This window comes from Sulfitobacter pacificus, from assembly GCF_030159975.1.
Classification (GTDB): Bacteria; Pseudomonadota; Alphaproteobacteria; order Rhodobacterales; family Rhodobacteraceae; genus Sulfitobacter; species Sulfitobacter pacificus.
In genome coordinates this window covers 2,543,547-2,599,584 of record NZ_BSNL01000001.1, presented here as the reverse complement: position 1 = coordinate 2,599,584, position 56,038 = coordinate 2,543,547, and the positions used below count along the sequence as shown (strand labels likewise).

55 protein-coding genes, 2 tRNA genes and 1 riboswitch (2 of these 58 only partly in view) are annotated in these 56,038 nt (G+C 57.4%); of the genes, 22 read left to right on the top strand and 35 right to left on the bottom strand.

The features are described 5' to 3' along the window. The 11 genes from QQL78_RS13085 to QQL78_RS13035 form a co-directional block, all read left to right on the top strand. Window positions 1-928: the 3' portion of a DNA-directed RNA polymerase subunit alpha gene (locus QQL78_RS13085; RefSeq protein ID WP_025045915.1), read on the top strand. 89 nt of this gene lie to the left of the window's left edge; 928 of the gene's 1,017 nt are visible here — the last part of the coding sequence; the start codon falls outside the window, past its left edge; the stop codon is at window positions 926-928. A 132-nt stretch (window positions 929-1,060) separates the two neighbouring features. Continuing rightward, window positions 1,061-1,477, top strand: a complete 417-nt coding sequence (gene rplQ / locus QQL78_RS13080; protein ID WP_284374102.1) for a 50S ribosomal protein L17 — start codon at window positions 1,061-1,063, stop codon at window positions 1,475-1,477. A 133-nt stretch (window positions 1,478-1,610) separates the two neighbouring features. Next, the gene (locus QQL78_RS13075) at window positions 1,611-2,924 is read left to right on the top strand and encodes a replication-associated recombination protein A (RefSeq protein ID WP_284374100.1); all 1,314 of its coding nucleotides are present in this window, start codon (window positions 1,611-1,613) and stop codon (window positions 2,922-2,924) included. Window positions 2,925-2,972: 48 nt separating this feature from the next. Continuing rightward, window positions 2,973-3,353 (top strand): fluoride efflux transporter CrcB, encoded by a 381-nt coding sequence (crcB, locus tag QQL78_RS13070; protein WP_284374098.1) that lies wholly within the window; start codon window positions 2,973-2,975, stop codon window positions 3,351-3,353. Further along, window positions 3,350-4,396, top strand: a complete 1,047-nt coding sequence (locus QQL78_RS13065; protein ID WP_284374096.1) for an RluA family pseudouridine synthase — start codon at window positions 3,350-3,352, stop codon at window positions 4,394-4,396. Before crcB ends, QQL78_RS13065 begins: the two co-directional genes overlap by 4 nt. Further along, window positions 4,393-5,076, top strand: coding sequence for an HAD-IA family hydrolase (locus QQL78_RS13060; protein ID WP_284374094.1), 684 nt, complete (start codon window positions 4,393-4,395; stop codon window positions 5,074-5,076). The genes QQL78_RS13065 and QQL78_RS13060 overlap by 4 nt, the downstream gene beginning before the upstream one ends. Next, complete coding sequence (locus QQL78_RS13055; protein ID WP_284374092.1) at window positions 5,073-5,786, top strand: ATP12 family chaperone protein; 714 nt, start codon at window positions 5,073-5,075, stop codon at window positions 5,784-5,786. The genes QQL78_RS13060 and QQL78_RS13055 overlap by 4 nt, the downstream gene beginning before the upstream one ends. Before the next feature lie 206 nt (window positions 5,787-5,992). Continuing rightward, a complete protein-coding gene (locus QQL78_RS13050; protein WP_284374091.1) occupies window positions 5,993-7,009 on the top strand; it encodes an amino acid ABC transporter substrate-binding protein in 1,017 nt (338 codons plus the stop codon). A 135-nt stretch (window positions 7,010-7,144) separates the two neighbouring features. Next, complete coding sequence (locus tag QQL78_RS13045; RefSeq protein WP_284374089.1) at window positions 7,145-8,389, top strand: amino acid ABC transporter permease; 1,245 nt, start codon at window positions 7,145-7,147, stop codon at window positions 8,387-8,389. 1 nt (window position 8,390) lies between these two features. Further along, a complete protein-coding gene (locus tag QQL78_RS13040) occupies window positions 8,391-9,689 on the top strand; it encodes an amino acid ABC transporter permease (protein WP_284374087.1) in 1,299 nt (432 codons plus the stop codon). 48 nt (window positions 9,690-9,737) lie between these two features. After that, window positions 9,738-10,505 carry an amino acid ABC transporter ATP-binding protein gene (locus QQL78_RS13035; RefSeq protein ID WP_284374085.1) on the top strand — a complete coding sequence of 256 codons (768 nt, stop codon included), beginning with the start codon at window positions 9,738-9,740 and terminating at the stop codon, window positions 10,503-10,505. 33 nt (window positions 10,506-10,538) lie between these two features. On the opposite strand, the gene QQL78_RS13030 is transcribed toward QQL78_RS13035, so the two are convergent. The 11 genes from QQL78_RS13030 to rpmH form a co-directional block, all read right to left on the bottom strand. Continuing rightward, window positions 10,539-11,030, bottom strand: a complete 492-nt coding sequence (locus tag QQL78_RS13030; RefSeq protein WP_284374083.1) for a SixA phosphatase family protein — start codon at window positions 11,028-11,030, stop codon at window positions 10,539-10,541. A 2-nt stretch (window positions 11,031-11,032) separates the two neighbouring features. After that, on the bottom strand, window positions 11,033-11,686 hold the full coding sequence (locus QQL78_RS13025; protein WP_284374081.1) for a ferredoxin: 654 nt from the start codon (window positions 11,684-11,686) through the stop codon (window positions 11,033-11,035). Then, the gene (gene argB / locus QQL78_RS13020) at window positions 11,683-12,546 is read right to left on the bottom strand and encodes an acetylglutamate kinase (protein ID WP_284374079.1); all 864 of its coding nucleotides are present in this window, start codon (window positions 12,544-12,546) and stop codon (window positions 11,683-11,685) included. Before argB ends, QQL78_RS13025 begins: the two co-directional genes overlap by 4 nt. An 8-nt stretch (window positions 12,547-12,554) precedes the next feature. Further along, window positions 12,555-13,205, bottom strand: a complete 651-nt coding sequence (gene yihA / locus QQL78_RS13015; RefSeq protein ID WP_284374077.1) for a ribosome biogenesis GTP-binding protein YihA/YsxC — start codon at window positions 13,203-13,205, stop codon at window positions 12,555-12,557. Further along, window positions 13,205-13,942: an MOSC domain-containing protein gene (locus QQL78_RS13010; protein ID WP_284375588.1), complete on the bottom strand. Its 738-nt coding sequence runs from the start codon at window positions 13,940-13,942 to the stop codon at window positions 13,205-13,207. The genes yihA and QQL78_RS13010 overlap by 1 nt, the downstream gene beginning before the upstream one ends. After that, complete coding sequence (yidC, locus tag QQL78_RS13005; protein ID WP_284374075.1) at window positions 13,942-15,798, bottom strand: membrane protein insertase YidC; 1,857 nt, start codon at window positions 15,796-15,798, stop codon at window positions 13,942-13,944. Before yidC ends, QQL78_RS13010 begins: the two co-directional genes overlap by 1 nt. Before the next feature lie 255 nt (window positions 15,799-16,053). Further along, complete coding sequence (locus QQL78_RS13000; RefSeq protein ID WP_284374073.1) at window positions 16,054-17,595, bottom strand: putative bifunctional diguanylate cyclase/phosphodiesterase; 1,542 nt, start codon at window positions 17,593-17,595, stop codon at window positions 16,054-16,056. A gap of 116 nt (window positions 17,596-17,711) precedes the next feature. After that, window positions 17,712-18,539, bottom strand: a complete 828-nt coding sequence (gene ttcA, locus QQL78_RS12995) for a tRNA 2-thiocytidine(32) synthetase TtcA (protein ID WP_284374070.1) — start codon at window positions 18,537-18,539, stop codon at window positions 17,712-17,714. A 31-nt stretch (window positions 18,540-18,570) separates the two neighbouring features. After that, window positions 18,571-18,816: a membrane protein insertion efficiency factor YidD gene (yidD, locus tag QQL78_RS12990; RefSeq protein ID WP_284374068.1), complete on the bottom strand. Its 246-nt coding sequence runs from the start codon at window positions 18,814-18,816 to the stop codon at window positions 18,571-18,573. Next, a complete protein-coding gene (gene rnpA, locus QQL78_RS12985) occupies window positions 18,813-19,238 on the bottom strand; it encodes a ribonuclease P protein component (protein ID WP_284374066.1) in 426 nt (141 codons plus the stop codon). The genes yidD and rnpA overlap by 4 nt, the downstream gene beginning before the upstream one ends. 21 nt (window positions 19,239-19,259) lie before the next feature. Beyond that, on the bottom strand, window positions 19,260-19,394 hold the full coding sequence (rpmH, locus tag QQL78_RS12980) for a 50S ribosomal protein L34 (RefSeq protein WP_025045894.1): 135 nt from the start codon (window positions 19,392-19,394) through the stop codon (window positions 19,260-19,262). 306 nt (window positions 19,395-19,700) lie between these two features. On the opposite strand from rpmH, the gene QQL78_RS12975 reads away from it, so the two are divergent. The 4 genes from QQL78_RS12975 (at window position 19,701) to QQL78_RS12960 (ending at window position 23,465) form a co-directional block, all read left to right on the top strand. Further along, window positions 19,701-20,435, top strand: coding sequence for a TVP38/TMEM64 family protein (locus tag QQL78_RS12975; protein WP_386258928.1), 735 nt, complete (start codon window positions 19,701-19,703; stop codon window positions 20,433-20,435). After that, window positions 20,432-21,850, top strand: a complete 1,419-nt coding sequence (locus QQL78_RS12970) for a dihydrolipoyl dehydrogenase family protein (protein ID WP_284374061.1) — start codon at window positions 20,432-20,434, stop codon at window positions 21,848-21,850. Before QQL78_RS12975 ends, QQL78_RS12970 begins: the two co-directional genes overlap by 4 nt. Window positions 21,851-21,924: 74 nt before the next feature. Then, entirely contained in the window at window positions 21,925-23,319 is a 1,395-nt protein-coding gene (locus QQL78_RS12965; RefSeq protein WP_284374059.1) for a sensor histidine kinase, read from the top strand. Window positions 23,320-23,388: 69 nt separating this feature from the next. Next, a tRNA-Arg gene (locus QQL78_RS12960) sits at window positions 23,389-23,465 on the top strand. A gap of 285 nt (window positions 23,466-23,750) precedes the next feature. Here QQL78_RS12960 and QQL78_RS12955 read toward each other — a convergent pair. From QQL78_RS12955 to QQL78_RS12905, 11 genes are all read right to left on the bottom strand, one after another. Further along, entirely contained in the window at window positions 23,751-24,509 is a 759-nt protein-coding gene (locus QQL78_RS12955) for an ABC transporter permease (RefSeq protein ID WP_284374058.1), read from the bottom strand. Beyond that, entirely contained in the window at window positions 24,506-25,231 is a 726-nt protein-coding gene (locus QQL78_RS12950) for an ABC transporter ATP-binding protein (protein WP_284374057.1), read from the bottom strand. The genes QQL78_RS12955 and QQL78_RS12950 overlap by 4 nt, the downstream gene beginning before the upstream one ends. After that, a complete protein-coding gene (locus QQL78_RS12945) occupies window positions 25,228-25,911 on the bottom strand; it encodes a TenA family protein (RefSeq protein WP_386258269.1) in 684 nt (227 codons plus the stop codon). The genes QQL78_RS12950 and QQL78_RS12945 overlap by 4 nt, the downstream gene beginning before the upstream one ends. Beyond that, window positions 25,908-26,846 carry an ABC transporter substrate-binding protein gene (locus tag QQL78_RS12940; protein ID WP_284374055.1) on the bottom strand — a complete coding sequence of 313 codons (939 nt, stop codon included), beginning with the start codon at window positions 26,844-26,846 and terminating at the stop codon, window positions 25,908-25,910. The genes QQL78_RS12945 and QQL78_RS12940 overlap by 4 nt, the downstream gene beginning before the upstream one ends. Continuing rightward, window positions 26,843-27,838, bottom strand: coding sequence for a HesA/MoeB/ThiF family protein (locus QQL78_RS12935; RefSeq protein WP_284374053.1), 996 nt, complete (start codon window positions 27,836-27,838; stop codon window positions 26,843-26,845). The genes QQL78_RS12940 and QQL78_RS12935 overlap by 4 nt, the downstream gene beginning before the upstream one ends. Then, window positions 27,835-28,431 (bottom strand): thiamine phosphate synthase, encoded by a 597-nt coding sequence (locus tag QQL78_RS12930; protein WP_284374051.1) that lies wholly within the window; start codon window positions 28,429-28,431, stop codon window positions 27,835-27,837. Before QQL78_RS12930 ends, QQL78_RS12935 begins: the two co-directional genes overlap by 4 nt. Then, window positions 28,428-29,201 carry a thiazole synthase gene (locus QQL78_RS12925; RefSeq protein WP_284374049.1) on the bottom strand — a complete coding sequence of 258 codons (774 nt, stop codon included), beginning with the start codon at window positions 29,199-29,201 and terminating at the stop codon, window positions 28,428-28,430. Before QQL78_RS12925 ends, QQL78_RS12930 begins: the two co-directional genes overlap by 4 nt. Before the next feature lie 3 nt (window positions 29,202-29,204). Then, complete coding sequence (gene thiS / locus QQL78_RS12920; RefSeq protein ID WP_284374047.1) at window positions 29,205-29,402, bottom strand: sulfur carrier protein ThiS; 198 nt, start codon at window positions 29,400-29,402, stop codon at window positions 29,205-29,207. After that, on the bottom strand, window positions 29,386-30,381 hold the full coding sequence (locus QQL78_RS12915; protein WP_284374045.1) for an FAD-dependent oxidoreductase: 996 nt from the start codon (window positions 30,379-30,381) through the stop codon (window positions 29,386-29,388). The genes thiS and QQL78_RS12915 overlap by 17 nt, the downstream gene beginning before the upstream one ends. Next, window positions 30,378-31,187, bottom strand: coding sequence for a bifunctional hydroxymethylpyrimidine kinase/phosphomethylpyrimidine kinase (gene thiD, locus QQL78_RS12910; protein WP_284374043.1), 810 nt, complete (start codon window positions 31,185-31,187; stop codon window positions 30,378-30,380). Before thiD ends, QQL78_RS12915 begins: the two co-directional genes overlap by 4 nt. A gap of 59 nt (window positions 31,188-31,246) precedes the next feature. Then, a riboswitch (TPP riboswitch) is annotated at window positions 31,247-31,347 on the bottom strand. Window positions 31,348-31,663: 316 nt separating this feature from the next. Further along, window positions 31,664-32,020, bottom strand: coding sequence for a cupin domain-containing protein (locus QQL78_RS12905; protein WP_284374042.1), 357 nt, complete (start codon window positions 32,018-32,020; stop codon window positions 31,664-31,666). 53 nt (window positions 32,021-32,073) lie between these two features. Here QQL78_RS12905 and QQL78_RS12900 point away from each other — a divergent pair, with 53 nt between their 5' ends. Then, window positions 32,074-32,973 carry an AraC family transcriptional regulator gene (locus QQL78_RS12900; RefSeq protein ID WP_284374040.1) on the top strand — a complete coding sequence of 300 codons (900 nt, stop codon included), beginning with the start codon at window positions 32,074-32,076 and terminating at the stop codon, window positions 32,971-32,973. Between the two features lie 16 nt (window positions 32,974-32,989). Here QQL78_RS12900 and QQL78_RS12895 read toward each other — a convergent pair whose 3' ends face one another. Then, entirely contained in the window at window positions 32,990-33,268 is a 279-nt protein-coding gene (locus QQL78_RS12895) for a hypothetical protein (RefSeq protein ID WP_284374038.1), read from the bottom strand. Between the two features lie 316 nt (window positions 33,269-33,584). Here QQL78_RS12895 and QQL78_RS12890 point away from each other — a divergent pair, with 316 nt between their 5' ends. Further along, a complete protein-coding gene (locus QQL78_RS12890) occupies window positions 33,585-34,196 on the top strand; it encodes a LysE family translocator (RefSeq protein WP_284374036.1) in 612 nt (203 codons plus the stop codon). A gap of 69 nt (window positions 34,197-34,265) precedes the next feature. Here QQL78_RS12890 and QQL78_RS12885 read toward each other — a convergent pair whose 3' ends face one another. From QQL78_RS12885 to QQL78_RS12850, 8 genes are all read right to left on the bottom strand, one after another. Continuing rightward, window positions 34,266-35,036, bottom strand: a complete 771-nt coding sequence (locus tag QQL78_RS12885; RefSeq protein ID WP_284374034.1) for an imm11 family protein — start codon at window positions 35,034-35,036, stop codon at window positions 34,266-34,268. 566 nt (window positions 35,037-35,602) lie between these two features. Next, window positions 35,603-35,679 (bottom strand) — tRNA-Arg (locus tag QQL78_RS12880). 188 nt (window positions 35,680-35,867) lie between these two features. Then, window positions 35,868-36,764, bottom strand: coding sequence for a glycine reductase (locus QQL78_RS12875; RefSeq protein ID WP_284374032.1), 897 nt, complete (start codon window positions 36,762-36,764; stop codon window positions 35,868-35,870). A 66-nt stretch (window positions 36,765-36,830) separates the two neighbouring features. Further along, window positions 36,831-39,263 carry a GcvT family protein gene (locus tag QQL78_RS12870; RefSeq protein WP_284374031.1) on the bottom strand — a complete coding sequence of 811 codons (2,433 nt, stop codon included), beginning with the start codon at window positions 39,261-39,263 and terminating at the stop codon, window positions 36,831-36,833. Window positions 39,264-39,271: 8 nt separating this feature from the next. Further along, window positions 39,272-40,147 carry a choline/ethanolamine kinase family protein gene (locus QQL78_RS12865; RefSeq protein ID WP_284374028.1) on the bottom strand — a complete coding sequence of 292 codons (876 nt, stop codon included), beginning with the start codon at window positions 40,145-40,147 and terminating at the stop codon, window positions 39,272-39,274. After that, a complete protein-coding gene (locus QQL78_RS12860) occupies window positions 40,144-42,126 on the bottom strand; it encodes an ABC transporter permease (RefSeq protein ID WP_284374026.1) in 1,983 nt (660 codons plus the stop codon). The genes QQL78_RS12865 and QQL78_RS12860 overlap by 4 nt, the downstream gene beginning before the upstream one ends. Further along, a complete protein-coding gene (locus tag QQL78_RS12855) occupies window positions 42,127-43,140 on the bottom strand; it encodes a quaternary amine ABC transporter ATP-binding protein (protein WP_284374025.1) in 1,014 nt (337 codons plus the stop codon). Window positions 43,141-43,253: 113 nt separating this feature from the next. Beyond that, a complete protein-coding gene (locus tag QQL78_RS12850; protein WP_284374023.1) occupies window positions 43,254-44,186 on the bottom strand; it encodes an ABC transporter substrate-binding protein in 933 nt (310 codons plus the stop codon). Window positions 44,187-44,386: 200 nt separating this feature from the next. On the opposite strand from QQL78_RS12850, the gene QQL78_RS12845 reads away from it, so the two are divergent. Continuing rightward, window positions 44,387-45,157, top strand: a complete 771-nt coding sequence (locus tag QQL78_RS12845; RefSeq protein WP_284374021.1) for an inositol monophosphatase family protein — start codon at window positions 44,387-44,389, stop codon at window positions 45,155-45,157. Here the strand turns inward: QQL78_RS12845 and QQL78_RS12840 are convergent. Both QQL78_RS12840 and QQL78_RS12835 read right to left on the bottom strand, forming a co-directional pair. Beyond that, a complete protein-coding gene (locus QQL78_RS12840; RefSeq protein WP_284374018.1) occupies window positions 45,154-46,080 on the bottom strand; it encodes a choline/ethanolamine kinase family protein in 927 nt (308 codons plus the stop codon). The two genes, QQL78_RS12845 and QQL78_RS12840, sit on opposite strands and share 4 nt — an antisense overlap. Before the next feature lie 5 nt (window positions 46,081-46,085). Further along, a complete protein-coding gene (locus QQL78_RS12835; RefSeq protein ID WP_284374017.1) occupies window positions 46,086-48,503 on the bottom strand; it encodes a GcvT family protein in 2,418 nt (805 codons plus the stop codon). 147 nt (window positions 48,504-48,650) lie between these two features. On the opposite strand from QQL78_RS12835, the gene QQL78_RS12830 reads away from it, so the two are divergent. Both QQL78_RS12830 and QQL78_RS12825 read left to right on the top strand, forming a co-directional pair. Continuing rightward, window positions 48,651-49,415 (top strand): DeoR/GlpR family DNA-binding transcription regulator, encoded by a 765-nt coding sequence (locus QQL78_RS12830; RefSeq protein ID WP_284374016.1) that lies wholly within the window; start codon window positions 48,651-48,653, stop codon window positions 49,413-49,415. Between the two features lie 158 nt (window positions 49,416-49,573). Then, the gene (locus QQL78_RS12825; protein WP_284374014.1) at window positions 49,574-50,437 is read left to right on the top strand and encodes an NAD(P)-dependent oxidoreductase; all 864 of its coding nucleotides are present in this window, start codon (window positions 49,574-49,576) and stop codon (window positions 50,435-50,437) included. A 529-nt stretch (window positions 50,438-50,966) separates the two neighbouring features. Here QQL78_RS12825 and QQL78_RS12820 read toward each other — a convergent pair. Next, window positions 50,967-52,328, bottom strand: coding sequence for a sensor histidine kinase (locus QQL78_RS12820; protein ID WP_284374012.1), 1,362 nt, complete (start codon window positions 52,326-52,328; stop codon window positions 50,967-50,969). Then, window positions 52,325-52,996, bottom strand: a complete 672-nt coding sequence (locus tag QQL78_RS12815; RefSeq protein WP_284374009.1) for a response regulator transcription factor — start codon at window positions 52,994-52,996, stop codon at window positions 52,325-52,327. Before QQL78_RS12815 ends, QQL78_RS12820 begins: the two co-directional genes overlap by 4 nt. Before the next feature lie 140 nt (window positions 52,997-53,136). Here QQL78_RS12815 and QQL78_RS12810 point away from each other — a divergent pair, with 140 nt between their 5' ends. Together QQL78_RS12810 and QQL78_RS12805 are read left to right on the top strand one after the other, a co-directional pair. Beyond that, on the top strand, window positions 53,137-54,237 hold the full coding sequence (locus tag QQL78_RS12810) for a type 2 periplasmic-binding domain-containing protein (protein ID WP_284374007.1): 1,101 nt from the start codon (window positions 53,137-53,139) through the stop codon (window positions 54,235-54,237). A gap of 63 nt (window positions 54,238-54,300) precedes the next feature. After that, window positions 54,301-56,038 carry the 5' portion of a tripartite tricarboxylate transporter permease gene (locus tag QQL78_RS12805; protein ID WP_284374004.1) on the top strand. It continues 290 nt past the right edge of the window, so 1,738 of the gene's 2,028 nt are visible here — the first part of the coding sequence; the start codon lies at window positions 54,301-54,303; its stop codon lies beyond the right edge, outside the window.

Below are 56,038 nucleotides of genomic sequence, written 5' to 3'. Positions count from 1 at the left end.
GGCAGAACCGCTTGAGCGCGGCTTTGGTTTGACCATGGGCAACGCGCTGCGTCGCGTTCTGATGTCGTCACTGCAGGGTGCTGCGATCACATCCGTACAAATTGACAATGTTTTGCACGAGTTTTCTTCGGTTGCCGGTGTGCGTGAAGACGTTACCGACATCATTTTGAACCTCAAAGGCGTTTCGATCCGCATGGAAGTCGAAGGGCCAAAGCGTCTGTCGATCTCGGCAAAAGGTCCTGGCGTTGTGACGGCTGGCGATATTTCCGAGTCTGCGGGCATTGAGATTTTGAACCGTGACCACGTGATCTGCCACCTTGATGATGGTGCGGATGTGTACATGGAGCTGACCGTAAACACCGGCAAGGGCTATGTCTCTGCCGAGAAGAACAAGCCGGAAGATGCGCCGATTGGTTTGATCCCGATCGATGCAATCTACTCACCGGTCAAGAAGGTTTCTTATGACGTGCAGCCGACCCGCGAAGGTCAGGTGCTGGATTATGACAAGCTGACCATGAAGGTTGAAACAGACGGTTCGATCACGCCGGATGATGCTGTGGCTTTTGCTGCTCGTATCCTGCAGGATCAGCTGGGCATCTTTGTGAACTTTGACGAGCCAGAATCTGCATCGCGCGCCGATGAGGATGACGGTCTGGAGTTTAACCCGCTGCTGCTGAAGAAAGTGGACGAGTTGGAACTGTCTGTGCGTTCGGCAAACTGTCTGAAGAACGACAATATCGTGTATATTGGCGATCTGATCCAGAAGACCGAAGCCGAAATGCTGCGCACGCCGAACTTTGGCCGCAAGTCCTTGAACGAGATCAAGGAAGTGTTGTCAGGCATGGGGCTGCACCTTGGTATGGACGTCGAGGACTGGCCACCGGACAACATCGAAGATCTGGCCAAGAAGTTCGAAGACAACTTTTAAGTTTACGTAAGGCGGGGTGAACCCCGCCCTACACCACGACCGGGCCGAAGGGCCCCAAGGAGAGTTGGCGCTACGCACGCCAGCCAGACAAAGTAAAACCGCCCGTAGAGGGCACATTTAGGAGACTACAACATGCGTCACGCACGTGGATACCGCCGCCTTAACCGCACACATGAGCACCGCAAGGCGCTCTGGGCGAACATGGCAGGCTCGCTCATCGAACATGAGCAGATCAAAACAACTTTGCCCAAGGCAAAAGAACTGCGCCCGATCATCGAGAAAATGATCACATTGGCGAAACGCGGCGATCTGCACGCCCGTCGTCAGGCTGCATCCAAGCTGAAAGAAGACAAATACGTTGCAAAACTGTTTGAAGTGCTTGGCCCACGCTACAAGGACCGCCAAGGTGGTTATGTCCGCGTATTGAAGGCCGGTTTCCGTTATGGCGACATGGCACCGATGGCGATCATCGAATTTGTGGACCGTGACCGTGATGCAAAAGGTGCGGGCGACAAGGCACGTATCGCTGCGGAAGAAGCGGCAGAATAAGAATTTTCGCATTTTGCGGATGGAAAGCCCTGCCTTCTGGCGGGGCTTTTTGTTTGGGATGTCGGATTTGAGTTTATTGGCAAGATGAAGCTGGGGTGTTGCGCTGTGCAAACGGGCCGCGCATATGTTTGGTATGGCTGATTTATTTGATAGCGGTGCTGCGGTGCCGGATAGCGCGCCGCGTCCTTTGGCGGACCGGATGCGCCCCAAGTCGATTGCAGAGGTGATCGGGCAGCAAAAGGTGCTGGGGCCGGATGCACCGCTGACGGTGATGTTGGCGTCGGGCAGTTTGTCATCGTTGATTTTCTGGGGCCCGCCGGGTGTGGGCAAAACCACAATCGCCCGGTTGCTGGCGGATGAAACCGATCTGCATTTTGTCCAGATCAGCGCAATTTTCTCTGGCGTGCCGGAGCTGCGCAAAGTGTTCGAAGCGGCAAAGATGCGGCGGCAGAACGGGCAGGGGACATTGCTGTTTGTTGATGAGATTCACCGTTTCAACAAGGCGCAGCAGGACGGATTTCTGCCCCATATGGAGGATGGCACAATCCTATTGGTGGGGGCCACGACAGAGAACCCCAGCTTCGAATTGAACGCGGCTGTGATGAGTCGCGCACAGGTGCTGGTGTTGGAACGCCTGTCATTGGCCGAGCTGGAACTGATGGCGCAGCGGGCAGAGCAGGAATTGGGCAAGGCCTTGCCGCTGGATGGCCCTGCACGCGAGGCGCTGCTGGAAATGGCCGATGGTGACGGGCGGGCCTTGTTGAACCTGATCGAACAGGTGGCTGCGTGGAAAACCGATCAGAAGCTGGATAGCGCCGCGCTTGGCCAACGGTTGATGCGGCGTGCGGCGCAATATGACAAAGGCGGGGATTCGCATTACAATCTGATCTCGGCCCTGCATAAATCGGTGCGCGGCTCGGACCCGGATGCGGCGCTTTACTGGTTTGCAAGGATGCTGGAGGGGGGCGAAGACCCGCGGTTTCTGGCGCGGCGGATCACCCGTATGGCGGTGGAAGATATTGGATTGGCTGATCCGCAGGCGCAGGCGGTTTGTTTGCAGTCTTGGGAAACCTATGAGCGGCTGGGGTCTCCCGAGGGGGAGTTGGCGCTGGCGCAGGCGGTGACCTATCTGGCGCTCGCGCCGAAATCGAATGCGACCTATGTGGCCTATAAGGGCGCGCGTAAGGCGGCCAAGCAGACCGGTTCGGAATTGCCGCCCAAGCATATTTTGAATGCTCCGACCAAGATGATGAAAGAACATGGGTATGGTGCGGGCTATGCTTATGATCATGATGCCGAAGACGGGTTTTCGGGGCAGGACTATTTTCCCGAAACCATGAAACGTCCGGTGCTTTATGCGCCTGTCGAGCGCGGGTTTGAACGCGAGTTGAAAAAGCGGCTGGAGTATTTCACCAAACTGCGGGCCAAGCGGGAAGATCAGGCCTGAAACGCCAGCCAGCTTGACAAATGCGCCGCAAAGGCGGACAGACCGGCCATGTTTTCAACGATGCTTCTTGTTGCGTTTGGCGGTGCCCTTGGTGCCGCGCTTCGGTTTTTGTCGGGGGTGGCTGTGCTACGCCTGACCGGACCTGCGGAATTTCCTGTGGCGATCATCACGGTCAATGTGATCGGATCGTTTCTGATGGGGGTCTTCGTGGTTGTTGCCGCGCAGCGTGGGCTGACGCATCTCAGCCCTTTTGTCATGACAGGGATCCTGGGTGGTTTTACAACCTTTTCGGCGTTTTCGCTTGAGACGGTGACGTTGATGGAGCGGGGCGCATTTGGCGCGGCCGCGATTTATGTGGCGCTGTCGGTGGTACTGTCCATCGTGGCGTTGATGGCGGGGCTGTGGCTTGCGCGAGGGGTATTGATATGAGCCGAGTTCAAATGCTTGTGGTTCAAGAAGGTGATGGCGATCAGCGGTTGGACCGTTGGTTCAAACGGGAATTTCCGCTGATTTCGCAGGGGCGTATCGAAAAGATGTGCCGCAAGGGGGATATTCGTGTGGATGGTGGTCGCGTCAAGGGCTCGACCCGGCTGGAGGTCGGCCAACAGGTGCGCATTCCGCCGTTGCCTGATGAAAAGGCCCCACCGCCGCCAAAACGTACGCGGGTGACGGATGCGGATGCCAAGATGATCCGGTCTTGTGTGATTTACCGCGATGATCATGTGATTGCGCTGAACAAGCCGCCGGGCTTGGCCGTGCAGGGTGGATCAGGGCAGGCGGACCGGCATGTGGATGCGCTGTCCGAGGCCCTGATGTTCGACATGGAAGAAAAGCCGCGGCTGGTGCATCGGTTGGATCGTGACACATCCGGTGTCTTGCTGCTGGCGCGCACACGCGCGGCGGCCAAGGCGTTGACGGCGGCGATGCGGCATCGCGAAACCCGCAAGATTTACTGGGCCATCGTGGCCGGTGTGCCAACGCCTTATCTGGGCGAGATCAAATATGGTCTGGTCAAGGCGGGCGGGCATGGCAAAAGCGGTGAGGGCGAAAAGATGGTCGCGGTGCATCCGCGTGACATCGACGACACGCCGGGCGCGAAACGGGCACATACGCTTTATGCGACGCTGTACCGTGTCGGGTCGCGGGCGTCTTGGGTGGCGCTTGAGCCGGTGACGGGGCGCACGCACCAGCTGCGCGCGCATATGGCCGAGATCGGGCATCCGATTGTGGGGGATGGCAAATACGGTGGTTCCGGTCAGGAAAACATGGGTGATGGCTGGGGTGCGCAACTGGGTGGGATGATCAGCAAGAAGCTGCATTTGCATGCGCGGTCGATGACCTTTATGCATCCGCACACACGCAAGGTACTGACGGTCACAGCGGAACTGCCGGATCACATCGCGCATTCCTTTGACACCTTTGGCTGGACCGAAGATCTGGCGGCGGATGATCCTTTCGAGAGCCTGCAATGAGCACACCGCTGCGTTTGGTGATCTTTGATGTCGATGGCACGCTGGTGGACAGTCAAAGCGATATCGTTGCGGCGATGACGGTTGCCTATGATGCCGTAGGCGCAGATGTGCCACCACGCGCGGAGATACTGGGCGTTGTCGGCCTGTCGCTGGATGTGATTTTTCCGCTGTTGATGCCGGATATGTCCCCGCAGGGACATGAGAAGATGTGTGAGGCCTATAAGAACGCCTATATGGAAATGCGTGCGCGGGCGGGTGTGCAACACTCCTCGCCGCTTTACCCCGGTGCGCTGGAGGTTCTGAACCGCTTGCAGATGATGCCGGATGTCCTGTTGGGCGTGGCCACTGGCAAATCCAAACGCGGACTTGATAAATTGATCGAAGGGCACGGGCTGGAAGGGGTGTTTGTCACCCAGCAGGTCGCGGATTTCCATCCGTCCAAGCCGCATCCCTCAATGATCCTGCAAGCCATGGCAGATGTCGGTGCCGAGGCGCGCGATACCGTGATGATCGGGGATACAAGTTTTGATATGGAAATGGCCGCAGCGGCAGGGGTGCGCGGTGTTGGCGTGAACTGGGGCTATCACGGACGGGACCGTCTGTCAGCGGCGTCTGTGCTGATTGATGACTTTGCCGGATTACCTGCGGTGTTGGATGAAATGTGGAAGGTGTCTGCATGAGTGACTGGAAAGCCAAACGTTTCTGGAAAGAAGCCACAGTTGAAGAGGGCAACGGTGGTTTCGAGGTCAAATTGGACGGGCGTCCGGTCAAAACACCCGCGAAACGCAGCCTGCTTTTGCCCACGCGGGCCATGGCCGAGGTGATTGCCGCGGAATGGGACGCACAGGAAGGCGAGATCAAGCCGCATCTGATGCCAGCGACTAAGACGGCCAATGCGGCGATTGACAAAGTCGCGGTGCAGCACGCCGAAGTGGCGGATATGCTTGCAGATTACGGTGATTGCGATTTGCTGTGTTATCGGGCCGAAGGACCGGCGGAATTGGTCGCCCGGCAGGCAGAACTGTGGAATCCGATGCTGGACTGGGCACAGCAGGCATTGGGTGTGCGGCTTGCCCTACGGGAAGGGGTGATGCACGCCCCGCAAGACAGCGCGGCGCTTGCGGTGCTGCGGGACAAGACACATGCGCTGTCCGCCTTTGAATTGGCGGCTTTTCACGATCTGGTCAGCCTTTCAGGGTCGCTTGTGCTGGGGTTTGCAGCGGCGCATCAGGCACGCGATCCAGAGGCCCTCTGGGATCTGTCGCGGCTGGACGAGATCTGGCAGGCCGAACAATGGGGCGTTGACGAACAGGCGGAAGAGATGGCCGCGGTCAAAAAGGATAGCTTTTTGCATGCAAATGCCATGTTCACGCTTTGTCGCCAGGTTTAAGGCAATGACCGCCTCTGGAAGGTGCATCCGTTAGGTCAGACTGCGGTTGACGCCCAAATATTTGGCGGAATCCCTTGACCTTCAAACGGGAATCCGACCACACTACCGCGCACTGATCGGATGAATCCGTGATGTATCGCCTCCGGTGCTCAAAGGCATCGGTTCAACCGCCCATCAACGTGGCGGATTATCAGGAAGAGGTAAAAATGAATAAATCTGTACTTTTCGGCGCAATGACAGTCGCCGCTCTGGCAGCTGGCGCTGCCGCTGCCGGGACGCTTGACGACGTAAAAGCACGCGGCAAGCTGAACTGCGGTGTCACAACCGGTCTGGCCGGTTTCGCGGCACCAGATGCCAATGGCGAATGGAAAGGCTTTGACGTTGCGGTATGCCGCGCGGTTGCCGCCGCCGTTCTTGGTGACGCAACAGCTGTTGAATTTGTCCCGACAACCGGCAAGACGCGCTTTACCGCGCTGGCTTCTGGTGAAATCGACATGTTGGCCCGTAACACCACATGGACCCTGTCCCGTGATGTTGACCTGAAGTTCGATTTTGTTGGCGTGAACTACTATGACGGCCAAGGCTTCATGGTTCCAAAGGCACTGGGTGTTTCATCGGCCAAGGATCTGGACGGCGCGACGGTTTGTATCCAGACCGGTACAACAACAGAGCTGAACCTGGCGGATTTCTTCCGTGCCAACAACATCAGCTATGAGCCAGTGCCAATCGAAACCAACGCGGAAGGCACACAGCAGTACCTTGCCGGTGCATGTGACACCTACACAACCGACGCATCTGGTCTGGCGTCCACACGTGCGACCTTCGAAAACCCAGGCGACCACACATTGCTGCCTGAAATCATTTCGAAAGAGCCACTTGGCCCGCTGGTCCGTCACGGTGACAACGAATGGGGTGACATTGTCCGCTGGACATTGAACGCACTGATCACAGCTGAAGAGCTGGGCGTGTCCTCTGCCAATGTGTCTGAAATGACCACATCCACAACAAACCCTGAAATCGCGCGCCTGCTGGGCAGCGAAGGTACACTGGGCGAGATGCTGGGTCTGGACGCCGATTGGGCCAAGCGCGCAATCGAGACACAGGGCAACTATGGTGAAATCTTTGCCAAGAACATCGGCGAAGACACACCAATCGGTCTGGCCCGTGGTCTGAACGCACAATGGACAAACGGCGGCCTGCTCTACAGCCCACCGTTCCGCTAAATACCACTGCCAAAGGGCGCGGATCATTCCGCGCCCTTTGAGCATCTTGCTTGGACGACCAACAAACACACCTGGCACGGGCGCGGATAGCGCGCTGATAAAAATCAACGGCCAGGGCTTACGGGGAAATTTTTGATGTCGACAACCACTGACCCTCAAGGGGGGACATTCCGGCTATCTATGCTGTTGAATGACTCTCGGTATCGGTCGCTGACGCTTCAGGCCATTGCGGCCATCATTCTAGCGTTGGCCATCTTCCAACTATATTCAAATCTGGCCGAGAACCTGCGCATCGCGGGTCTTAATATTTCCTATGCGTTTCTGGGAACACCTGCCGGATATGACCTGAACCAGACTTTAATCGACTATAACAGCCAGTCCAGCAACTTGCGGGCGGCCTTTGTCGGCATTCTGAACACACTCCTGGTTGCTGTTCTGGGGTGTATCACCGCCACCATCTTTGGTGTCATCGCTGGTGTTCTGCGCCTGTCAAACAACTGGCTGGTCAGAAAGCTGATGGCCTTTTACGTCGAGATTTTCCGCAACATCCCCGTGTTGATCTGGATCATCATCATTTTCACAATCATGACTGCCGTGATGCCTGGCCCGAAACTGTATCTGGGCGAAGACCCTGAGCGGGAACTGTTTGCCGGTCTGTTTGCCTTTACCAATCGGGGCATCTATGTGCCTGCACCTTTCTTTACCAACGGGTTTGGTGGCGAAGACGGCAGTGGCCTGAACTGGTTGCTGGTGATCGGGGTGCTTGTCGCCTCGTTTTTCGCAACGCGGTTTGTGTCCGCAAATGCCAATACCAAACAGGCCGAAACGGGTGTGCGTCCGAATACAACGTACATCAACCTTGCGATCTGGATTCTACCTGTTGTCATTGTTCTGTTCATCCTCGGTCTTTCTTGGGACCTGCCTGATCCGCTAGCCAACCGTTTTAACCTGCGTGGTGGGTTGCAGATTGGTGCGCCGCTGATTGCGCTTTGGTTTGCCCTGTCGATCTATACCGGTGCCTTCATCGCTGAAAACGTGCGGGCCGGTATTCAGGCGGTGTCTAAAGGCCAGACCGAAGCGGCTTCTGCATTGGGCTTGCGCCCCGGTCGCACGATGAGCCTTGTTGTCTTGCCACAGGCCTTGCGGGTGATCATCCCGCCGCTGATTTCGCAATACCTCAACATCACCAAAAACTCTTCTTTGGCGATTGTCGTGGGCTATGCCGATATCACTGCAACGCTGGGCGGTATCACCCTAAACCAGACAGGGCGCGCAATTGAATGTGTGCTGCTGCTGATGGCGTTCTACCTCATTATCTCGCTTCTGATTTCGATGGGAATGAACGTCTATAACAACGCCATGAAATTGAAGGAGCGCTGAGATGTCAGACACACATTCACACTCCGTCGCCTTTGTCCGTACCGAAACCATTCCCCAATCGGCACCACCGATCACAGCGGCGGGCCCGCTGAAATGGGGGCGTGACAACCTGTTTGCCACACCGGCAAATGGTATCCTGACACTGGTTGCATTGTTTGCCATCTATTTTGTCCTCTCGGCCACCGTGCCTTGGATGTTGAACGGGGTCTGGGATGCCGGCAGCCTGTCGGAATGCCGCGAGATCCTTGCCGGGACCAAAGGTGCCTGTTTCGCGGTGCTTGTGGATCGTTGGGACCAGCTGATTTTCGGCTATAGCTACCCGGCTGATGAATACTGGCGGCCAACGCTGGCATTTGTGCTGATGCTGGTGGCCATTGCGCCGGTGCTGTTCTTTGATCTGCCGCGCAAGCTGTTGATCGTGACGGGCCTGTTTCCCTTTGTCGCCTTCTGGCTGATCTGGGGTGGTACCATCTGGACACCGATCTTTGCCTTGGTTGGTTTTGTGGTCGGCTATTTTGTTTACGCCCGTTTCGTCACACAGAGCTTTGCAATCGGCTTTTTCGGCGGCATTGCAGCGGCGATGGTGACATGGTGGATTTCAGGTTTCATCGTTCCGACGCTGACACCGGAAGAACCCTTCCTGTCCTCTATCCCCTCCCGTGATCTGGGCGGTTATATGCTGAACATGATGCTGGGCGTGACCTGTGTGTCGCTGTCCCTACCATTGGGCATTGCACTGGCGCTGGGGCGGCAATCTTCGATGCCGCTGATCAAATACCTTTGCGTGATCTTCATCGAGTTCATTCGCGGTGTGCCGCTGATCACCCTGTTGTTTGTGGCTAGCGTGATGTTGTCCTACTTCTTCCCGCCTGAGCGCACGGTTGATCTGTTCATCCGCGTTGTGATCATGATCACGATGTTCTCTTCGGCCTATATCGCCGAGGTGATCCGTGGTGGCCTTGCTGCTCTGCCAAAGGGGCAATACGAGGCGGCGGATTCGCTGGGGCTGGATTATGCGCAGGCAATGCGGCTGATCATTCTGCCGCAGGCGCTCAAGATTTCCATTCCGGGGATCGTGAACATTGCTGTGGGCCTGTTCAAAGACACCACGCTGGTCTCGGTTATTTCGATGTTTGATATCATCGGCATGATCCGTGGACCGATCCTTGCCTCAACGGACTGGGCTGGCTTGTACTGGGAATTGTTCCTGTTTGCCTGTGCTGTCTTCTTTGTCGTCTGCTACGGCATTTCACAATATTCGCAGTGGCTGGAACGCCGTCTTGCGACAGATCACCGTTAAGCTGCGCTTAGGGCGCAAAGCGACAACGCATTAAAAGGAGGCTGAAAAATGGCCGAAACTGCAAAAATGAAAGTGTCGGACGAAGTTGCGATTTCGATCCAGAGCATGAACAAATGGTACGGCTCGTTCCACGTGCTGCGCGACATTGACCTGACGGTGTATCAAGGCGAGCGGATCGTGATCTGTGGACCATCGGGGTCGGGTAAATCGACGTTGATCCGGTGTATCAACGCGCTGGAGGAGCATCAGAAAGGGTCGATCGAAGTGGACGGCACACTGTTGTCCTCTGACCTCAAGAACATCGACAAGATCCGGTCAGAAGTCGGCATGTGCTTTCAGCACTTCAACCTGTTCCCGCATCTGACGATCCTTGAGAACCTGACATTGGCACCGATCTGGGTGCGTAAAACGCCCAAGAAAGAAGCCGAAGAAGTGGCGATGCATTACCTTGAGAAGGTGAAAATCCCGGATCAGGCGGGCAAGTTCCCGGGCCAGCTTTCTGGTGGTCAGCAACAGCGTGTGGCGATTGCCCGCTCCCTGTGCATGAAACCGCGGATCATGTTGTTTGATGAGCCGACATCGGCGCTTGACCCCGAGATGATCAAAGAGGTTCTCGACACGATGATCGAGCTTGCCGAGGAAGGCATGACCATGCTCTGCGTGACCCATGAGATGGGTTTTGCCCGTCAGGTGGCGAACCGCGTGATCTTTATGGATGAAGGTCAGATTGTGGAGCAGAACGAACCGGAAGAGTTCTTTAACAACCCGCAGTCCCCACGGACGCAGTTGTTCCTGAGCCAGATTCTGGGTCACTAAATCAGCGGCGGGGTGATCCCCGCCCCACAGGTATCAAAGATCGCGCGGCACTGTGAAGTGTCGCGCGTTTGCCTTTCCCCAATCCGCGTCTGTCCAATCTGTGATGTCAAAATCCGCCACCAGTGTTGCACCGGTGGGATAGGCCATGAATTTGAAGTGTTCCGGCAGGTCTGTCAGGATCGCCTCTGCCATCATGCCAATGCCGGGGTTGTGGCCGATCATCAAAACACACGCGCCCTTCGCCCCCCGTAGCGTTTTCAGGATTGCGTCCGCAGGGGCGAGGTAGAGTGTACGCAGAAATTGCGTGTTGATTTTCGGTGACAGGTTCAGTCCCGCCAGTGTTTCGCGGGTCCGTGCAGATGTGCTGATCAGGATTTCATCCGGTTCCAGCGCGTGACCGGCAAGCCATCCACCCAAAGCTGTTGCAGCCAGACGGCCACGCGGGTTCAACGGGCGGTCATGATCACTGGAGGGGCCACCGGACCAGTCGGATTTAGCGTGTCGCATCAGGATCAGGCGTTTCATTCTCAGGCTCCTTTGAACTGGCGCATATGATAGGCGGATTGTGCAGGCAAACGGCCAAACTTCTGCGATACGGGGCAGACGCGCCGGACGCTACATCCGGTTGAGAGGTTTGCGGCCCCTTCTGGGGTGTCGAGGAAGCTTTTGCATTTGGGCACATCATAGCCTGTCGGGGTCAGTGCGTCAGATAGGCAGGCGGTTTTACAGGGCTGCGCTGCACAGCTCTGGCAAGGGGATGGTGGTGGCGGGGGCAGGTCAATGTGATCGTGCAGTGCCAATGCCCCGCGAAATGACACAAACAGTCCTGCCTGATCATGCACCAGAAATTGTACGGGCGAGGCGTGAATGCGCCCGCTGCGCAGCGCCCATGAATAGAATGGCTGAAACGGTGCCCCGCCAAAAGGGTATAGCGGATGCGCGTCCAATGCGGCGGCCCATGCGTCAATGACGCGGGTGGACCAGCGGTCCATCGGGTTGGGCGCACGGTCCTGCCATTCCGGGGATTGGGTAAAGGCGGGCCAGAAGGCTGGTTCGTCCGGCCCCAGCAGGAGCAGCGTTTTACACCCTTTGGGAGCCTTGTCATTTGCTGTGGGGTGGAACCCGCCAAGCACTGTCAGGTGGCGGGCCTTGGCGGCCTGTTCAAGGGCCGCAAGTGTCATCCGCGCCGGATGATGCTGCCAGCACCATGTTCGGTAAACAGCTCCAGCAGGCAGGCATTAGGGGCCCGCCCGTCGAGAATAACCGCCGCCCGCACGCCGCCTGCCAAAGCGTCAAGCGCAGTTTGGGTTTTTGGGATCATGCCGCCAGCAATGCTGCCATCGGCAATCATCGCATCAATTTGAGAGGCCGTCAGTTCGGTCAGCACGTCACCCTCAGCATTTTTCACGCCAGCCACATCGGTCAGCAGCAACAACCTGTCTGCCTGTAGCGCGGCGGCAATGGCTCCTGCGGCGGTATCGCCGTTGATGTTAAAGGTTTCACCGTCCAGCCCCATGCCCAAGGGCGCAATGACGGGGATGATATCCTTTTCCGCAAGATCGCGCAGGATGCGCGGGTCAATCTTGACCGGCTTGCCTACCAGCCCTAATTCGGGGTCTTCGGGTTCGCAGATGATCAGGCCAGAATCTTTACCCGACAGGCCAACGGCGCGACCACCCTGTTCGGAAATCGCCTGTACGATGCGGGAATTCACCAGACCGGACAGAACCATCTCTACCACTTCCATGGTCGGGGCATCGGTCACCCGTTTGCCGTTCTTGAATTCGGATTGGATGTTCAACCGATCCAGCATGTTGTTGATCATTGGCCCGCCGCCATGCACGATAACCGGGTTCACCCCGACTTGTCGCATCAGGGCTACGTCACGGGCGAATTCATCCATCGCCTCGTCGCTGCCCATGGCGTGACCGCCCAGTTTGATAACAACAGTGGCATCCGCGTAACGTTGCAAATAGGGCAAAGCCTGTGACAGCGTTTGTGCGGTGGCAATCCAGTCGCGGTTCATGTCTTGTTTTCTCATGGCTTGGGTTATTCGAGCGTGGCAATGATGGCACGAAGCGTCGGGATGCCCCAACCTTTTTCCGAAGAGGTTACGACGATTTCGGGAAAGGCCGCAGGGTGTTTTGACAGCGCCCCGCGCACCTGATTCAGCACTTTTTCGCGGTCAACTTCCTTGACCTTGTCGGCCTTGGTCAGCACCACCTGAAAGGTCAGAGCGGAACTGTCCAGCAGGCTCATGATCTCCTCATCAACTTTCTTCACACCGTGGCGGGCGTCTATCAGAAGAAAGGCACGGCGCAGGGTCTGGCGCCCGCTAAGATATTGTTTCAACAGCCTTTGCCATTTTTCGACCACTGGAATCGGCGCATTGGCATAGCCATAGCCGGGCAGGTCGACGAGGTAATGCGCATCCGCTGCGGTGAAAAAGTTGATTTCCTGCGTGCGACCGGGGGTGTTTGAGGCCCGCGCCAGCGCTTTCATCCCGGTCAGCGCATTGATCAGGGTGGATTTCCCAACATTGGAACGGCCGGCAAAACAGACCTCCATCCGGTCCGGTTCGGGCAGGCCGTCCATGGCAACCACACCTTTGACAAAGGTGGTTTCACCGGCAAATAGCAGGCGCCCTTTTTCCAAGGTTTGCGGATCGGGCTCTTCGGCCACGGGGAAGGGGAGTTGCATCACAAAAGCTCCAGCTGGTCGCCAAGGGCAACATCGCCGCTTTGCGTCACTTCGACATAGATCCCGAAATCCTGATGGCCAAGGATGTTCAGCGCCCGCAAGGTGTCTACGTCAGACTCTCCGGTTTCGGGGTTTGCGGTTGTGGCTTTGCAGCGTGTGATCCGTTCCTTGACGCGCAACATCGCACTACCCAGACGCAGATCGCGGTCGATCCATTCAAACTCTTCCCAGGCGGCGGCACCGTCAAACCAAATATTACCACGCCAGCGCAGGGGCGACAGGGCGGATTGTGCCAATGCCTCTACCGCGTGATGTGAGGCCATATTGTTCAGCGAAACGGAAGCAAAGGGTGTATCGGTAAAACCCCGTGCAACCAGCTCGACAACACGCGCGGGCAGGGCGCGATCCTGTGGCACCAGCGGCATGACCCATGAGATCAGGCTGCCCGCATTCCGCACGGGATGCAGGGTGATTGGATCACGGTCGGGGTGGGTCAGCGTGACCATATCCGTTGCGTCGTCCAGCACAGCGTTGATCGCCATAAGCTGGGGCGCTTTTGCGCCCCGGCTGAAATTGGCGCAGGGGGCCCATTTGGTGCCGTCCGCCTTGGCACTGTCATGCGCCACAGCCCAGCGGCGGTCATTGGGCATGGCCTGGCCCGCTTCCAGACGTATCCGTTCCAAGGCCTCGCGGCCATGGCTTTTGATCGGATGCCGGTAGAGGGCGGTGACGCGCATCACTTTTTGCTCTTTCCTTTTGGCGCTTTGGCATCATTTGCCGCGACCGGGGTCTTGCGCTTAAAGCTGCTTTTGATGTTGCCCATCAGATCGGGTTTATAGCCCTGACTGCGCATGATCAGATATTGCTGCGTAAAGGTGATCGTGTTGTTCGCGATCCAGTAAACCACCAGCCCGCTGGCAAAGCTGCCCAGCATGAACATGAATACCCAAGGCATCCAGGCGAAAATCATCTGCTGGGTGGGGTCGGTGGGTGCCGGATTAAGTTTCTGCTGCAACCACATGGAGATACCCAGCAAGAGTGGCAGGATACCGATGAAGATCAGCGCCATGATGCTGCCGGGTTCCGGTGTGCCCCAGGGCGCGAAACCGTAGAAGTTGAAGATCGACGTAGGGTCGGGTGCGGACAGATCCTGAAACACGCCGAACCATGGGGCGTGGCGCAGTTCGATGGTGACGAAGATCACCTTGTAAAGCGAGAAGAAGATTGGAATTTGCAAGAGGATCGGCAAACAACCGGCAGCCGGGTTCACCTTGTTCTTCTTGTAGAGTTCCATCATCCCCTGTTGCATTTTTTGACGGTCATCGCCGGCGGCTTCCTTGAGCTTTTCCATTTCTGGCTGAAGCTCTTTCATTTTGGCCATGGAGACGTAGGATTTATAGGCCAGCGGGAACAAAACGGCTTTGATGATCAGGGTTAGACCAATGATTGCCCAGCCCATATTGCCGATCAGTTTGTTGATTTCATGCAGCAGCCAGAAGATGGGTTTGGTCAGGAAGAAAAACCAGCCCCAGTCGATGCTGTCGATGAATTTCGGCACGCCTGCGTCCTCGTAGTCGCGCAGGATCGCCCATTCTTTGGCCCCGGCAAACAGTTGGGTTGTGACCTCGGTGGAGGCACCGGCGGCGAGGGTCTGTGTCGGCAGGCGGGTGACGGCGCGATAAATGTCGCTGCGCGCGTCATAGGTCAGGGCCTGGTCAAATGTTTGTCCGGCATCGGGGATCAGAATCGCCTGCCAGAAATGGTCGGTGAAGCCGATCCAGCCTTGGGTCACATCCTCTTGCACAACGGCCTGACGGCCCCATTTCGCGTCAACCTCTGCTTCGGCGATGTCATCCCAATCGGTTTCCGAGAGTTCGCCGTCCGCGATGGCAACTGCGCCCTCGTGCAGGATGAAGAAGTTTTCCAGATCGTCAGGCTGTGTGTGTTGCACAATCATGCCGTAGGGGGCCAGCGTGATCGATGCCTCGCCATTGTTGGTCACCGTCTGCGTCATTGAGAACATAAAGTTCTCATCAACCGAGATTGTGCGGCCAAAGACCTGTCCGGCACCATTGTCCCAGCTGAGGGAGACAGGGGAGCCAACGCCCAGAACCTCACCGGCGCTGAGTGTCCATTCGGTGTCGGGGCCCGGAACCGCGTCTGCGTCGATGCCGGCACCAGCGGCCCAGCCCTGCAAGGCATAATAGGCGTCAAGGGAGCCCTGTGGGGACAGCATGGTTACAATGGGAGCGTCATCATCGGTTGAGGTGCGATAGCCCTTCAGTTGCAGATCGTCTATGCGACCGCCCAAAAGCGAAATTGAACCGATCAGGCTTGGAGTTTCGATCTTGATGCGTGGTGCCGCCTGAAGGGCCTCGACGCGAGTCTGCGGGCCGGTGCCAATAGCGGCGGGTGCAGTCCCCTCGGCGGTGGCGACGGGGACAGCGGCATCCGCAGGGGCATTTTCAGTGGTCTGAACCGTGCCATCAATTGGGGTGTCCGGTTCCGGCGGTGGAAAAAGGACAAACCAGACCAGGATCACAACAAAGCTGAGTGCAGTTGCGAGAATTAGATTTTTGTTCTGTTCGTCCATGGGGAGAGCCACCTGAATGTCTGCCGGAAACTAGGGTGGTTCAACAGAGTGCAGCCCTAAAGGTCAAGCGGATTCGGGTCAATTTCGGGCTTATAGGGCTTGGCACCGCAGGATATGCGCTGGCGGTTCTCCCATGAACTGGCCATTGCCGGGTTTCCTGCCCATTGCTTGGGGCTGCGTCTGAAGTTGAATACGGGGTACATTCTCCTACCTGCGCTAAAGCCGCTGTGTGCCAGTGCCACGTTGCAGTGGCTGTCAGTGGCTTTTGTCTTTTATGATATGTGGCATGTCCTCAAGTTTGGCGTTGTGGCGATCAATCCAGTCAAGTGTTTTTTCAAATGGCATTGGGCGGGCGATGCCGAACCCTTGAACATGATCACAGCCCAGTTGCGCGAGCAGAACATGTTCGCCCACGGTTTCCACCCCTTCGGCGAGAGTTTCGACGCCCAACCGTTCTGCCATTGTCAGGATCGCGCTGATCATGCGTTGTTGTTCGGGATCGCGGTCGGCTTTCATGACAAAAGAGCGGTCAATTTTGATTCGACTTACAGAGAACCGGCGAATGGAAGCGATGGAGGCATGACCGGTGCCAAAATCATCCAGATCAATACGGCAGCCAAGTGCGCCCAGTGCGTTGATGTTGCGGGTGATCATGTCATCGGGGGCGGTTGCAACAACGGTTTCAAGAACTTCGACAGCAAGCCGTTGGGGTGTCAGTTCAAACCTGTCCAATTCCCACCGAATTTTTTCCAGCAGTTTGGGATTGTTCAGCTCTGATCCGGCAAAATTAACACCAACCTGCGGCACCTCAACACCCGCCCCATCCCAGGCTTTCAACGCTGCAAAGGAGTGGTACATCATGACCTCCGCAAGGCGTTCCAATTGCCCGGCTTGTTCTATAACCGGCAGAAACTCTGACGGGGAAATCATGCCGCGGTCAGGATGTGACCAGCGGGCAAGCGCCTCAAAACCGGTAATGCGGCCAGTATCGGTGGAAATCTGGGGCTGGAACCATGGCTGGATTTGCCCGCCTTCCAGTGCGCGCACTACATCTTCGCGCAGTTCGGCACTTGCCTTACTGGCTTGTCGCATTTGTTCAGAGAAGGCCCGAATGGCAGAAGGACCGCGGCGTTGGGCCTCATAAAGGGCAATGGCGGCGGCTTCCAGCCAATCGGCGCCGGTGCTTCCAGGGGCACGGCTGTGCTGGCAGAAACCAACCGAGGCAGAGATATAAATGCCTGTGCCATCAACGGAAACCGGTTCTTCCACAGCAGATTGAATGCGCCCGGCCAGCTGAATGCAGAGCTCAAGGTCAAGGTGACGCACTGGGGCGGTGCAAATTGCAAAACGGGAATCGCCCATTTGCCCAACCCTGTCTTCGGTGCGCAGGGCCGTGAGAATCCGGTCGCCGACCCGTTGTGATACAGTATCGGCGGCCGCCTGACCAAAGCGTTCGACCACCTGATCGAATTCTTCGATCACCAGAAACAATGTTGCTGCATGGGTGCCTGTTTCCAGCGCCTTTTGATAGCTCTGTTCGGTGAGTTCTTCGAAAGCGGGGCGCGGCAGGATACCGGTGTTAAGCGCGCCCGAAAAGGTCGCCCGGTTGTGCAGGTTGCCCCCGACCAGATAAAGCACGGGCAGCAGGCCCGCCAAGACAACTAGCGCCCCTTCACCCCCGAACCAGAATGCCGCCAGACACATGGCCGGCACAAAGGCGAATGCCGGCGGCCCGGTCAGCACAAGGGCAAAGCGATGTCGCAGGCGTTTCAGTGAACGGGGCCAAGATTGCAGCATGGGCCGACTCCTGTAGGCGACGAAGGGGTGTCGCAACAGGTGTGAACTTATCGCCAAAGCAGTGAGCCGTGTGTTAACGGGCTTTCAATGCCTTCTCGAAATATATCTAAAATTGCTCAGATTTCGCGGGTTAGCCCGGCAAAATCAAAGAGCTTGGGGTCAAGCAAATGCGAGGGGCGGGCGTTCATCAGGGCACGGAACATGATCTGGCGGCGTCCGGGCGTGTTTGCCTCCCAACCATCAAGGATTTGTTTGACCTGCTGGCGTTGCAGCCCGTCCTGCGAACCGCACAGATCACAGGGAATGATCGGATAATTCATTGCACGGCTGAACTTTTCACAATCTGCCTCGGATACATGTGCGAGGGGGCGATAGAGGAACAAGTCTCCCTCTTCATTCACAAGTTTAGGCGGCATGGTTGCCAGCCGTCCGCCATGGAAGAGGTTCATAAAGAAGGTTTCAAGGATGTCGTCCCGATGATGGCCCAACACCACAGCAGTGCAATTTTCTTCGCGGGCGATACGGTAGAGATTGCCACGCCGCAAACGCGAACAAAGCGCACAAAAGGTGCGCCCCTCGGGAATCTTATCCATGACGATTGAATATGTGTCGCTATATTCGATCCGGTGGGGAACGCCCATTTTCTCAAGAAACTCGGGCAGAACCGTTGCGGGAAAACCGGGCTGCCCCTGATCAAGATTGCAGGCCAGCAGCTCCACAGGCAGCAGGCCCCGCCACTGGAGCTCATGCAGCACGGCCAGCAGGGTATAGCTGTCCTTACCGCCTGACAGACAGACCAGCCATTTGCCGCCCGGTTCGATCATCCCGTATTGTTCAATCGCTTCGCGGGTATTGCGCACAAGACGTTTGCGGAGCTTTTTGAACTCCGTTGTTTGGGGGGCACCGTGAAACAGGGCGTGAATATCTTCGGGTTTGTCCAGCATGGGAGTGGCTTAGATCAAGCGGCAGGTCCGATCAAGCGTCCCTGGTGTCGCTGTCATTATCAGGTACGTTGTCGATGCCAGAACCGCCCCATGGATGACAGCGTGCGATGCGGCGCGCGGCCAGCCAGCCACCTTTCATTCCGCCATGTTTTTCCAAGGCTTCCAACGCATAGGCGCTGCAGGTAGGCTGATAGCGGCAGTTGAAACCGACCCAGGGACTAAAGATCAGCCGGTAGCCCCGCACAGGCAGGGATAGCAGGCGGGCGAGAAGGGTCATTTCCTGACACCGTGCAAAATATCAAGGGCGGCGTCAAAGTCGGCCTGCAACTGGGTAAAGGGCAGATCTGCGGTCGTGCCTTTGCGCCCGATCAGCACATAGTCATGGCCGGGCTGGCCGCGTTTGGTCAGGGCAAGACGGGCAATTTCCCGCAGGCGGCGCTTGGCACGGTTGCGCGCAACTGCGTTGCCGACTTTCTTGGAGCAGGTAAACCCGACACGCACGAGGTCTGCCGGGCAGGGCTCCGCCGCACGGCGTTTACGCATTTGCAACACAAAGCCGGGTTTGGCCACATGGGCCGCGCGGGAGGCGCGTTGAAAATCGGCACGTTGGGTCAAGACGACCGGACGTGACGAAACCGCCGGAGGTGAAATCCCTCTGGCGGCGTTACTGCCATCCATTGGGGCCTCCGGCGGTGTCATGTCTTCAACGCAGTGAGTCGCTTACGCGCTCAGCTTGCTCCGGCCTTGGGCGCGGCGGGCGTTAATGATCTTGCGGCCTGCTTTGGTGGCCATACGCGCCCGAAAGCCGTGACGGCGTTTGCGAACGAGGTTGCTGGGTTGAAAGGTGCGTTTCATGCGCTCTCTCCATAATGTGTCGGGCTGTCCCGGATTCGCAGGGACAACAGTATTTCAAGCCCGCTCATTACGGGGGTGTCCGGCGCAAGTCAAACCCCATGGTCGGGAAAAAGCACCGATGTGCAACATTTTCCGCCAAACGGGGCGTTTGAATGTTTCAATAGCGGTTCCAGGACGCCGATACATCACGAAACGGCACACCTGCGTTCAAGCGCCCGTGATCAGGCTATCTTCGCGGCGTCAGGCGGGCCAGTTAAGGTGTAACAACGGATGTATAGAGCAAAAAAGGTGCTACGGATGGGCGATATGAGTGAAACGGATACGCCAAAGTCCGGTCTACAGCGGTTCCTGCCATTGATCGCGATTGGCGTGGTTGCGGTGATCGGTGCCTTTACCCTGCGGGACTACATCAGCTTTGATGTGTTGCGGGACAATCGGGAGGCTTTGATCGCCTTTCGGGACAGCAATTATCTGCTGACTGCGGTGCTGTTCATTGCGGTTTACGTCGGGATTGTTGCGTTTTCCCTGCCGGGTGCGGTCATTGCGACCCTCACAGGAGGCTTTTTGTTTGGCACGGCTTTGGGGACTGTGTTCAATGTCACCGGTGCTACCCTTGGTGCCATCCTGATTTTCCTCGCGGCGCGAATGGGTCTGGGGGATAGGTTGAAAGAAAAGATGGATGCCTCGGAAGGCATGGTGGCCAAGATCAAGAAGGGGATTGATGAAAATCAGTGGTCGATGTTGTTTTTCATTCGGCTGGTGCCGGCAGTGCCGTTCTTTGTGGCCAATCTGATTCCCGCCTTTGTCGGAGTCTCGCTGTTTCGTTTTGCGGTATCGACCTTTCTGGGGATCATTCCGGGCAGCCTGGTCTATACCTCCGTCGGTGCTGGGCTGGGCGAGGTTTTTGCACGGGGTGAAACGCCGAACCTTGGCATTATCTTTGAGCCGCACATTCTGTTGCCCATTCTGGGGCTGACCGCCCTGTCCGTGCTGCCCGTTGTGATCAAAGCCGTTACCGGCAAGAAGGAGCTTGTGAAATGAACCGGATCAAAACCGATGTTCTGATTATTGGTGCAGGCTCTGGCGGGCTTTCTGTCGCGGCGGGTGCGGCGCAGATGGGGGCGGATGTTGTCCTGCTGGAAGGGCATAAGATGGGCGGGGATTGCCTGAACTACGGCTGTGTGCCCTCCAAAGCACTGATCGCCAGCGGCAAGGCGGCTTATGGCCAGCAGCATTCGGCGCAATATGGTGTGGCGGATGCGGCGGGCACGGTCGATTACGCCGCGGCCAAGGATCATGTGGCGGATGTGATCGCACAAATCGCACCGGTGGACAGCCAAGAGCGGTTCGAGGGGTTTGGGATCAACGTGATCCGTGAATTCGGGCGATTCATCTCGGCGGATGAGGTGCAGGCGGGTGATACGGTGATCAAGGCGCGCCGGATTGTCATTGCGACAGGTTCATCGCCTTTGGTGCCGCCAATCCCCGGATTGGATAAAGTGCCCTATGAGACCAACGAGACCCTGTTCGAGTTGCGCGAAAAGCCCGCGCATCTGTTGATCATCGGCGGCGGGCCAATCGGCATGGAAATGGCGCAGGCACATATTCGCATGGGCTGTGCCGTGACGGTGATTGAAGGGGCCAAGGCGCTGGGCAAGGATGACCCGGAACTGGCGACGGTGGTGCTGGACAGTCTGCGTGATGAAGGCGTGGTGATTGAAGAGGATGCGCTGGCGGCAGAGATTCGCGGCAAAGCCGGCGCAATTGAGGTGGAGGCAAAGGACGGGCGCATTTTCAAAGGGTCGCATCTGCTGATGGCGGTGGGGCGCAAGGCAAATACCGACAAGCTGGATCTGGAGAAAGCCGGGATTGAACCCACCAAATCGGGCATCAAGGTGGATGACGGTCTGCGGAGCACCAACAGGAAAGTCTATGCCATTGGTGATGTGGCCGGGGGGCTGCAGTTCACCCATGTGGCGGGGTATCATGCCGGGGTGATCATTCGCTCGATGCTGTTCGGCCTGCCCTCCAAGGCCAAGACCGCGCATATCCCCTGGGCAACCTATACCGACCCTGAACTGGCGCAGGTCGGCTTGACCGAGGCACAGGCCAAGGAGCAACATGGCAGCAAGCTGGAGGTGGTGCGGTTTCACTATACCCACAACGACCGCGCCATTGCCGAACGCAAGACCAAGGGTTTCATCAAACTGATGGTGGTAAAGGGACGTCCAGTTGGCGCATCCATCGTTGGCTATCAAGCAGGGGAGCTGATCAATCTATGGGCGCTGGCACTGGCCAATAAGATGAAAATGAGCCAGATTGCCGCCATGGTTGCACCCTATCCCACAATTGGAGAGATCAACAAACGCGCAGCGGGTGCTTACTTTAGCCCACGGCTTTTCGAAAGTGATCTGGTCAAACAGGTGGTGGGATTTGTGCAGCGGTATCTGCCATGACGCGGCCCGATGTCACGCTGCCGGTAACGGGTGTCTGCGATGGCACCCCCGCCATCCTGCTTTGGTAACGCACAATGGTTCACTCTCTTTCCGGTCGGCTTTTGATCCTGACAACGGTCTTTGTGATGATCGCCGAAATCCTGATCTTCGTGCCCTCTATCGCGCGGTTTCGCGAAGACTATATGTTGAACCGGTTGGAGCGGGCGCAGATTGCATCGCTGGCGCTGCTTGCAGACGACATGCTGGACCCGGAGCTGGAAAGCGAGCTGCTGCGCAATGCAGAGGTGTTCAACGTGGTATTGCGGCGCGACGAGGCGCGGCAACTGGTGCTGTCCACCAATATGCCACAGGCGGTATCGGAAACTTTTGATCTGCGCGATGCCACGGCGATGACCCTGATCCGGGATGCGTTGCGGCGGATGTTCAGCCCCCGAAATGAGATTGTACGGGTGATCGGTGCACCCGTGCGCGAGGCCGGATTGCTGATTGAGGTCACCATGGAAACCGCGCCGCTGCGTATGGCGATGATTGATTATGGCACCCGTATCCTTGTGCTTTCGGCGGTGATTTCGGTGATCACCGCTGTGTTGTTGTTTCTGGCGTTGCGGGCGTTGCTGCTGAAGCCGATCAAGGGCGTTGTGGGCCATATGCAACGTTATGCCCAAGCCCCCGAAGATGCCCGCCGGATCATTGAGCCCTCGGCCAGCATCACCGAATTGCGCGAAGCCGAGATGGCGCTGATGACCCTGCAAACAGATCTGACACAGGCACTGAAACAAAAGGAACGCTTGGCGCAACTTGGGTCAGCGGTAAGCAAGATCAGCCATGATCTGCGCAACATCATGACTTCGGCGCAGCTGTTTACCGACCGGATCGAGATGTCCGAGGATCCTGTGGTCAAGCGCATGGCACCCAAGCTGGTGGGATCGATCACCCGCGCGGTGCATCTGTGCGAAAGCACGCTGGCTTTCGGCCGCGCTGAGGAGCCGGGACCGACCTTGACGATGGCTTTGCTTGAAACGCTGATCGAAGACGCGGTGGAGGGTGAAAAACTGGCCAGCGGTGATCAACCGATCCGCTATGTCACTGATGTGCCTGCCGGAATGATGGTACGTGCTGATGCAGAACAGCTGTATCGTGTGATATCGAATTTGGTCCGCAACGCCCGTCAGGCCCTGATGGGTATCGGGCAGGGGGGAGAGATTACGGTACAGGCGGGAGAATCAGACAGCGCCTGGCAGATTGATGTCTCCGACACCGGTCCCGGCCTGCCTGCCAAGGCACAGGAACATTTGTTTACCCCGTTTCAGGGAGGCGCGCGCAAAGGCGGTTCAGGCCTGGGTCTGGCCATCGCGGCCGAGTTGGTAAAAGGTCACGGTGGGCAGCTTATCCTTGCCGAAACCGACGCATCGGGCACGCGATTTCGGATAATTTTACCAAAGGGTGACGGTACGCTGAACATCCTTTGAAGTTTGTGCCGATTAGCATGAAACTTGGGCTTGCAAACCTCTGACAAGCCCACTAAACCGCCCCTCAGTGGACCGATAGCTCAGCTGGATAGAGTACCTGACTACGAATCAGGGGGTCGGGGGTTCGAATCCTCCTCGGTCCGCCATTTCACATTTTGTGAGACGGCACATAGTTCTGCCTTTTGCGACAGACCCTTTCCTTTCCCGTCCATTTTGGTGCATTGGTGCATTGGCGCATTCGTTATTCCTTCCAGTTGGGGCAGGTTTTCTGAACAACCGCTGAAAGCGGCTTGCTCTGAAACCTTGCCACATAGCGAACGCGGATGGGGGCGAGGCAACGCTATTCGATAGGGGTGGAGCGGCCCGCCGCCGGAGGCGAGGATACGGCCCTATCTAATGGGGGTGTGGCCCGCAACTTGCTTGCGTGTCAGTCAGGTCTTTCTGTTACCACAGGTGCCCTGGGTGAAGCGGGTTAACCTGGTCGCCAGCATGCCCACACTGATGTGCAGGATCACCGTCAGACAGGCGAGGACGATCAAACTGGCGAACATCAGGTCGATTTTTGCGCGCCCATTGGCGAGCAGCATCAGATAGCCCAGCCCTTTGGACGCGCCGACCCATTCACCGATCACCGCACCAATCGGGGCGTAAACCGCGGCCAGCCTTAGGCCGCTGCCAAGGCTGGGCAGTGCATTGGGAATTTGAACGTGGCGCATAAAGGTCCATTTGCCCGCCCCCATTGATATCGCCAAATCGCGGTATCCGCTGTCGATCCGGGTCAGCCCGTCGTGAAAGGCAGAGGTAACGGGAAAGTAGATGATCAGAACCGCCATGATGATTTTTGACCCCATGCCATAGCCGAACCAAAGTGTCAGAAGCGGGGCCAATGCAAAGACAGGCACGGCCTGGGTAAACACAAGGATTGGCAGCATCAGCCGTTCCGCGGTCTTTGACATGGCCAGTTGGATTGCCGTGACCACACCAAGCAGGCTGCCAATAACAAGCCCAAGACCAACTTCGATCATTGTGACCCATGCGTTTTCAAGCAGGATCACCCGGCTGTTGTAAGCTGCCTGCGCAACCCGCCAGGGGGAGGGCAGGATAAAGTGCGGTGCATCTGTGAGGATCACCAGCGCGTGCCAGAGGCCCAACCCAATCAACAGAGCCAAAAGGATATCCTGTAATCTCATACGCTGGCTCCACGCAGGTATTCCAGCAACGCGGCCTGACAGGCGAGTGTTTCGGGCGCGTTGATCTGACGTAGGGCGCTTGTTTGCGGTGTCGGCCAGTTTTGTGTGGCTTGCGCGGACATGACGGTAATCTGATGGGCCAGGCGCGCGGCCTCTGCCGGATCATGGGTCACAAGCAAAACGGTGCGGCCCTGTAAGACTTCGGCAGCCAGTTCCTGCATGTCAGCACGGGTGCCGGCATCCAGCGCTGAAAACGGCTCGTCCAGAAACACGATTGCGCGGTCTTCAAACAGAGTGCGGGCGAGGGCGGCCCGTTGCCGCATTCCACCTGAAAGTGTGGCTGGTTTCTGATGTGCATGCGCCGCCAATCCAACGCGGTGCAGCATTGCGCGGGCGGCATCAGTATCCGATGGCTCCCCGCGCAGCCGCGCACCGATACAGATGTTGTCCAGCACCGACAACCATGGCAGCAGCAGGTCCGACTGGGCCATATAGCTGATCCGCCCCGCCAAGGGGGACCCGTCGGTTGCTGCAAAGCTGCCTTGAAACTCTCCCCCGGTTTCAAGCCCAAGGATCAGCCGCAGAACTGTTGACTTGCCCACGCCTGACCGGCCCAGAAGGCAGGTCCATTGCCCGCCGGGGATATGGAGATCCGCATCAAATAACACATGCCTCTCTAGACGATGTTGGCCTTTCAGTGTGATCCCCGGTGACAGGGTCATGCGCCATCCAACCCCATTTGCCAGAACCCGACTTCCAATTTGGTGGCCATGGTGAACCGGGTCTGCAAGGCGTCGGCGCGGGGCGCATGTGCCAAATCACCGATCCGGCGTTCCACAGCCTTGTCGATCATCCTGCCGACATTGGTACAAACCTGCTGGTATTCTGGATCTGCATAGGCCGAAATCCACTCGGCATAGGGCGTTTCCTCTGCCTTGCTGCTTGCCAGACGCCGCCCGATTTCACCGTAACCCAGAACACAGGGGGCCAAGGCGGCCATCAGGTCCAGAAAGTCCCCTTGCAGGCCTGCGTCCATCACATAGCGGGTGTAGGCAAGGTTCTCGACAGCTTCGGGCGCGGCGAACAAGGCCGCTTCGTCAATGCCCTGGGCCGCGCAGGTTTTCACATGCAGCGACATCTCGTGATTGACCAATGCATTGACGGTACCGGCAGAGATCCTCATTTCCTCTAGGGTTTCGGATTTGATCACGGCCATTGACCAGGCGCGGGAGAAATGGACCAGAAACACATAATCTTGAACCAGATAATGCAGGAATGCGGCACGTGGTAACGACCCGTCTTTTAGCCCTTCGACAAAAGGGTGATGGGTGTAATCGCGCCATGGGGCTGCGGCCCCTTCGCGCCAAAGCGCGAAGGTTTTGCCATAATCAGGTGTCATCATTTTACGGTCACATCGATTGCGATTTTGGAAACGGGGTTTTGTGATGGGATCAGGTCAGCCTCGTGTAAAAACGCTTCAAACGCTGCGTAGCGGCCCGCGTCCATGGCTGTGGGACGCAGTGCAAAACGTGGGAATGTGTCAACCCATGCCTTGGCGTTCAGCTCGTCCTGCAGCTCGGCGGAGGTGCCGGCAAAGAGCTCCCAGCTGTCTTCGGGATGGTTCACGATGTATTGGGTCGCTTTCTCTGTCGCGGCGAGGAAGCGGGCGATCATCTCTTTGTCCATCGTGTCGGTGTTGGCAACATAGATCAGCTCATCATAGGCTGGCAGGCCCTCCTCCTCGACAAAGAAGCAATTGCCCTCAACCCCTTCGATCTCCATCTGGTTCAGTTCAAAATTGCGGTAGGCACCGATAACGGCATCCACCTGACCTGACATCAGGGAGGGGGACAGCGACCAGTTCACATTGACCAATTCGACGTCATCCAGCGACAGCCCATGATGGCGCAGTATGGAACCCAGAACCGCCTCCTCGACACCGCCGACCGAGAAGCCAACCTTTTTGCCCGCCAGATCCGCCGGAGATTGGATGGGCCCCTCTGCCAGTGCCAACAGGCAGTTCAACGGGGTGGCAACCAATGTGCCAACCCGTTGCAAAGGCAGGCCTTCGTGGATCTGCATGTGCAGTTGAGGCTGATATGAAATCGCCAGTTCCGCTTTGCCGGCGGCGACCAGTTTGGGCGGGTCTGACGGATCAGCGGGGGCGATGATCTTGACGTTCAGGTCCTGTTCGGCAAAATACCCTTTTTCCTGCGCGATGATCAGGGGGCCGTGGTCGGGATTGACGAACCAATCCAGCAAGACGGTCATATCGTCCTGGGCCATCAGGGGGGAGGCCGCGAAAGCAAGCGCTGCGGTTACAGATGTTAGTTTCATATGGGTTTTCTTTCTGTTGGTGGCGTGTCGCCCATTGCGATTAAGGTGATTTTTCCGTCCCAATAGGTCCGAAGGTGACTGGCCGCCTGCCAGGCCCGCAAACCGGATCGGCAAATGAAAACGGCGCGTTGATCGGCGGCGGGTGTCAGGGTTTGCGCGGCACATGCCGCAACGGTCAGGCGTCGTGCGTTTTCGGTTGCTGGGATTGCCGCCTCGTCGATGTCGCGCAATTCGATGACAAAATCCTCGGCGGTGACATCGGATGCCGCGATAAAGGTCAGATCTGCGGCAGGTTCCGGTGCGCTGTCGAAACGAAAACCGCTGCCGCGGAAGTTTTGCATGTCAAAGCGGATCAACTGGCCCAAAGGGGAGGGTGTCTGACCGATAAGATAGGCCATCGCCATTTGCGCCTGTGCTGTGCCAATCATGCCGACAACGGGGCCCATAACCCCGGCCGTGGCACAGGTGGCGGCGCGGTCCGGCAAACCCGGGAAGACCGCCCGCATGGATGGTGCTGTACCGCAAAACCCGCCAACATAGCCGGTCATTCCCAAGGCTGAGGCGCTGATCAGCGGGACACCCAGCATTTTGCAGGTATCAGACAGGATATAACTGACGGCGAAACTGTCGGCGCAATCCAGCACCAAAGTGCACTGCGCCACCAAAGCTGTCACATTTGCCGGATCAAGCGGGGTTTCAACGGCTTCAATCCTGCATTCGCTGTTCAGCTCCCGCAATGTTTTTGCCGCGACAACCGCTTTGGACAATCCGATGTCCGACGTGCGGAACAGGGTTTGCCGGTGCAGGTTGGACAGGGACACCACATCACCGTCCACCACCGTCATGCGGCCAACGCCCGCACCGGTCAGATATTGCAGAACAGGCGCCGCCAAGCCGCCAGCGCCCACTACAAGAACATGCGCGGCCTTAATCGCGGCTTGACCCGTTTCACCAACTTCGGGAAGGCAGATTTGACGGGCATATCGGCTCATCTTGTCGCCTCCAGCCATGCGCGGACCCGGTTCTCGGGGCTTTCGTTCAAGGTGATGTCGGTGACTGCGGCGACCACATCCGCGCCTGCCTCAAACGCGCCTGCCGCGCGGGAGACGGACATGCCGCCTATTGCCACCAGCGGCGTGGTTCCAATTAAACTGCGCCAGGTGGTCAGCTTTGCGATGCCCTGCTCCCGCCACTTCATTTTCTTCAGGATCGTGGGATAAATTGGCCCCAGCGCGATGTAATCGGGGGCAAGCGCCATGGCACGTTTCAGCTCTGCCTTGTCGTGGGTACTGATGCCAAGCCGCAGCCCGGCAGCGCGGATCGCGGTGATGTCGGCAGTATCAAGGTCTTCCTGCCCAAGGTGAACATAGTCGCAGCCCGCATCAATTGCGGCTTGCCAATAATCGTTGATAATCAGCGTGCAATCGTGCTGCGCACATATCGATTTGGCGCGATCAATATGGGAATACACAACATCAGCAGAAACATCCTTGATCCGCAGTTGAACCAGTTTGATCCCCAGCGGAACCAACCGCTCCATCCAATCGGCGCTGTCAAAAATCGGATAAAAACGATCCAGGCTCATATCAGAAAGGCCTTTCCGATCACCGGGGTAGACGGGGCGGCCATGTCACGTGGTTCCATCGGGTCGGCGGCCTGCGCCAATTGACCCGCGTTGACCGCAGCGGCAAAGGCGGCGGCCATGGCAGCGGGGTCACCAGCCTTGGCCACAGCGGTGTTCAGCAGAACAGCATCAAAACCCAGTTCCATCGCGGCGGCAGCCTGTGAGGGGAGACCAAGGCCTGCATCAATAACCAATGGCACGTCTGGGAAATGCGCGCGCATGGCCCGCAGCCCGAAAATGTTGTTCAACCCCAGACCAGACCCGATGGGCGCACCCCATGGCATCAGAACCTCACAGCCGGCGTGCAACAGCCGTTCCGCGACGACCAGATCCTCGGTGGTATAGGGGAACACCTGAAAACCGTCCTCGGTCAGAATACGTGCCGCTTCGACCAGTCCGAAAACATCAGGTTGCAGCAGATCCTCTTCTCCAATCACCTCCAGCTTGATCCATTTGGTATCAAACACCTCGCGGGCCATATGTGCGGTTGTCACTGCCTCTTTCACGCTGTGGCATCCGGCGGTATTGGGCAGAAGATGCACATCAAGCGCACGGATCAAATGCCAAAAATCCTGTCCGGCGCGGTCCTGTCCGCTTTCGCGGCGTAAGGATACTGTGGCGACACTTGCGCCACTGCGTTCAAAGGCGTCCTTCAAGATCGCGGGCGAGGGGTATTGCGCCGTCCCAAGCATGAGGCCATTGGCCAATGCCGTTCCGTAAAAGTCACGCATGTCCTATCCGCCCTGCATCGGGGCAAGGACCTCAACCGCGTCACCTGCCGAGAGAGCATAATCCGCCCGTTCGGGTGCAGGAACAAAGGTGCCATTTACGGCGGTCGCAACCTTGGCCCCGCCAAACCCCTCGGCCACAAGCAGATCGGCCAATGTCGTCGCCTGCGCATTGATTGGCGCACCGTTAAGCAGCAGTTTCATCCATTACCTCCGGAGTTTTATTGTCGAATATCAATTCGGCCAGCATCCGCGCCATGGCGGGGGCCAGAAGAAAACCGTGGCGGAACAACCCATTGGCGTGAATCAAATTGCCACTGCGCCGGATGCGGGGCAGGTTGTCGGGAAAGGCGGGGCGGCTATCGACTCCAATCTCAAGCACCTCGGCCTCGCCAAAGGCAGGGTTCAACGCATAAGCCGCACTAAGCAATTCCAGCAGGGCACGGGCGCTGACATGTTTGCCTGCACGACCTTCGACCATCGTCGCCCCCAGCATGAAAACACCGTCCCCGCGTGGCACGATGTAAAGGGGCACACGAGGGTGCAGCATCCTGATCGGGCGGTTTAGGCTCACGTCAGGGCAGGACAGCAGCAACATCTCGCCTTTGACGCCGCGCAGATCATGCAGGTTGTCCTTTGCCTGAAACCCTCTGCAATCGATGGTCAGGCAGCGTTTTGCATATTGGACCGGGTCCGCGTTGTCTTGGACGAACTGAACGCCATCAGCCACAAGGCCGGCACGCAGTTGAGACAGCGCCGCACGCGGGGCAAGATGGGCTTCGCTCTCAAAGAACAACCCTTTCCCGAAACGCTCTCCCAGATCTGGTTCAAGGGTTGCAATCCCGGTGCGGTCGACTTCGCGGAAACCGGTTGTACGCCGGGCGAATCTGATAAGGTCGGATTTGTCGCGCGCGGGGGAGACCACCAGCGAGCCGCAACGTCGCAGGGTATCGGTTTTTGTCGCCCACCAATCGGCTGCTTCACCACCCAGACGGACCACAGGTTCCTCGGCACTTTCTCCTTCGCAGAACGGTGCCAACATCCCCCCGGCCAACCATGAACAGGCGTGTTCCCCGATGTCAGCATGGCGATCCACGACAACAACATCAGCGCCGCGATCCGACAGCGCCCGGGCTGCGCAAAGACCGGCAACGCCCGCCCCGATGATCGCTATCTGCGTCATGACCAATGGCCGTGAAAGTGATGCACCGGGCCGTGCCCCTTGCCGATATGCAACCTATCCGCCGCTTTGATTGCCGCCTGAAGATAGGCATGTGCCCGTGCGACGGCCTCTTTGAGGTCGCGCCCATGGGCAAGCTGCGCCGCAATGCTGGCGGCATAGGTGCATCCGGTGCCATGGGTGTTGCGGGTGTCGATCCGTGGTGTTGTAAAGCTGGCGATCACGCCGGTTGCGTCAACAAGAAGGTCGGTGCAGGTCTTGCCGCGTGCATGGCCTCCCTTCATCAAGACTGCCTTTGGCCCCATTTTGATCAGGGCTTGTCCCTGCGCCGCCACCTCCTCGGGCGTTATCGCCTCTGTGGTGTTCAGCAGGCGCGCCGCTTCGGGCAGGTTCGGCGTGAGAAGTGTGGCATGGGGCAGGATCTGCGCAATGAGCGCATCCACGGCAGCATCCTGCAACAGCGCATCACCCGATTTGGCAATCATCACCGGATCGACAACAACGGGGCCAGTAAAGGCCGCAAGTCGTTGGGCCGTTGCCGCGATGATCGGCACAGAGAACAACATCCCCAGCTTGATCACATTCACATCAATGTCCGATAGGACCGCATCAATTTGCGCCGCAACAACAGCGGCCGGAACCTCATGCACTGCGGTGACTGTGGCTGTGTTTTGTGCTGTCACCGCGGTGATGACGCTGGCCCCGTAGACGCCATTTGCCGAAATCGCCTTGAGATCCGCCTGAATGCCTGCACCGCCACCGCTGTCGGATCCTGCAATGGTCAGGGCGATGGGTGTTTCTTTCGTCACTGGCACGTCTCCAAATGATGGGCGTGCGAACGTGAGAAAGAGTCTCGTGCGGTCAGAGCCACACAAATTTACCCGTTCCCTACGCCGGCATAACCCGGATCAGGTTCGACGGGTCGGTGCGTGCACCTCTCAGCCCCAAAGGGCCCCCCGACGGATTATTTCGTGACTGGTTTAGGGTCGTTTGTGCCCAAACCAATGCATTTCATCAACAGCGATAGGACAAGGATGATGCAATCGCAACACCCAAAATCTTTCCCTTGCAGGTGAGGCAGACCAACGGGTTCAAGCGCCCAGCATCTTTTGCAAGGCCGCGTGTAAGATCGTAAGCTGATGAAAGAAATATATATTTCACGATCACGCTACCGGAGTGATGGGAGTTGTTGCGGAAGCCTGAGGTGGGGCACTGCATTGGTCACTTTTCAGGAGGATTGAATTGTTGAGGGGATGAAGAATCTGCGCCATCCCCTCAAGCAGACTCAAATCCGGGTCTTTGGTGCCGCTTCACGATCAGCATCGCCAGAGTTCGGTTCGCCCTTTGGTTCAATCAACAGCACCTTGGCTTCACTGGTGGCTCTTGGCCGGTGAACAATACCTTTGGGAACGATGAACAATTCGCCCGCTTTGATGGTGTGGGAGGGTTCGCCCTGAATGTCCATTTGCAGTTCACCCTCAAGAACATAAAAGAAATCATCGGTTTCCTCATGCTTGTGGAAAGGGTATTCACCCATGATCTTTACCACCATCACCTCGTTTTCGTTATAGTCGGCAATGACATGAGGGTCCCAATGGGTGGAAAAATATCCTAGTTTTTCAGACAGGTTGACGGGTTTCATCGCAAAGTACCTTCTATTGTGTTTAAGCCGCACCTGTGTTGCCAATCGGGAGAATGAACATTTCACGCGCACGACGATCCGCTGACCTAAGACCACAGGACCTGACCCCGGGTCTTGAACGTTCGTGCACGGAAGATTGGGTTGCTGCCGCGCCTTGGCAAACAGGCATCCAGCGGATTGAAGCGTATTTTTCCGGCGATGCTTATGCGCCGCACCGGCATGACACCTATTCTATCGGGTATACGATTAGAGGGGTTCAAAGCTTTGACTATCGGGGAACCCGCGCGGATAGCCTTGCAGGGCAGGTAATGGTGCTGCATCCTGATGAAATCCACACCGGGCAGGCGGGAACCGAGGACGGTTTTCACTATCGGATGCTTTATGTTGAACCAGCCTTGGTGCGTGAAGCCCTTGGGCCAACGGCAAGCGCGCTGCCATTTCTAAGCACCGCAGTATTGAGCGACCCGCGGTTGATGTACGCGGTGCATTCGGCCTTTTCGGATATGGAGGCTCCGCTGGAACCGGTCGCCTTGGTTGAGCTGGCGGTGCTGTTGGCGGATGGGCTGCGCGCAAATGACCGGTCGGCCCATCGTGCATCCAGTGCCTTGATTGATGTGCAGGCAGCGGCGCGTGCCAAGGAATATCTTGATGCGCACCAGGATCACATCGTGAAATCGGAGGAACTTGAGGCTGTCACCGGGCTGGACCGATATGCCCTGGCCAGACAGTTCCGAAAAGCCTTTGGAACAAGCCCCTACCGGTATCTTACCATGCGCCGTCTGGATCGGGCGCGGTCAGATATTGCGGGCGGGCTTACCTTGGCAGATGCGGCAATGAAGGCGGGTTTCAGCGATCAAGCCCATATGACGCGGCGGTTCAAGGCAAACTATGGTATTTCTCCCGGCCAATGGCAGCGCCTCGTTCGTCGGGCCGGAACTGCGGCCCCTTCATAGTGCCGGGAGCAACATCCTAAGGTTTTTTGAGAATACGATCGAGCGCAACGGCTACATCGCGGATGTTTACCGTGCCGGCATTTGACTGGCTTTGAAGCGAGCTTAGCACCGAAACCTTCAGCTCTTTGGTTGCTTTCTTCGAACGCGTTTTGCTGATGGGGCTTTCTGAGGGTGCATTTGATGCCCGTGGTGCAGGACCTGCCAGCTTTCGGGCCGTGCCGTCCGATTGGGCCTGCTTATACGCATTGACGCAGAGATTTTGCGACAAGGTAATTGGTTCCTGAATCATATGCATTGGTTAAGCCCTCGATTAGAGACACTCAGCATTGATCGAACGCAGGGGCTTTTCAATTCTTTGCTCTATTTTCGCCACAATTCGGCCATTATTGTGCTGCCCTTCGGGCCAATCTCCCGCATGCAACCGGATATGGGGCGTTTTTCGAAACACCGCGCCCCGGATGCGCGGGGTTTGTCATGGCCACCGGCCCCAATTGTGGCAGTCGATTCGGCAAGTATGACCTGTTTCGGTGGCTCCGGTGGGCAGGGGTGGCGCATAGGTCGGCCGGGTAAATCGCTTTACCTCCTTCATATCCCAATACTATGGTTGATCTATGGAACCCTATGCACTTCTTCTTTTCGCCTTCGCCCTGCTGATCAATGCTGGCACACCCGGGCCAAGTATCGCGGCATTGGTGTCGCGTGTTCTGTCAAACGGCTGGCGCGACATTGCGCCTTTTCTGGCTGCGATGTGGATCGGCGAGGTCATCTGGCTGAGCGTTGCCATGGCTGGCTTGTCCGCATTGGCAGAGACCTTTCACGTAGCTTTCGTAATCCTGAAATATTGCGGAGTGGCTTACCTGATGTTTCTGGCGTGGAAAATGTGGCATGCGCCTGTTGCCGCGGATGGCGACACCTTGCCAGAGGGGCGCGGCGGGTGGTCGATGTTTGCCACCGGTTTGGCGCTGACACTGGGGAATCCCAAAATCATGGTTTTCTATCTCGCCCTTCTGCCCACGCTGATCGATGTGACCAACGCGTCCCTGTCGCTGTGGGCGCTTGTTGCAGTGGTGACTGTGGCCGCCTTGGCTTTCATCGATATTTTCTGGGTCGCGCTTGCGCATCATGCGCGAAAATTTCTGAGAACGCCGCGGGCGATGAAGATTGCCAACCGTGTCGGGGCAAGTTCCCTTGGTGGGGCAGCTGCGGTGATTGCCACGCGATAGATCCAGCGTCAGTTGATGCTGGCCGTCGCTTGGTCACGGACCGGGGCCATATCAGTCAATCGAATTGAACTAGTGATCTTCCAATGCGTCATAGCGTCGTGATTGCAAGTGCCGCAGCCGTTTCCCCAATCGTTGAAGATAGCCACGAGAGGACCGTTCGGACCCGCCTGTGATGGCCGAGGGGCGAAGGGACAAGCCGGTGATGCCTTCGCGTTTGAAGGCCCGGGCCAGCGCGTCCGAAATGAACGCCTCTGATGGATAGTGTTTATCCATCCAAAGGTGCCTTCCGTCTAATTGCTCCTCTTTCCACTGGATAAACGGTTGCCCCTTCGCACCGACATAACCGAAGAAATCTCCGCTAAAGGATTTATCTTTCATGCCGGTGTTTTGCGAATTGTCTGTCGCCAGATAATAGAACTTCTTTCCGTCGAAGAATTTTGCCTTCACTTCGGAGTTTTCCGCATCAATCGCCACCACGGAATCAGCAATCCCAAGCGCAAAATACCCTGTGGGGAACCTTGTGCCGTCAAGCATGGTCAAATCAACGGGCTGAAAGTGGTGTTTGACCGCCTCCATGTCAGACACGACCCTCCTAAACCGCTCGGATACGAAAAAGCTGCCGGACCAGCGCCCTTGGAAAATGTCAGGCAAGGTTCTGGGAACGGGAAAGCGTTTCAAGTCTTCTTCGTAGTGTTCTTGAATAAAGCGAATTGGCGGCAAGAGCTTGGCCGGCTCGCGCCTTAATCTGGTTGGCGCGGCGCTGTCTTTGGGTGTCCCCGGCAAATCGGACCAGTTCAAACAACCGGGCAGATGGCGGGGGATATCAAGGGCGTAGGGCATCGCTGTCTCCTGTTGTAGGCAAGCGATGTCAGGCAAGCTGGCCAAAACTGTGACCTCTTTTAGGATTAGTGATGAAGCTGGTCATGAAAGGCCGTCGTCGGCGCAAGTTGCATGGGGTTGGGATGTTTTTGCAAATGCGGGGCCTGTGTTGTGACATAAGGACCAGAATAATCTGAGATTTAATAACCATTTTCGAATGGCGTCTGCACCGAAGCGTAAGGCACAACCGCTCTGGCTATATCGCTGTTCTCTTGCCCTTTGAATAGATGAGGTCGCGCGCTTATGACGGGGGGGCGGCACTTTGTTGAGACGCACTGAACAGATCAGAAGTCGTACTCAACAAAGTCTGTGTTTGAGAAACCGATCAGTTCCACAAGGCTTTCGACAGTGTCGACGGTGGCCGCATGTTCTCGGTTGGTCGTCGTGGCCCAATCACCATCGTATCAAAGCTGGCCCTTTGACCAACGATGTGCCTGCGCATACTCACAAACGTTCAACAAATCACAAAAACCAACTTTCGTCGAAAAGCCGGTCTACGGATGTCGAACGTCACCGCATCTATCAACTGGCGATCCCGGGAGGACTCGAACCCCCAACCCCCTGATTAGAAGTCAGGTGCTCTATCCAGTTGAGCTACGGGACCGGTGGTGCCGGTTGTCACGCAAAACCGTGGCCTATGCAAGACCAGCTTGGGGCCAATTGTGACTTAGACAAGCGAAAGCAGACGGATTCCGATGGAGCGAGGGATGCCGGATGAAAGCGGCTTGCGGTGGGCTCGCCCTTGCATAGCTTTGTAACAAGCCAGCAAGGCAATATCTATGCGCGCCGAACCTAGCTGTTCAACACTTGTTTGGCGGTGGCCTTACCCTCGTCAAAGGCCCGTTTTCGACGTGCGATCTCTACCGCCGTAAGTTTGGCTGGGTTGGAATAGTCGTCTTTCCAATCCGCAGCGCCATTCCATTTAAGAGGGGATTGCCGGGTGGTGCGGGGCAGTTGGGCGGTTTCCAACAGGTCCAAGGCCATCGCTAGGGTCGCGGCCTGCGATGCGGGATCATTCGGGCGGCCCGCGGCATTGCCCAATGGGAAGTCACTGAACAGGAAGCGCGGCACGCCGACATGTGCGACGATATCCTTGGCACAGCCCATGATGACAGTTGCGATACCGGCTTCTTCCAACTGGCGGGCGGCGATTGAAACGGATTGATGGCATACAGGGCAGTTCGGCACCAGCACGGCGGCATCCACCCCGTTTTCACGACAGAGAGCAAGGAGGGCGGGGGCGTCCACCTCAATGGTTGTGCGCTGGGAGCGGTTGGTGGGCAATCCGAAAAACCGATCCGCGAGTTTGCCAATACGCCCGGCAGCAACCGCGTCTTTCATGGTCGCCAGAGGGAAGTAGCTTGCCGGATCTTCGGCTGTTGTGTGATCGCGGTCGATGGCGATGTGGGAAATCCGCAGATCGGGGGTGCCGGCTGTTGGTTGGGCATAGACTTCATAGAATTTGGCGGCGGCATTATAAGGGGCGCCGGGGCCCTGATCACCCTTGTCCGGCTGGTAGGGTGCCGCCGTGCTAACCAAGGCAAGGGTGCATTCCGCCAGTGGTTTTGCCAGCGGGGTAAAGGGCACATCCGCAAAACTGGCCCAAACGTAGGGGGCACCGTAGCCCAGCGCCAGATAATAGTCGCGGGTGCGTTGCATATAGGCAATCGGCTTGTCAGTTTTGCTCATCCGGGGTGATTTCCTGGGCCAGTCGCGCTGCAGGGTAGCGCATCTTTTGCGCGGAATGTAGCCCTGTCAGGATTTTACCTTTGCCATCTTCGGGTCATAAAGCGGGGCCAATGTTGCCTTGGCCTTAACCCGATGGGTGGCCACCTCCAGCTCGTAATCACCAGATAAAACATATTCTTTATCAATGGCTTGGTTGCTGCGCACATACCCCATGCCGATGCTTGTCCTAAGCGTATGCCCGTATCCTGCTGAGGAGAGCCAGCCACAGCGTTCTCCGTTGCGATAGATCGTCTCGCGGCCCGACAGGATGACATCGCCGTCGCAGGTAAAGGTCGCCATGATCTTTTTCACGCCGCTCTCGCGCTGGGCCTGCACGGCTTCACGTCCCTTGAACGCTATGTTGGATTTCATCTTTACCGCCCAGCCAAGGCCGGCCTCGTCCGGTGTGTGATCCGGCCCGATGTCCGAGCTCCACGCGCGATAGCCCTTCTCCAGCCGGAGTGTTTCGATGGCGCGGTAGCCAGCATTACGCAAGTCGTGGGCTGCGCCTGCTTCATGCAGCGCGGCAAATACGGTCAGGGCATATTCGGTTGGCAGGTGCAATTCCCAGCCCAATTCCCCCACATAGGTAATGCGCAGCGCAAGAACCGGACAACCGGCGATGCCGATGGTGCGGGCCTGCCCAAATGCAAAATTCTCGTGGCCGACATCATCGCGGGTACATTGTTCCAGAATGGCGCGGGCTTTCGGTCCAAACAGCGATAATACCGCGTTGGAAGAGGTCACATCGACCAGCTGTGCATTCATCCCTTTGGGGATATTGCGGGAAATCCAGTCGAAATCATGGGTGGCAAAGCCGGTGCCGGTGACGATGTAATATTCATCTTGGGCGATGCGCACACAGGTCAAATCACATTCGATCCCGCCGTGATCGTTCAGCATCTGGGTATAGATGATCGAGCCCACCGGCTTGTCCACGCGATTGGCGGCGATCCAGTTCAACGCAGCTTCAGCGTCGGGGCCTTTCAGGATGAATTTGGCGAAAGAGGTCTGATCAAACAGCACGGCGGCCTCGCGTGCGGCCTTGTGTTCGCGCGCAACGGGGCCATGCCAGTTTGGACGGTCAAAGGTGTAGATATCGCGCGCCTCTTCCCCGGCTTCGGCAAACCAGTTCGGGCGTTCCCAGCCCAGTTTCTCACCAAACACTGCGCCGCTGTCCTGCAACGCACCATAGAGCGGTGAGCGGCGGCAGGGGCGGCCGCTGCTGTGTTCTTCGGATGGCCACGCCATGGTGTAATGCTTGCCGTATGCCTCCATGGTGCGGGCACGCACCCAGTCTTCGTCGGTGTGTGGGCGACCAAATCGGCGGATGTCGACCGGCCAGAGATCATAGGGCGGTTCACCCTTTGCGACCCATTCGGCCAGTGCCATGCCCGCGCCGCCGCCTGATGCGATGCCAAAGGCGTTAAAGCCGGCACCGACAAAGACATTGGCCATTTCGGGCGCTTCGCCAAGGATGAAATTGCCGTCGGGGGTAAAGCTTTCGGGGCCGTTGATCAGTTGTTTAATGCCCGTGGTCTCAAGGGCCGGCACGCGGGGCAGGGCCAGCTCGACCAGTTGTTCAAAGTGATCGAAATTTGATTCCAGCAGTTGGAAATCAAACGGGTCGGGGATGCCGTTTTTGGCCCATGGGATGCCATTGGGTTCATAGCCGCCCATGACCAGACCGCCGACTTCCTCCTTGTAATAGGTCAACCGGTCGGGATCGCGCAGTGTTGGCAGATCGGAGGGCACGCCAAAGGCCTCGGTGATCATATATTGGTGTTCAACCGAGACCAGCGGCACCGTCACCCCGATGGATTTGGCCAAGGTGCGCGTCCATTGCCCGCAACACAGAACCAGCTTTTCGCAAGTGACATCGCCCTGCGGTGTGCGCACGCCGACGATCTTGCCCTTCTCGGTCAAAATCTCGGTAACGGGGGTATTCTCAAGCAGTTGTGCGCCTTTGGCACGGGCACCTTTCGCCAGGGCCTGTGTGATGTCAGAGGGGCTGGCCTGACCGTCAGTTGGCAGAAAAGCTGCGCCCACAACATCACCGATATCCATCAAGGGCCACAGATCCTGCGCCTCTTGCGGGGTCAGCAGCTGCATATCAAGACCGAAACTATGGGCGGTGGTGGCTTGTCGTTTGACCTCGGTCCAGCGTTCCTGATTACAGGCAAGGCGCAAACCGCCGTTCATTTTCCAGCCCGTGGCAAGGCCGGTTTCCGCCTCAAGCTTATCGTAAAGCTCGATCGAATAGCCCAGCAATTGGGTGATATTGGCGCTGGAACGCAATTGCCCGACCAGACCGGCGGCATGCCATGTGGAACCGGAGGTCAGCTGTGCCTTTTCCAGCAACAGCACGTCGTGACCCATTTGCGCCAGATGATAGGCCGTCGAACAGCCGATGATGCCGCCACCGATGATGATGATCTTTGAAGAGGATGGGAGTGTCATTTCAAACCTTATGTCTGCGCAAAATCGGCAAGTGCCGAAGTAAGCCGGTCCATGTTTTCAGAGGTATATGCGTCGTAATCCACATCCAGTTCGGAATGGATTTCAGAGGTCATCGACCACAGCGTTTCGCGCATCAGTGAGGTGCATTTCATGGCGCTGTAGGCGCGCCAGTGTTGATCAGGGTCGGATTGGAAATACTGCGCCAGCATTGCGCGTTCCTGTGTTTCGGACAGGGCGTTGTTTGACGCCAGCCCCGCCAGATCAAACAGCGGAGAATTGAACCCGCCGTATTCCCAGTCAATCAGCCACAGCTTGTCCCCGTCGTCGAGGATATTGGCGGCCAGCAAATCGTTGTGCCCGATCACCATGTCAATCTGACCAACGGCGGATTCGAGCTGATCAAGCTGTGCCAGCATCGCAGGCAGGGCCCTGGCGTGGGGCGACCCGTCCGCGTGCAATCGCGCGGCATAGCTGCGGTTCACCTGAAACGGCCAGAAGGCGAGTACTGGTTGGCTGAGGTGACCCGCCAGATCCTGATGGACGTGGGTGATCATTGAAACGATCCGCTGCAAATTGTCGGGGTTGCGCACATCCGCCTCTGTGAAGGTCTGTGCGTTCAGGAATTCAAGCACCAGAACACCCGGTTCATGGTGGATCACCTTGGGTGAGAACCCTGCCGCGCTGGCGGCTCGCGAGAGGGCCAGCTCGTTCCAGCGCATCACACCATGTTCGGCGATGTCCTCGCCAAGGCGCACAACATACTGCTGGCCCCGGTCATCCACCCGCAGATTCACATTTGTCAGCCCGCCGCCAAGAGCAACAATATCTTGCGGGTTCTCAAAGCAGCTGAGCCGCGCGACTTTGTCAATGATTTCAGGCGTCATAAACCCAACCTCTTGCGTTGTCCCAGCGCCAAGGCGTTGACGAGACGGTCAGCGATGATGGCGATAAAGGCGACCGATAGACCCGCGACAATCCCCTTGCCGGCGTTGGCCTTGGTCAGCGCGATATAAACCTCCTGACCCAGATCACGGGTACCGACCAAAGCGGTGATCACCAGCATCGACAGCGCCAGCATGGTGGTCTGGTTCAATCCCAACAAAAGCTGTGGCGTGGCGAGTGGCAGTTTGATGCGGCACAGGATCTGGCGCTTGGTACAGCCAGCCATATGGCCCGCTTCGATCATCTGTTCAGGCACATCAGCCAAACCATGCGCGGCATAGCGCACAGCAGGTGCCAGCGCATAAAGCACCACGGCGATCATCGCGCTGAAATCTCCGACACGGAACAGCATGATGACCGGGATCAGATAAACAAAGCTGGGCAAGGTTTGCAGCGTGTCCATCAGGCCAAGGATGATTTTACCCGCCTTGGGCCGTTCCGCCGCCCAGATGCCGAGCGGTATGCCAATCACGGTCGCAATCAGCACCGACACACCACAAAGGTAGATCGTGACCATCGCCTTGCTCCACAGCCCGCTGGCGGCGATGAACCCCATCATCAGCATGGCAATGATGCCCAGTTTCCAGCCACCGATCCGTGCCGCCATCAGACCCGTGGCAACGATGCCCCAAGCCCAAGGGATGCCGGTAAAGAACTTTTTGACCGGCAGCAGAAGCCCTTGAAGGATTACCAGCTTTATGGCCTCGAATGTGTCAAAGAAATTGACGTTGATCCATTCCATCGCACCGGCCCAGAAAGGCCCGGTTGTCAGGGTCAGCGCCTCTGGATAGGTCTGTATCGCCGGGATAAAGCGCCCAAGGATCATCGTGACGATTGCGACACAAAGGACCGTGCTGCTCAGCGGATAGCGCTGCATCAGATTGCCGGTTTTGCGGGCACGGTATTTACGTTCGGAAAACGCCTGACTGGCGCGGTCCAGCGCGATGGCCATCAGGACAATGGCCAGACCGGCCTCGATCCCTCCGCCGATATCAAGCCGGCGCAGCGAGGCCAGCACGTCAAAGCCCAAGCCCCCCGCACCGATCATCGAGGCGATGATCACCATATTCAGCGACAGCATGATCACCTGATTGACCCCCACCATCAGCGTTGGTGTGGCCGAGGGCACCAGAATTTTCCACATGATCTGACGACGGGTACAGCCCGCCATACGCCCTGCCTCAAGGATCTCATCCGGGACGCTGCGCAGAGCAACGATGGTGATACGCACCATGGGCGGCATCGCATAGATGATTGTAGCGACCAGCGCGGCAACGGGTCCAAAGCCGAACAAGATCAGGATCGGGACAAGATAGGCGAAAACGGGGACGGTCTGCATCAGGTCCAGCACGGGGCGCAGGGCCATATCAATCCACCGGTGGCGATAGGCCGCGATGCCCAGAAACAGCCCGCCAACAGCACCGATAGGCACGGCAATCAGGACCGAGGCCAATGTGATCATCGCGCTGTGCCATTGACCGAATACCGCGAGATACAAGAAACAACAGCCAACCAATGCTGCCAACGCCCAGTCACGGGCGTAAAGCCCGATGGCGGCGATACAGATGATGACGGCAATCCAGCTGAGGGAAGGGGCCAGTTGCACCGCCGTTTCGCCGTAGCCACTTGAAAATCCTTCGATCAACAGATTGCGCAGAAACTGATAAGGTGCCTCGATCAGGGCCGCGATGGCTCGGGTCAGGTCCTTGAAAGAAAAGAAATAAAACCCCGCGTCTTCGACAAGCCAGGTCAGAAATCCACTGATTGCACCATCAAGCTCCAGCTGCCATTTTGTTGGAAACCGGATGATCCAGCGTGCGTCCAATGCTTTGTAAAGCTGGAATGACCATGTGGACAGCGCCCAGGTCACGGCAAAGAGCGCCAGCCAGAACAGCCGCCCCGATGTCATCCAACGCGGCATTTATGAACGCCCCACAAGCACATCAATCACGCCTTGTCGGGTGATCTGGCCGATGACCTCGCCGTCTTTTTCGACCTTGTAGGGGGCGTCAGAGCCTTCGATCTGTTTGGCGATGTCATCGATAAGCTGTTTGTGGTCGACGGTGCCAGCAAAGGTGGCATCTTCCAGTGGCTGTACGATGGAGCCCGCAGTGATCACTTTGGAGCGGCTGACGTGTCGGGTGAATTCCGCGACATAGTCGGTGGCCGGGTTCAGCACCAGTTCCTCGGGCGTTGCGACCTGCTGGATTTCACCGTCTTTCATCACGGCTATGCGGTCAGCAAGGCGGATCGCCTCGTCAAAGTCATGGGTGATGAAGACAATGGTTTTATGCAGCATGTTTTGCAGCCGCATGAATTCATCCTGCATTTCGCGCCGGATCAGCGGATCAAGGGCTGAAAACGGTTCATCCAGAAACCACAGGTCAGGTTCGACAACGAGAGATCGGGCAATACCGACCCGTTGTTGCTGCCCACCGGAAAGTTCGCGGGGGTAATTGTTTTCGCGCCCCTTCAGCCCGACCAGTTCAACCATTTCCATGGCGCGGGCTTCGCGGGTTTTCTTGTCGACGCCTTGCACATCCAGCGGAAAGGCGGCGTTTTCGAGAACGGTCAGATGGGGCAGCAGGGCAAACTGTTGAAAGACCATGCCCATCTTGGTGCGCCGGATGTCGATCAGCTCTGCCTCACTCATGGTGAGCAGGTTCTTGCCCTCAAAGAAAATTTCGCCTGCGGTTGGTTCAACCAGACGCGAGAGGCAGCGCACCAGTGTGGATTTGCCGGAGCCGGACAGCCCCATGATCACAAAGATCTCGCCCTTGCGGATCTGCACATTGGCGCGGCGCACGGCACCAATCAGGTCCTGCTTGCGCAGCTCGCCTTTTTGCGGATTGGGTGTGTGTTCCAGAAAACTCTCGGCTTTTGCGCCGTAGATTTTCCAGACGTCGCGGCACTCTAGGATGGTTGTGTTGTTCATTCGGGCCTCGGTCGAGCGTCAGCATTCAGCCGGAATCAGCTGTTGGACGACCTGCAAATTTCTGATGGGAGGATGGTTGCGCGCCGACATGCCGGCGCGCAGTTGGTATCGGATCAGTTGGCAATCCAGGTGGACCAAACATCCTTGTTGTCTGCCATCCAAGCGGCCACGGTTTCATCCACGGTTTTGCCGTTCAGATCAACATCCGCCACCATCGCGCCCATTGCGGCATTGTCGATGTCGAAGTTGCGGATCGCCTTGCCCGCGTTCGGCCATTTGTCGTCCAGACCGGCCCAGGACACCTTCCAGATTGGACCGGTTGGTTTGCCGCAGTCATAGGCCGCGTCAGGGTTCATGCCGACCGATGGATCGGCATAGCATTCCGGCGAATACTCTGGGAATTTAACGAATTTACCGTCGTATTTTGCTGGTGCCCAATGCGGGGAATAGATCCACAACATGATCGGATCCTGCCGCTGATAGGCTGATTCAAGCTCGGCAAAAAGGGCTGCATCGGTGCCTGCATGGATCACCTCAAAGTCCAACCCAAGTGCCTCGACACGTTCCTCGTCAAAGCCGCCCCATGTGACCGGCCCGCCAAGGTAACGGCCAAGCGGTGCAGTTTCGGGAGTGGAGAAGGCATCTGCGCAATCTTTCAAGGCTTCCCAATTTGGCAACCCGGGGCAGCGTTCTTCCATATAGGCAGGATACCACCATTCCTCGATTGCCATCATGCCGGTTTCACCCTGACTGACAACATTGCCGGATGCAGTGGCTTCGTCCATCGCCTCGCGGCCTGTGGTTTCCCAGATTTCCATCGCGACATGCAGATCGCCGGTTTTCAGGCCCGCGAACTGGGCGATGTAGTCGGCCTGTACATATTCAACGTTATATCCGGCTTCTTTCAAAACCTCACCCATCAGGGTGGTTGTGATCAACTGGCCGGACCAGTCATGGAGGGTCAGTTTGATCGGATCGGTCGATTCTTGTGCAATGACTGGTGTCGCGGCCATGAATGCGGCTGCTGCAACGGATAAAATCTTCATTGTTAACTCCCGGTTATGGGCCCGATCGTCTATGGAAAATAGCAGTTGAGCTAACATAGCGCGGGCTCTCAGGACTCATTCAACAAGGTTCAAAATCCTAAATCAACAAAAATCAACATAACGTAATTAATTTTGTAGCTTTTAGATATTGATTGCGAAATAGATGGGCGGCGCGCCGACCCAAAGCAAAGGAAGCCCCCATGACAGATCTGGAACAGCGGCTGCTGAAAGCCATCGGCATCACTGAAACTGCGGCACAAGTCGCGCTTGGCCATTTTCGCAACAGTCCCGACATTGAAACAAAGGCTGATCAAAGCCCTGTCACAATTGCTGACAAGGAAACCGAAACCGCGATCCGCGAGGGGCTGGCCTGCGCTTTCCCCGGCGAGGCGATCTTTGGCGAAGAGTACGGGCATTCGGGCGAGGGGCAGGATATGTGGATTGTTGATCCCATCGACGGCACCCGGTCCTTTATCACCGGGCTGCCGCTGTTCGGGATGTTGTTGGGGTACTTGCGTGGCGATCGCCCACAATTGGGTATCATCCGCATGCCTGCGCTGGGCGAAGTCTATGCTGGTGGTGTTGGGATCGGGGCAACCTGCAACGGTGATAAGATCGGGGTGAGCGGGTGCAAGGAATTGGCAAATGCGCGGCTATTTATTAACGAGGGTGACAAGATCGCAGCAGAGGTACCAGAGGTGTTTGCGGGCCTTGTTCAAGCGGGCGAGTTGCGCCGGATGGGCGCGGATTGCTATCCGCACGCCTTGGTGGCACGCGGGTTGGCGGATGCGGTGTTTGATTTCGATTTGCAGCCTTATGATTACCTGCCGGTCAGCGCGGTGGTAGAGGCGGCAGGCGGCATTATGACCGACTGGCAAGGTCAACCGCTGGACATGGGGTCGGATGGGCGTACCCTGACGGCAGCAACGCCGGAGTTGCACGCAGCGTTGATTGAGCTGGTGAATGCCTAGCCGGTCCGCACCGCATCAACATGTGACTGGAACGCAGGATCCTGCATCAAGGTTTTGCATCGCTCAAAGCGACCTGTGGCATAGGCCCAGAAGTCTTCGGCCTGATTGCCATCGGCATGCTGGATCAGCCCCCACAGGGTCCACAAAAGATCACACATCGCTTTGTAAATCACCATGCGGCCGGTTTCCGCAGCTAAAGGCGCGCGCCCGAAATAGGCGGTCATAAGTTCGGCATCTTGAGCCGCGTCCATACCGGCCTCAACCGATAGATCACCGACATCCCACAGCGGATCATTCATGCCGGAATATTCCCAATCCACGATCCACATTACCGCACCGTCATCCAGAAAATTCTCGCACAATGGGTCGCAATGGCAGGGGGCAAGCGCGATGTCGGCACCCTCCAGAACCTGTTTGATAGGTGCCGCAGCTGCGACAACAGCGTCATAACCCTCGGGCAGCTTCACGTCCTTGGTCGACAGGATTTTCAGGTAGTCATCAATCATCGCAAAGAGCTCAAACCGGAATTGAAATACCTCCCCCGAGCTGTGCAATTTCGCCAGCGCGGCACCGGCGCGTGCAGGTGATCCGGCGCGCGATTTGAACAAGGCGGGCGTCATGGTTTCGATATCTGGTACGGTTTCTGAAATCATCAGGCCGCTGGCCGGTTCGGCAAAAATCACCGTTGGCGACATACCCGCGCGGGCGGCGGCCTCTGCGTTATGTGCTTCTATGCTGCGGTTGATGTATTCATCGGTGCCTTCACCCGCGATGCGCACAATGACCGAGGTGTCACTCATGTCGACGCGATGTACCAGATTGGTCAGCCCGCCCAAACGGGTGATGCTGTCGACATTTTCAATCTGTGCAAATTGCGGCGCTTTGCGCAGGGCCTGCAGGACTGTCTGTGCATGTTCGCTCATCTGCTCTATCCTTTCAGCGCGGTGTTTTGCGGGTCATAAACAGGCCCTTCGACCTGTGTGATCGGATGCTGTGTACCGAAGACCTCCAGCGTGAAATCATCTGTTTGCCAATGTTCTTTCTCAAGATATCCGCGGATGATTGTCTGGCCAACAGCGTAGCCAAACCCGACCGATGTCGCCAGTGAAACGAGGGTGTTGCCCAGCAGGATTGCCTCGCCGCCCGTTAGCGGCAGGTTTTCCGGCGTCACAAAGGTACAGAGCTTGCGTTGAACGCCGACGATTTTCTGGGCTTCAAGGGTACGTTTACCGATAAAATCGCCCTTTGATTTCAGATGTACGCGAAAGCCCAGCCCCGCCTCGATCGGTGTATAATCCGGCGAGATGTCGCCCGACCAATAGACATAGCCTTTTTCCATCCGCAGGCTTTCAATCGCACGGTAGCCGACATTACTGATGCCGTGACCTTCGCCCGCTTGCCAGAGCCGGTCATAGACATGGGCGGCAAATTCGGTGGGGATGTGCAATTCATAGCCCAACTCCCCGACATAACCGATCCGCGCCGCCCGTACCGGGGCCGCTCCGATGATAATCTCGCGGGCCGTTGAAAAGGGCAGGGCATCGTCCGATACATCGCTTTCCGAGGCTGCGGCCAGCACCTCGCGCGCGTTGGGGCCAACGATGTTGATCACCGCCACTGCGCTGGTGACTTCGATGATGTGAACCGACCCGTCATCGGGCAGATGCCGTTTGATCCAGTCACTGTCATGCACGCCAAAACCCGATCCGGTGACCAGGTAAAACCGATCTTTTGCAAGGCGGATAAAGGTCACGTCAGCCTCTATCCCGCCTCTTTCATTACACATCTGTGTGTAGATTATGGTGCCGATGGGTTTGTCCATGTTGGATACACAAAGACGTTGTAACAGCGCCAGCGCGCCCGTGCCGATCACCTCGAATTTGGCAAAGCTGCTTTGATCAATCAGGGCTACGTTTTCGCGCACCGCCATATGTTCCTTGGCGGCAAAGGTCTTCCAGCCGGGGGTCAGGAAATCAAGCTGATCCACCGGCTCCATCCCGTCAGGGGCAAACCACAATGGCCGCTCCCAACCGTTTTTGGACCCGTATACCGCGCCCCGATCCTTGAGCCGCTGATAGAGGGGCGACAGGCGCAATTGGCGCACGGTTTCATGTTCCTGACCGGGATAGCGCATTTTGTAGTGATGCGCGTAATGTTCGACCGCGCGCGGATACATGAACGCGCGGGTGCCGTGGTGCGGCCCGAAGCGGCGCACATCCAGCGGCCACAGGTCCAGCGAGGGTTGCCCGTCGACCACCCATTCGGCAATCATTTCTCCCGCACCACCGCCCGCCGCGATGCCGTAGAGAAAACCGGTAGCCAACATCAGGTTCTGATAGCCCGGCTGCCAGCCCATGACAAAATCACCATCGGCGGAATAGGGGATCGGGCCGTTGATCACCTGTCTTATGCCAACCTCGTTGATCACTGGCGTCACCTCGCCGGCCAGCTCTGCCAATGGCAGGAACCGGTCAAGGTTTTCGGGCAGCAGCTGGCGTACGAATTTGCCCGGAATGCCGGTATCGCCAAACGGCAGGGTGCCTTCTTCGTACCCGCCCACAACCAGCCGTCCACCGACGTCAGGTTTATAATAGACCAGCCGCTCAGGGTCGCGCAGTGTGGGGTAGTGGCCGATGTCACTGCCGGTGGATTCTGTGATGATATATTGATGTTCAACCGCGCAGGCGGGGATCCTGAGGCCCAGTTTTCCGGTAATTTCGCGACTCCACATGCCGGTGGCCAGAATGATCGTATCAGCCTGCCAGCGCCCTTCGGTGGTCTCGACAGAGGTGATCCGCCCGTTGGTGACGTTGAAATCCAGTACCTCGACGTTTTGACGGATATCCGCACCCTGTTTGCGGGCAGCACCTGCCACCGCCTGACATAGGGAAGCCGGATCGACATAGCCATCCGAAGGGATGAATGCGGCGCCCTCCAGCCCTTTTTCCTCGATCAGCGGAAACAGCTCTTTTGCCTCTGACGGGCTGATAATCTGCATCTCCAGATCAAAACTGCGTGCCATTGTGGCTAGCCGTTTCGCCTCCAACAGGCGTTCCTTGGTCGCGGCCAGCCGCAGGGAACCGGTTTTCTTCCAGTCGAATTGCAGGCCCTCTTCGTTCTGCAGCCGGTCATACATTTCCACCGATTTTTTCAGCATCCGCGTGGTGTTGCGTGAGGAGCGCAGCTGCCCCACCAGACCTGCCGCATGCCATGTGGCACCTTCGGTCAGGTTCGCCCTTTCCAGAAGAACCACATCCTTTTCTCCCATACGGGTCAGATGATAGGCAATCGAGCAGCCGAGGATGCCGCCGCCGATGATGAGGTGTTTCGCGCTGTGCTGTGCCATTGTGCCGCCCAAGATGAAGTTTCAGGCGTCATGCTGACGTAGAATCGACATTCAGACAAATAAAATGTTGAAATATGTTGATATTTGCTCTGCATACCCTGCGAATTTTGCGTTTCCCTGTTGGAATTATGGGTATATGTCTGGGCCATGTCGAAATACAAAGCCCAGATTTTACATGCCGTGAACATGCGCGGGACCGTTTCCGTTATGGAACTTTCGCAGATTCTTGGCGTGTCAGACCAGACCATCCGCCGCGTCTCGCAGCCGCTTGTTGAAAGTGGGGATCTGGACAAGGTCCATGGTGCGCTGGTCTCTAATCGGACAGCGTCAGACCCGCCGTTTCTGGCTCGGATGAACCAGAACCGCAGTGCCAAGGTCGCCATCGCGCGGCTTGCGGCAGAAATTGTGCCGGATGGGGCCAGCGTGGCGATTGATACCGGGTCGACCTCCGGCTTTATCGCGCAAGCCTTGCGCACCCGGCAAAAGCTGACGGTGGTGACCAATTCGGCGTTTGTCGCCAGCACCTTGGCCATCATCCCCGGCAACCGGGTGTCGATGGCCGGCACGCAGCTGCGCGATCATGACGGGGCGGCTTTTGATCGCTCTGCCTTTGATGTGATCGAACGGATGCAGGTTGATTTTGTGATCCTCTCGGCTTCAATGGTGGATGCGGACAAGGGGTTTCTGGTGCATGAACAATGCGAGGTCGATATGGCCAATGCTATGCTGAAAAACGCGGCGCAGGCGATCATGTCGGTAGATCATTCCAAGTTTTTGCCGCAAAGCCACCGGCCCGCGTTGCGCCAACCTGTGCTGCGGGGCAGCGATATGTTGATCACTGATGTGCCGCCGCCACCCGCCTTTGATACATTGCTGCGCGATCTGGATGTGCGGGTTGCCAGTGAAAAATAAGCAGGTCTGTATGGCGGCCCTTGGTGCGGGTGACATCCTGTTTTCCATGCTCCATATTAACCGGAACGGGCAGGTATCCGGTGTCGGAACCGTGTCACGATTTCAAACGGCTGCGGTGACGGCCAACCTTAGATGAACTTCCTAAAGGGACCCTCTTGATGACAAAAATTGCATTCCTTGGCCTTGGTGTGATGGGCTATCCGATGGCCGGCCATTTGCAGGCAGCGGGGCATGAAGTGACGGTGTACAACCGCACTTCAGCCAAGGCGCAAGCCTGGGCGGAACAGCATGGTGGCAAAAGCGCGAGAACACCGGCAGAAGCTGCGAAAGATGCCGAACTGGTCATGGCTTGTGTAGGCAATGACGATGACCTGCGGGCGGTTTGTCTGGGCGAAGATGGTGCTTTTGCCGGGATGTCGTCGGGTGCGTTGTTCGTCGACCACACCACCGTTTCGGCCAAGGTCACCCGAGAGCTATATGACGCGGCCAAGGATCTGGGCATTGGCTTTGTCGATGCGCCGGTTTCCGGTGGTCAGGCGGGGGCCGAGAATGGTCAATTGTCGATCATGTGCGGGGGCGATGCCGCGCAATATGACCGCGCTGAACCGGTGATGAATGTCTATGCCAAACTGGTGCGCCGGATCGGTGAAAGCGGTGCGGGCCAGTTGACCAAAATGGCCAATCAGATTGCAATTGCCGGTGTGGTTCAGGGCCTGTCCGAGGCATTGCATTTTGCCACCAAGGCCGGGCTTGATGGTCGCGATGTGGTCGAGGTGATCAGTCAGGGTGCCGCAGGCAGTTGGCAGATGGCAAACCGCTATGAAACCATGCTGGATGATCATTTCGAACATGGATTCGCAGTGGACTGGATGCGCAAGGATCTGGGGATCTGTCTGGAAACGGCGGATGAAAACGGGGCCAGCCTGCCAGTGACGGCGCTGGTTGATCAGTTTTACAAGGATGTCCAGAAAATGGGCGGCGGGCGCTGGGATACTTCTTCGCTCTACAAGCGCCTGAAGTAGTTTGCGCTGATGGTTCGGTAAGCGGCGGCCATGCGCGGGCAAGGTCGCCGTCGGTATCCGGCTGCACTGCCGTTGCGGTACCGTGCCATTGGTTTCGTAAGGCAATCACCCTGATCAGGATTACTTGGGGGTTGCGTAACGCAGACGGATGCGCACTGCATGACGGATGACGGGCAATCGCCGGACAAAGCAGGCATGCCCAATTGTAGCGGTCGCCGGCGCCGGTTGATCATTTAACATCCGGGTTTCGCGCATGAATGGCCGGATGGCGAATTCCGTCCCATCCTTGCAGCCGTTATTCGTGAATAGGATTTCCGTGTTTGTATTGGAAGTGTATCTATAGGTAAGGTACTGAAATTATTTCATAAGTTTCTTGATGGCTGTTCTTCGTATTGGACAAGGGCCAGCGGTGCCATTGGTTTTTTTGCCGTTCGGCCCTTTGTGAACCGGCATGCAGCAGCAAGAGGTTCGATGCGGGCAGATGCATTGGCCTTCATCACGGCGGCGGACCCCTGAAGGACACAGAAGGTTAATCGGCCTGTCTGATCCGAAGCGTGATGCGCAGCCCTTTCGGCATAGGTGTGATGTCAAGCGCACCGTTGTGATGTCTGGCAACCGCATCCGCGATGGCAAGGCCAAGACCGGAACCGGCGGAGGGGCGCACCTGTCCGAACCTTTCACGCACTTTCTCAACGAATTGCGGTGGGATTCCACAGCCATCGTCCTGCACATGGATCACCGCAAAAGCCGTCTTTTCAGCCAATGACACATCGATGTGCGACAGATCGGGACCGGCGTGGATCAATGCGTTTTCGATCAGGTTGGTGACCGCCTCGCTTAGCATGGTGGCATCAGCGTTCATTGTCAGGGGATGATCAGGCACGGACAGGTTCAGCGTAACACCCCGCGTCGCGCAGGTGGCGGTGCTGCGCTGGCAAACCTCTTGCAGCAATGTGGCAAGCGGGACGGGCGTGAAGCTGCCGGTGTTGCCTTGTGATGAGGCCCGTTCCAGCGCCAGCAGCTTGTTTGCCAGATCACCGGCGCGTTGCGAGGCCACGGCGAGCTCCTCGGATCGTTCGCGCATATCCTCCAGCGTTTTGGCCGAGCGGACAGCATCCGACATGGCAACCACCCCGGCAATCGGATTGCGCAATTGGTGGGCGGCGTTGGAGATAAAGACATCCTTGGCCTCGATGGTGGATGACACCTGACCAAACAGCCGGTTCAGTGTACTGACGATGCCACGGGCCTCGATCGGGACACTGCGGCGAATGGCCGTCAGATCATCGGGGGAGCGGCGGGCAATGGCGGCTTCAAGATCCAGCAGCGGGCGCAGGCCCAGCCGTACCCCGAACCAAACCACCAAAGCCACTGCAAGCACCAGTGTGGCGATGACCCCGAAGGTCCGCCGCGACAGGTCCCGCACGATGGTGCTGCGCAAGGCGGTTTCCTGCCAGACGGTAAAGGTGAAAGTGCCGCTTAACCCGTCGATCTGCACCGCATCGGTGAAACGTAATACCCGAACCGCGTCCCCCTTATAGAGGCTGTCAAAATAGGTTTGTCCGCTTTCCACTTCGTCCAAGGGGGTTCTTGCAACGGGTGGCGTGGCATAGCCGGTGACAAACACGCCGTCCGGTGCATAGACGTGATAATAGACCGGTCCGCCTGAGGTATCCTGCAACAGGGCATTGGTTTCAGGGCTTAGCGCGTCGCCCCCTGACAGGGCCACATCGCGTGAGATCGCCAGTACGGCTGACAGCAGGGAGCGGTCAAACCGCGCATTGGCCCGCAGCTGTGCATCATAGACCGCAAGCGATGCAATGATCCCGGCGATGACCAGCAGGGGAGTGAGAATGATCACCACCAGACGCAGGCGCAATGAGGTGTTCATCCTGTCGAGACCAGCAATTGATAACCCAGCCCGCGCTGCATCTTGATTTCCACACCAAAGGGTTTCAGCCGTTTACGCAGGCGCGAGACATAGACCTCTACCACCTGTTCCTCAACATCTGTGCCAACGCCATACACCGCATCCAAAAGCTGTGATTTTGACACGATCCGCCCTTGCGACAGGACCATGGCTTCAAACACCGACAACTCGCGGCGGGGCAGGTCCAAAGGGGATGACCCATGGCTGACCTGACGGCTTTGCAGATCGAAACTCAGCGGGCCGATGTCCATTGGGGCCACCACCGGAATATCGCGGCGTCGTGCCAGCGCGCGCACCCGCGCTTCCAGCTCTGCCATCTCAAAGGGTTTCACCAGATAGTCATCCGCCCCGGCATCCAGCCCCGCAATGCGTTCCGCCGTGCCCCCGCGGGCGGTCAACAGCAAGACAGGCCTGTTGTCGCGCCGGCGGCGCAGGTTCTTGAGGATTTCGACACCATCCATACCCGGCAGGTTTACGTCAAGGATCAGTAAATCTGCTCCGTCACCCTGCAAATGTGTATCGGCCTGCAGGCCGTCATGGATCAAATCCACTGCGTGACCGGCATCACGCAATACATATGCGATGCCTTTGGCGACGCTTTCATTATCTTCGACAATCACGATTCTCATGCGGCTATATCGGACCCTTTGCAAGGTTCACGCAAGGTTCACGGACAACAGTGCCCCAATCGAAACGGTGAGACACCCGTTTGATTCGGATTTTTTGGGATACTTTCGGGCTGGAGAAGCCCTTTTCTGGGAGGAAAAACATGTCACTTACAAACTTCACACGTCGCGTTGCGATGGGTATTGCCACGGCTGCGCTGATGGCACCGGCGGCGATGGCGGGCGGTCACGGGATCGACCTTGCGGGTAAAACCGTTGAATGGATCATTCCCTTCTCGGAAACCGGTGGGTCTGCCAAATGGGCCAACTTCTATGCTCCATTGCTGTCAGAGGCACTACCGGGCCAGCCCACTGTTGTGGTTAAATTCATGCCGGGTGCGGGATCGACCAAAGGTGCAAACTTCTTTCAGGAACAGGAATATGACGACGGTACGCTGATCTTCGGCTCTTCCGGTTCGACGCAATTCCCATATCTGCTGGGTGATCCGCGGGTGAAGTATGAGTATGGCGACTGGAATGTCGTGCTGGCCTCCGGCACCGGCGGGGTTGCCTATCTGCCGCCCGCGCTGGCGACCAAAGTCGCGGATGGCGGGGCAGCGGCCCTTGCGGACGAGGATTTCATCTATGGTTCGCAAGGAGCCACGCGGCTTGACCTCGTCCCTTTGCTGGCATGGGAAATGCTGGGCCTGAACGTGGAGCCGGTGTTTGGCATCAAGGGCCGTGGAGATGGCCGTCTGATGTTTGAACGTGGTGAAGCGAACATCGATTATCAGACCTCCTCAAGCTATCTGAAAGGCGTGGCCCCATTGGTTGAAGCGGGCACTGCGACGCCTTGGTTCAGCTTTGGCGCGCTGGATGACGATGGCAACATTGTGCGCGACCCGACTTTCCCTGACATGCCGTCCTTCAAAGAAGTGTGCGAGGCCACAGAAGGCTGCGAAACCTCGGGAGAGAAATGGGACGCGTGGAAAGCCTTCTTTGTTGCGGGTTTCCCGGCACAGAAAATGGTGTTCCTGCCAGCCGGTGCGTCAAATGATGCTATCGTGACTTACACCAAGGCGTTCGAGACGGTCAAAGCCCGTGCTGATTTTGCAGAAATCTCTGCGGCGCGTCTGGGTAAATACCCGCAGAAAACCGGTGCAGCTGCGCAAAAGGCGCTGGACAGTGCAACGAAAGTTCCGGCCGAAGCAAAGAGCTTTGTCGTTAGCTGGCTGAACGAGCGTTACGGCGTCACGTTGAAATAATCGCGACCCCCCCGGACCCAATGGTTTGGGGGGCTCTGCCTTTCCTATAGATCGGGGGCCGTCATGGACCTTTTAGCAACAGCGCTGCCGGCGCTGAACGATGCCTTTGGCATGATCCTGCAAGTGCACGTGTTTGGTTATCTGGTGCTTGGCGTCTGTATGGGGCTGGCGATTGGTGTGTTTCCCGGTTTGGGGGGGATTGCGGGGCTGTCGTTGCTCTTGCCCTTCATGTTCGGGATGGAGCCGCTGACCGGTCTGGCCTTGATGGTTGGTATGGTGGCGGTGGTTCCAACCTCTGACACTTTTGCTTCTGTCCTGATGGGTATTCCGGGGTCAAGCGCCAGTCAGGCCACGGTGCTGGACGGCTTTCCCATGGCGAAAAAGGGACAGGCGGCGCGGGCCTTGTCGGCGGCATTTGCCGCCTCGCTGTTTGGCGGATTGGTCGGGGCCGCCTTCCTAACATTTTTCATTCTGGCAGCGCGGCCTATCGTGTTGCTGTTCCAGACGCCTGAGCTGTTGATGATCACCATCTTTGGTCTGTCGATGGTTGGTATTCTAGCCGGTCGTGTGGCGATCAAGGGCATTGTTGCGGCCTGTCTGGGGCTGCTGTTCGGCACCATAGGTGAGGGCGATTCCGCCGGTGCGCTGCGCATGTCGACCTATGACATGCCCTATCTGGCGGATGGGCTGAAACTGGTTATCGTTGGCCTTGGTATCTTTGCCATCCCCGAAATCATTGCCCTGCTGAGACAGGACAAGGCCATCTCTGACCGTGCGCAACTGGGCGGCGGCTGGATGGAAGGTGTCAAGGATTGGTGGGCCAATAAATGGTTGTCGATGCGCTGTTCGTTGATTGGCGTCACCGTGGGCGTGATCCCCGGTCTGGGTGGATCGGTCGTGGACTGGATTGCCTACGGGCACACGGTGCAAACCGCCAAGGATAAATCGCAATTCGGGTCTGGAGACGTGCGCGGTGTGATCGGGCCGGAAAGCTCGAACAACGCGAAAGAGGGCGGCGGGCTGGTGCCGACCCTGTTGTTCGGTATTCCCGGCTCTGGATCGATGGCGATCTTTATTTCGGCGGTGGCCTTGCTGGGGTCCGGTTCAATCGAAGTTGGTCCGTCGATGTTGAAAAACAACCTTGATTTCACCTATGCTATCGTTTGGCTGTTGGCGCTTGCCAATGTTGTGGGCACGTTGATCTGCATCGCCGCCTCTGGCGGGATTGCGCGGCTGACTTCGATCCGTTTTGCGCTGCTAGCGCCCTTCCTGTTCATGATCATCAGCTTCGCGGCCTTCCAGTCGCGTCAGGACATCATGGATCTGGTGGCGCTGTTCTCTATCGGGTTGCTAGGCATTCTGATGCGCCGGTTCGACTGGTCGCGCCCGGCGTTCCTGATCGGGTTTGTCTTGTCCAACCCTGCCGAAACCTACGCCAACCAAGCGGTGCAAATCGCCAACTCGCGGTTTCGCAAAGGGTTTTCCGAAGGTCTGGAATACATTTTCAGCCCCATCGTGATTGTGTTGATCATCATCACCTTGCTGTCTGTGGTCATCGGGTTGCGGCAGGCGAAAAACATCATGGCCGAAGGTGAAGTGCAATCCGGCTCCAAACGCGCACCGCTTGTGTTTCTGCTGGCAGTGATCGCCTATATCGGGGCCAGCTATTGGAATGCGGCGCTGATCCCTGACTATTCCTCGGCGGATCGTGTGTTTCCGATTTTTGTCGCCACCATCGGGTTGATTGGTGCGATGATCCTGTTTGTCCAAATGATGATCAAGCCGGAAACCCATCCGCTGT

Excerpts from the sequence above, each read along its gene's own strand:
- rplQ (WP_284374102.1), top strand. The coding sequence starts at position 1,061 with ATGCGTCACGCACGTGGATACCGCCGCCTTAACCGCACACATGAGCAC.
- QQL78_RS13075 (WP_284374100.1), top strand. The coding sequence starts at position 1,611 with ATGGCTGATTTATTTGATAGCGGTGCTGCGGTGCCGGATAGCGCGCCG.
- crcB (WP_284374098.1), top strand. The coding sequence starts at position 2,973 with ATGTTTTCAACGATGCTTCTTGTTGCGTTTGGCGGTGCCCTTGGTGCC.
- QQL78_RS13065 (WP_284374096.1), top strand. The coding sequence starts at position 3,350 with ATGAGCCGAGTTCAAATGCTTGTGGTTCAAGAAGGTGATGGCGATCAG.
- QQL78_RS13060 (WP_284374094.1), top strand. The coding sequence starts at position 4,393 with ATGAGCACACCGCTGCGTTTGGTGATCTTTGATGTCGATGGCACGCTG.
- QQL78_RS13055 (WP_284374092.1), top strand. The coding sequence starts at position 5,073 with ATGAGTGACTGGAAAGCCAAACGTTTCTGGAAAGAAGCCACAGTTGAA.
- QQL78_RS13050 (WP_284374091.1), top strand. The coding sequence starts at position 5,993 with ATGAATAAATCTGTACTTTTCGGCGCAATGACAGTCGCCGCTCTGGCA.
- QQL78_RS13045 (WP_284374089.1), top strand. The coding sequence starts at position 7,145 with ATGTCGACAACCACTGACCCTCAAGGGGGGACATTCCGGCTATCTATG.
- QQL78_RS13040 (WP_284374087.1), top strand. The coding sequence starts at position 8,391 with ATGTCAGACACACATTCACACTCCGTCGCCTTTGTCCGTACCGAAACC.
- QQL78_RS13035 (WP_284374085.1), top strand. The coding sequence starts at position 9,738 with ATGGCCGAAACTGCAAAAATGAAAGTGTCGGACGAAGTTGCGATTTCG.
- QQL78_RS13030 (WP_284374083.1), bottom strand. The coding sequence starts at position 11,030 with ATGAAACGCCTGATCCTGATGCGACACGCTAAATCCGACTGGTCCGGT.
- QQL78_RS13025 (WP_284374081.1), bottom strand. The coding sequence starts at position 11,686 with ATGACACTTGCGGCCCTTGAACAGGCCGCCAAGGCCCGCCACCTGACA.
- argB (WP_284374079.1), bottom strand. The coding sequence starts at position 12,546 with ATGAGAAAACAAGACATGAACCGCGACTGGATTGCCACCGCACAAACG.
- yihA (WP_284374077.1), bottom strand. The coding sequence starts at position 13,205 with ATGCAACTCCCCTTCCCCGTGGCCGAAGAGCCCGATCCGCAAACCTTG.
- QQL78_RS13010 (WP_284375588.1), bottom strand. The coding sequence starts at position 13,942 with ATGCGCGTCACCGCCCTCTACCGGCATCCGATCAAAAGCCATGGCCGC.
- yidC (WP_284374075.1), bottom strand. The coding sequence starts at position 15,798 with ATGGACGAACAGAACAAAAATCTAATTCTCGCAACTGCACTCAGCTTT.
- QQL78_RS13000 (WP_284374073.1), bottom strand. The coding sequence starts at position 17,595 with ATGCTGCAATCTTGGCCCCGTTCACTGAAACGCCTGCGACATCGCTTT.
- ttcA (WP_284374070.1), bottom strand. The coding sequence starts at position 18,539 with ATGCTGGACAAACCCGAAGATATTCACGCCCTGTTTCACGGTGCCCCC.
- yidD (WP_284374068.1), bottom strand. The coding sequence starts at position 18,816 with ATGACCCTTCTCGCCCGCCTGCTATCCCTGCCTGTGCGGGGCTACCGG.
- rnpA (WP_284374066.1), bottom strand. The coding sequence starts at position 19,238 with ATGACACCGCCGGAGGCCCCAATGGATGGCAGTAACGCCGCCAGAGGG.
- rpmH (WP_025045894.1), bottom strand. The coding sequence starts at position 19,394 with ATGAAACGCACCTTTCAACCCAGCAACCTCGTTCGCAAACGCCGTCAC.
- QQL78_RS12975 (WP_386258928.1), top strand. The coding sequence starts at position 19,701 with ATGAGTGAAACGGATACGCCAAAGTCCGGTCTACAGCGGTTCCTGCCA.
- QQL78_RS12970 (WP_284374061.1), top strand. The coding sequence starts at position 20,432 with ATGAACCGGATCAAAACCGATGTTCTGATTATTGGTGCAGGCTCTGGC.
- QQL78_RS12965 (WP_284374059.1), top strand. The coding sequence starts at position 21,925 with ATGGTTCACTCTCTTTCCGGTCGGCTTTTGATCCTGACAACGGTCTTT.
- QQL78_RS12955 (WP_284374058.1), bottom strand. The coding sequence starts at position 24,509 with ATGAGATTACAGGATATCCTTTTGGCTCTGTTGATTGGGTTGGGCCTC.
- QQL78_RS12950 (WP_284374057.1), bottom strand. The coding sequence starts at position 25,231 with ATGACCCTGTCACCGGGGATCACACTGAAAGGCCAACATCGTCTAGAG.
- QQL78_RS12945 (WP_386258269.1), bottom strand. The coding sequence starts at position 25,911 with ATGATGACACCTGATTATGGCAAAACCTTCGCGCTTTGGCGCGAAGGG.
- QQL78_RS12940 (WP_284374055.1), bottom strand. The coding sequence starts at position 26,846 with ATGAAACTAACATCTGTAACCGCAGCGCTTGCTTTCGCGGCCTCCCCC.
- QQL78_RS12935 (WP_284374053.1), bottom strand. The coding sequence starts at position 27,838 with ATGAGCCGATATGCCCGTCAAATCTGCCTTCCCGAAGTTGGTGAAACG.
- QQL78_RS12930 (WP_284374051.1), bottom strand. The coding sequence starts at position 28,431 with ATGAGCCTGGATCGTTTTTATCCGATTTTTGACAGCGCCGATTGGATG.
- QQL78_RS12925 (WP_284374049.1), bottom strand. The coding sequence starts at position 29,201 with ATGCGTGACTTTTACGGAACGGCATTGGCCAATGGCCTCATGCTTGGG.
- thiS (WP_284374047.1), bottom strand. The coding sequence starts at position 29,402 with ATGAAACTGCTGCTTAACGGTGCGCCAATCAATGCGCAGGCGACGACA.
- QQL78_RS12915 (WP_284374045.1), bottom strand. The coding sequence starts at position 30,381 with ATGACGCAGATAGCGATCATCGGGGCGGGCGTTGCCGGTCTTTGCGCA.
- QQL78_RS12905 (WP_284374042.1), bottom strand. The coding sequence starts at position 32,020 with ATGAAACCCGTCAACCTGTCTGAAAAACTAGGATATTTTTCCACCCAT.
- QQL78_RS12900 (WP_284374040.1), top strand. The coding sequence starts at position 32,074 with ATGAACATTTCACGCGCACGACGATCCGCTGACCTAAGACCACAGGAC.
- QQL78_RS12895 (WP_284374038.1), bottom strand. The coding sequence starts at position 33,268 with ATGCATATGATTCAGGAACCAATTACCTTGTCGCAAAATCTCTGCGTC.
- QQL78_RS12890 (WP_284374036.1), top strand. The coding sequence starts at position 33,585 with ATGGAACCCTATGCACTTCTTCTTTTCGCCTTCGCCCTGCTGATCAAT.
- QQL78_RS12885 (WP_284374034.1), bottom strand. The coding sequence starts at position 35,036 with ATGCCCTACGCCCTTGATATCCCCCGCCATCTGCCCGGTTGTTTGAAC.
- QQL78_RS12875 (WP_284374032.1), bottom strand. The coding sequence starts at position 36,764 with ATGAGCAAAACTGACAAGCCGATTGCCTATATGCAACGCACCCGCGAC.
- QQL78_RS12870 (WP_284374031.1), bottom strand. The coding sequence starts at position 39,263 with ATGACACTCCCATCCTCTTCAAAGATCATCATCATCGGTGGCGGCATC.
- QQL78_RS12865 (WP_284374028.1), bottom strand. The coding sequence starts at position 40,147 with ATGACGCCTGAAATCATTGACAAAGTCGCGCGGCTCAGCTGCTTTGAG.
- QQL78_RS12860 (WP_284374026.1), bottom strand. The coding sequence starts at position 42,126 with ATGCCGCGTTGGATGACATCGGGGCGGCTGTTCTGGCTGGCGCTCTTT.
- QQL78_RS12855 (WP_284374025.1), bottom strand. The coding sequence starts at position 43,140 with ATGAACAACACAACCATCCTAGAGTGCCGCGACGTCTGGAAAATCTAC.
- QQL78_RS12850 (WP_284374023.1), bottom strand. The coding sequence starts at position 44,186 with ATGAAGATTTTATCCGTTGCAGCAGCCGCATTCATGGCCGCGACACCA.
- QQL78_RS12845 (WP_284374021.1), top strand. The coding sequence starts at position 44,387 with ATGACAGATCTGGAACAGCGGCTGCTGAAAGCCATCGGCATCACTGAA.
- QQL78_RS12840 (WP_284374018.1), bottom strand. The coding sequence starts at position 46,080 with ATGAGCGAACATGCACAGACAGTCCTGCAGGCCCTGCGCAAAGCGCCG.
- QQL78_RS12835 (WP_284374017.1), bottom strand. The coding sequence starts at position 48,503 with ATGGCACAGCACAGCGCGAAACACCTCATCATCGGCGGCGGCATCCTC.
- QQL78_RS12830 (WP_284374016.1), top strand. The coding sequence starts at position 48,651 with ATGTCGAAATACAAAGCCCAGATTTTACATGCCGTGAACATGCGCGGG.
- QQL78_RS12825 (WP_284374014.1), top strand. The coding sequence starts at position 49,574 with ATGACAAAAATTGCATTCCTTGGCCTTGGTGTGATGGGCTATCCGATG.
- QQL78_RS12820 (WP_284374012.1), bottom strand. The coding sequence starts at position 52,328 with ATGAACACCTCATTGCGCCTGCGTCTGGTGGTGATCATTCTCACTCCC.
- QQL78_RS12815 (WP_284374009.1), bottom strand. The coding sequence starts at position 52,996 with ATGAGAATCGTGATTGTCGAAGATAATGAAAGCGTCGCCAAAGGCATC.
- QQL78_RS12810 (WP_284374007.1), top strand. The coding sequence starts at position 53,137 with ATGTCACTTACAAACTTCACACGTCGCGTTGCGATGGGTATTGCCACG.